This window comes from Streptomyces sp. NPDC021224, assembly GCF_044332905.1.
Lineage (GTDB): Bacteria > Actinomycetota > Actinomycetes > Streptomycetales > Streptomycetaceae > Actinacidiphila.
Genome location: NZ_JBIRPW010000012.1, coordinates 1 through 55998 on the forward strand (window position 1 = coordinate 1; position 55998 = coordinate 55998).

The following is a 55998-nucleotide window of genomic DNA, read 5'->3' on the forward strand; positions in this document are numbered from 1 at the left end:
ATCAACCGACAACACCAACTCGGCCTTCGGCCGACCCGTCCGTGCCACAGGCCAAGTCTACAGATATGAACGAAATTCCTGACTCAGAAGACTAGAGCACGTTCGCCCACCCGAAGGCGAGGACGTAGGAGCGGCGTACCGCCTCCGTGCCGCGGATTCCGCGTAGGAGGGTCACGGTCAGCGTCGTGAGGAAGAAGGCCGCAAAGGCCGCGGCGACGGCCGCTCCGGCGAGTGGGCTCGCCAGGACGGCCACCGCCGTGCTCACGGCGGCGACGATCGCCAGGCCGACGTGGGCGGCGGGCAGGTCGGCGCGGAAGTGCGCGCGCACGGCTCGGCGTGACGCCCGTACGTCCGCGGTGTAGCGCTCGCGGGCCGCCTGCTGGTCGGCGGCGGGGCCCTCGGGCCATTCGCGCATGCCGTGCCTCCCCCTGAAGTCCGGTCGGGGGAAGTCTAGTGCGGCGCATCGGCTCGTACGCCCCTCCGGCCGGTCGCCCTCAAGCTGGGCGCCCCTCGGCCGGTCGCCCCTCGGCCGGTCGCCCCCCGGCCGGTCGCCCGGCGGGCGGCCACAGCAGGCGGCCACGGACAGCAGCATCGTCCCGACCTGCGCCCACGCGAAACCGCCCCGAGGGTTGACGTGTGCACGGCCTCGGGGGAAAGCTCGGGCACGGAGGGAGTGACAACGTTGTCAGGGGAATTTGTTGACAGCCGTCGCCGCCTCCGGAGAGCCGCAGGGTGACAAGGGAGGTCACACGTGTTCCGTCAGAGGCACCAGCATCAGTCGCCGCGCCAACGACCATGGCGCCGCGGCGCGGTCGTCGGGGCCGTGCTCGCTGCCGTGGGGGCGCTCGCCGTGCCCGCCGCGGGGGCCGCCACCGCGGGCGGTCGGCACGGGGGAGGGGCCGCGCTCGTCGCGGACCCGACCTCGTACGTCAACAGCTTCATCGGGACGCAGAAGGGCGTCGACTGGGAGAACACCTTCCCCGGTGTCACCGCGCCCTTCGGCATGATGCAGTTCAGCCCCGACACCACCAACGCGCCCACCGGGTACGGGTACACGGACGACGCGATCAAGGGCTTCAGCCTCGACCACTTCTCCGGCGGCTGCTCCTCCTTCGGGGACATCCCGCTGCTGCCGGTCACCGGCGACATCGGGGCCGACCCGGCGGGGCGCACCGAGCACTTCTCGCACGACGACGAGCAGGCGGCGCCCGGCTCGTACGACGTCCACCTCACCGATTCGGACGTGCAGGTGGACATCGGGGCGACGACCCGCACCGGCATCGCGTCCTTCGGCTACCCGGCGGGCAGCACCGCGCAGGTGCTGGTCAAGTCGGGGACGAACCTGGGCGGCGACTACGCGGCCGAGGTCAACGTGCTCAGCGACCGCGAGATCTCGGGTACGACCACCCCGCACGGGCTGTGCAACAACAGCAAGTACACGATGTACTTCGACATCACCTTCGACCGCCCCTTCACCGCCCACGGCACATGGCAGCGCGGCGGCGGCACCGGCAGCGGCGCGACCGCCGTCACCCCGGGCGCGGACAGCGCGACCGGTTCCGGCTCCGGCGCCTACCTCACCTTCGACACCGCCAAGGGCCGTAACGTCACGGCCAAGATCGGCATGTCGTACGTGAGCACGTCCGGCGCCGCGGCCAACGCCAAGGCGGAGATACCGGGGTGGAGCGTGCCGAAGGTGCAGGCGCAGACCCGGGACGCGTGGCGGGACGCGCTGCGCAAGGTGTCGGTCGGCGGCGCGGCCAAGGACCAGCTCACGGTCTTCTACACCTCGCTCTACCGCTCGCTCCAGTCGCCGAGCGTCTTCAACGACGTGGACGGCCGCTACATCGGCTTCGACGACGTCGTGCGCAAGGTGCCGCGCGGGCACACCCAGTACGCGCACTTCTCGGACTGGGACATCTACCGTTCGCTCGCCCCGCTGCAGACGATGCTCTACCCGCGTGAGGCGGGCGACATGGCCAACTCGCTGCTGCGCGACGCCCAGCAGCAGGGCGGCTGGTGGCCCAAGTGGCCCTCGCAGAACATGACCGGCAACGTCATGAACGGTGACAACGGGGTCCCGCTCTTCGCGCAGTACGTCGCCTTCGGCGCGACCGGCGTGGATGTGAAGGACGCGCTGCCGATCATGAAGAAGGGTGCGACGGTCTCGCAGAAGGTCGGCTGGGGCTGGGTCGAGCGGCCCGGTGTCGAGGACTACGTGCGCCTCGGCTACGCGCCCAACAACGCGACCTCGCAAGGCGATCACGGCCTTCAGGGCGCGTCGGAGACACTGGAGTGGGCCACCGACGACTTCGCCATCTCACAGCTCGCCGCGAAGGTCGGGGACCGGGCGACCGCCGCCGAGTACGCCCGGCGCGGCAACAACTGGCAGAACATATTCGACCCGGCGACCGGCTATCTCCGCCCGCGCGATGACAACGGCTCCTTCCCGGCCGGTCCGGGCTTCCAGGCGCCGCCCGCCGGTGCCTTCGGCCAGGACGGCTACGACGAGGGCAACGCGGCGCAGTACAACTTCTCGGTGCAGCAGGACATCGCGGGCCTGGTGACCGCGATGGGCGGCCCGGACAAGGTCGTGCCGCGGCTGGACGACTACTTCAGCCGGCTCAACGCGGGCGGGAACGCGCCCTACGACTGGGCGGGCAACGAGATCGACACCACCACCCCGTGGATGTACGACTACGTGGGCCAGCCGTGGAAGACCCAGGAGGTCGCCCGGCGGTTCGAGACGGAGCTGTTCACCACCGCCCCCGACGGGCTGCCCGGCAACGACGACAACGGCGCGCTGTCGTCGGAGTACGTGTGGGCGGCGCTCGGCATGATGCCGGCCACCCCCGGCACGCCCACCCTCGCGCTCAACTCCCCGCTCGTGCAGCGGGCGGTGATCAGACTCGGCAACGGGCACCGGATCACCATCGACGCCCCGGAGGCCGCCACGGACGCCCCGTACGTGACCGGGATGCGGCTGAACGGCGGGCGTTTTGAATCCACCGCGCTGCCCGCCTCCTTCGCCACCCGTGGCGGGGACCTGCACGTCGACCTGTCGACCCGGCCCGACACCCACTGGGCGACCGGCGCGAAGGCGGCCCCGCCGTCCTGGCGTACGGGTGAGGTCCCGGCGGTCGGCTACTTCACCCCGACCGGTACCCAGGTGATGGCGGGCGGCAGCAGCGTGCCCGCGACCGTCGGCGTCTCGTCGCTCGCGGGCAAGGCCAAGACGGTGCGCTGGACGGCGAGTTCGGACGTGCCGGGCGTGACGGTGACCCCGTCGTCCGGCACCCTGGACCTGCGGCACGCGGGCAGCGCGACGGTGCCGGTCACCCTCGCGGTCGCGGACGGCACCCCGTCCGGTTACCACCCGGTGCACGTGGACTTCCGCGCGCAGGACGGGACGCGGCTGCCCGGCGGGGCCGTCGTGGTGACCGTCCCGGCGGCGGACGGCACGGCGACAGCGTGCGACACGCTCGGCGCGACCGACACCGAGTGCGGCCTGCGCTTCCGCGACAACGGTGACGGCCACACCGTCCCGGTGACGCTCGACGGCCGCAGCGGGCGCTCCACGACGGACGGTTCGCCGTTCGAGTACTTCGACGTCGACAACACGATCGTCCCCGGGGCGGCGGCCGGCACGTCCTACCGCGCCACGGTGACGATCGACTACTTCGACCACGGCACGGGCACCTGGAGCCTGCACTACGACTCCGCCTCGGCCGCCTACAAGCAGTCGGAGTTCGTGCAGAAGACGGGGACGGACACCTGGAAGACGGCCACCTTCACGCTCGACGACGCGGTCTTCCGCAACGGCGAGAACGCGGGCAGCGACTTCCGGGTCGCCAACAGCGGTGACACCGGCACGCTCGGCCGGGTCGCCGTCACCGTCAGCGGCGGCAACGTCCTGGCGCTGCACCTGTGCCCGGACGCCGGCTGACCGGCGGTACGGGAAGAGCGGAAAGACCGGTGGCCCGGCGGGATCTCCCGCCGGGCCACCGGTCGTCGGCACACTCAGTGCTCGCGGTATTCGGCCCAGTCGAAGTCGGCGTAGCCGCCGTCCGCGCCGATGTCCTGCACCCACAGGCCCAGGAAGGCGCCGGTGAAGGCGGGGCTGGCCGCGCGCCCGTCGGTGTCCTGCTTCTCGCCCGCGTACTCGTCGGACAGGATCGTCGCGTCGAGCGGTTCGCCCAGCGGCGTCCACTCCCCGCCCGGCAGGCGGTACGCGAACCGCACCTCGGGCAGTTCCAGCGTGACGCGCAGCTCCACCGGCCCCCCGCTCAGCGGCAGTTGGGGGCCGACGACACGCGCGCCGTCGTCGCAGCTCAGCACCGCCAGCACGGTGACGCCCGCGTCGTCGCAACCGACGTACGCGTAGTGCCAGTTGCGGCTGTCGTAGTAGGCGGTGAGGCCCGCGAGCTGCCGCACGCCGGCGGGGGAGGAGGCCTCGACCGAGGCGGTCAGGGAGCAGTGCGTGCTGCCCGCCCGGCGGGCGACCAGGCTCGGGGAGCGCAGGCCGCGCGGCGACTGCCCACCGTGCAGCCGCAGGTGGGACGGCCGGGTGGCGAGGTCCGCCCATTCCGGCGTGGCCGGGCGGCGCAGGGTCGCCCAGCGCGGGCCGAGGCGGTCGCCGTCGAAGTCGTCGCGCGCGGGCTCCGGGGCCCACGGATGCGGGGCCGGCGCGGGCGCGGGCACCTGCTCGGCGGGGACACCGCCGGGCACGCGCGGCCAGCCGTCCGGGCTCCACTCCACGTGCTGGATCGCGCTCTCCCGGCCGAGCACGCAGCGCCCGAGCGGGGTCGCGGGGCGGCCGGTGAGGTGCGCGAGGTACCACTCGCCGCCGGGGGTCTGGACGAGGCTGCCGTGCCCGGCCTTCTGGAGCACCAGGTCGGGGCGGCCGCGCGAGGTGAGCACCGGCCCGGCCGGGTCGGGCTCGTAGGGGCCGAGCAGGTCGCGGGAGCGGGCGACGGTCACCTGGTGGTCGTACGAGGTGCCGCCCTCGGCGGTCATCAGGTAGTACCAGCCGCCGACACGGTAGAGGTGCGGGCCCTCGGTGACACCGGCCTCGGTGCCGTCGAAGAGCATGTGCACCTCGCCGGTGAGCCGCCCGGCGGCGCAGTCCCACTCCTGGGCCTGGATCCCGGCGAAGGGGGTGCGGTTCGGGCGCCAGTCGCCGGTCAGGGCCAGCATCCAGCAGCGGCCGCTGCCGCCGTCCTCGACGGCGTCGTCGTGGAAGAGGGAGGGGTCGAAGCCGCGCGCGTGCACCGGCGCCGGGTCGGACCACGGGCCCTCGGCGGAGGGCGCGGTGACGACGTAGTTCTGCGCGTCCCACCAGCCCCCGTGGTGGTTGTCGACGCGGGTGAAGACCAGGTGGAACAGGCCGTGCGCGTACGACAGGCAGGGCGCCCACACACCGCCGGAGTCGGGCACACCGGACAGGTCGAGCAGCCGCCGCTCGTCGAGGACGCCGGGCAGCGGTCGCTAGTGGACGAGGTCGCGGGAGTGGTGGATGCGCACGCCCGGGTACCACTCGAAGGTGGACGTGGCGAGGTAGTAGTCGTCGCCGACCCGCAGGATCGAGGGGTCGGGGTGGAAACCGGTCAGGACGGGGTTGGCGATGACGGCGGCGCCGTCGCCCGGTCCGGCCGCCGGACGGACCGGCGAGGTGGTGGCTCCGGTGGACATGGATGCCTTTCGGAAGTGCGAAGGGTGCGGGGCCCGTTGACCGGGGCCCACCGGGCTCACGGCGCCCGACTGCCGGGTCGGCGGCCGGGCTTGGCCAGTGCCGTCACCGCGCACAGGGCGATGAGGGTTCTGCGGGTCAGAGCACTCTTCATCATCGAACACGCTCCTCGGGCTGAAACATTGCAGCCTTACTTGCCGAAAGTTACGATAGTTTCCGCTTCGCAGGAAGGTAGAGTTTCCGGCAGTCGGCGTCAACGCGGGACCGGGTCACAGTGCGGTCACATCAGCCGGGCACCGGCTCGTACCGCCGCGTGAGCGGGGATCCAGCAGGAAAGGCGCGGGCGGTCCCATAGGCTGCCCGCGACGACTAGCAGTGAGGTGACCGAGGTGGCACAGGACGGCACGCGGGCGTCAGGACCAACCGCGTCAGGGCAGGCCGCCCGCGCCCCGCGCGTGACGATCGCGGACATCGCCGAGGAGGCCGGGGTCTCCGTGGCCACGGTGTCCAAGGTCCTCAACGGCCACGCCCACGTCGCCGACGCGACCCGGCAGAAGGTCGAGGAACTGCTGGCCGGGCACAACTACCTGCGCCGGCGCAGCCGTCCGTCCCGCACGGTCGGCCTCATCGACCTCGTCATCAACGAACTGGACAGCCCCTGGTCGGTCGAGGTCGTGCGTGGCATCGAGGAGACCACCGCCCAGCACGACAGCGGCCTGGTCGTCACCGCCGTGCACGGGCGCTCCGCCGACACCAGGCGCTGGCTGGACAACCTCATCAAACGCGGCAGCGACGGCGTCATCCTCGCGGTCACCGCGCTCGCGCCCGCCCAGTGGCGCAAGGTCGAGGAGCTGGGGATCCCGCTGGTCGTCGTCGACCCGATCGGGCACCCCGACCCCACGATCCCCTCGGTCGGCGCCACCAACTGGCACGGCGGGCTCGCCGCCACCCAGCACCTGCTCGCGCTCGGTCACCGCCGGATCGGCATCATCACCGGGCCCGAGGACATCCTCAGCGCCCGCGCCCGGCTGGACGGCTACCGCGCCGCCCTGGAAGGCGCCGGGCTCGGCGTCGAACCGGCGCTGGAGGTGCGCGGCGACTTCCACCACGAGACCGGCTTCTCCGGCGCCCGGCAGCTGCTGGCGCTGGCCGAGCCGCCCACCGCGATCTTCGCCAGCAGCGACCTCCAGGCGCTGGGCGCGTACGACGCGGTGCGCCGCGCCGGGCTCCAGGTCCCGCAGGACATCAGCATCGTCGGCTTCGACGACCTGCCGGTCGCCGGCTGGGCCTCGCCGCCGCTGACGACGGTCCGCCAGCCGCTCAGCGACATGGCGGCGATGGCCGCCCGCATCGTGCTCCAGGGGGTGGACAACGTGCTGCCCGGCGACATGCGCCGCGCCGAGCTGGCCACCGCGCTCGTCGAGCGGGAGAGCACCGCCCCGCCGCGCACCGGCTGACCCCTACGGCCCCCTCCCCCCGCCCCGCCCGGCGTGCTGCGCCGGGCGGGGTCTCGTGCTGCCCGCGCGCGGGACGGCGTCGCGCCGGGCGTGCGGAGTGATCCCGTCCGATCCATTGACGCGGCGGCCGCGGACTCCTACGGTTCCGCATCGGAAGAGCCGGAAACACTGAGATAGTTTCTGCTCTTCCGGCGGATAGTTTCGGGCATCACCCCCCACCAAGGAGGGTCCGCAGTGAGACGTCGTACCGCCCTCGCATCGGCCGCCGCCGCGATGGCCGCCACCCTCGCCCTGCTCGCCGCGGGCCTGACCGCGGGCAGTTCCACCGCCGCCGCGGCCGGGCTGACGGCACGCAACCTGCCCGCCGACGGCAAGATCCTGCCCGTCATGGGCCAGGACTCCGACACCCTGTCGGACTACCGCACGCAGGTGCTCGACGACACCGCGCCGAACGCCCCCGCGCCCGGCGGCGTCACGCTCTACACCAACCTCGTCGAGGGCGGCGGCCCCGCGCCGCTGTCCGGGATGTTCTCGCCCGCCGACTGGGGCAGCGGCACCGTGGACTTCGCCAAGACGATGTCCCAGTACCCCGGCGCCGCCCTCGCCGTCGGCCTCTACCTCTCCGACGCCACCGCGGGCTGCGGCAACCAGCCGCTGCGCGCCGTCATCGGCCGTACCGACGCGGACATCACCCCGCAGCTCACCCAGCAGTACCGCAGCGACATCGACCGCATGATCACCCAGTTCAAGACCTGGAACCGGGCGGTCTTCCTGCGCATCGGCTACGAGTTCGACGGCCCGTGGAACTGCTACAACACCGACTTCTACAAGCAGGCCTTCCAGTACATCAAGGGCCGCATCGACGCCCTCGGCGCCACCAAGGTCGCCACCGTCTGGCAGTCCGCCGCCTGGCCGCTCAACTCCTCGCCGGACCACCCGGAGTACGGCTACACCGTCATCGACCCCAACCACCTGAACCCGTGGTACCCCGGTGACGCCTACGTGGACTACGTCGGGCTGTCCGACTTCTACAACGCGGGTTCGCTGGCCACCCAGTGGGGATGCAGCAGCTACGACGTCAACCCGGTCACGCTGCAGAACCGCGTCCTGGACTTCGCCCGCTCGCACGCCAAGCCGGTCATGATCGCCGAGGCCTCCCCGCAGGGCTACACCACCTCGGGTCCGACCAAGAGCTGCATCATGAAGAAGAGCCCGCAGCCGACGAGCGCGGCCTCGGTGCTGAGCGAGTGGTACGCCGGGTACTGGAACTGGATCGAGCAGAACAGCGACGTCATCCGGGTCGCCGCCTACATCAACACCGACTGGGACAGCCAGACGCAGTGGCAGTGCGCGGACGGCGCCTCCGCGGGCGGTACCGGCTGCGCCAACGGCTACTGGGGCGACGCCCGCATCCAGGCCAACGCCACCGTCCGGGACGCGTTCCTGAACGAGCTGCGCAAGTGCGTCTTCGTCGGCGGCGCCACCGGCACCTGCTCCGGGACCACCACCGGCGGAACCACCGGCGGCAGCACGGGAGGCGGCACCACCCCGCCGACCACGCCCCCGACGACCCCGCCCACCACGCCTCCCACCACCCCGCCGGCCTCCGGCGACTACACGCAGGGCGTGGCGACCGGCAGCGGCGGCCAGGACACCGTCTGGTTCCGGCCGAACGGCACCACCGAGACCTTCGTCGCCGTCCACTACACCCTGGACGGCGGGAGCCAGCTCAATTACATGGCCACGTACAACAGCTCCGCGGGCCGCTGGGAAGTGCCCGTGACGGTGCCCGCCGGGCACACCCTGAGCTACTTCTTCGACTACCAGCCCGTCACGCAGACCTATCAGGTGACCACTCCCCGCTATTCGTTCAGCGGCTGACCCGCGGATTTCCTCCGCCCCCTAGACCACCCCCCTGACCTGCTGCGATGTCGGAGTCGACGGCCATGACACCGCATGTCCGGAAATTCCGGCAGTCAGGGGGGTGCCTTTTTCGCAAATCGTCGTATTGTGGTGATCGACAACAAATAGGCCGCAGGCGGGCGCGGAGTGCGCGCCTTCCGTCCGGAACACCGGAGCAAGTCCGGCGAGCCGGAGATCCGCGGCCCGTGCCGCAACCCCCGCCCGTCAGCACGTCCGCGCGCATGCGTGCCCGTCCCCTGCACGGCGGCGCAGTCCGGCTCCGACGCGAGGCGCGTCATCCCCGGTCCCACCGGCCCCACGGCAGGCGGGCCTCCCCCGACGCCCAGGTGACGACATGCGCATCCTCAGCCCCGAATCAGCTCTCCCGGTCTTCCACCCGCCGCGGCAGCCGCAGCGGGCCGACCGGGGCCTGCCGCGCACCCCGTGGTTCGCGGGCCCGCAGGACAGCGGGCCGCACCGCGTCGCCGGGTGCCTGCCGCTGCCGCACCGCCCGGAGGCCGGACGGCAGGCGCGGCACAGCGCGGAGGTCCTGCTGGAACGCTGGCAGGTGCCCGCCGAGACCGCGGACGACGTGGTGCTGGTCGTCTCCGAGCTGGTCACCAACGCCCTCAACCACGCACTGCCCGCGGTGTGCCTGCACCTGTCGCGGCTGCCGTGCGGCATCCTGCGCGTCGAGGTCGCCGACGGCGGCCCCTGCGGGGTGCCGCTGGAACGCGACCCGGACGCGGGCGGGCGCGGGCTCGCCCTGGTCGAGGCGCTCGCGCAGGCGCACGGCCGGCTCGCCGGCCCGGCCGGAACGCTCGCCTGGGCCGAGTTCGCCGGCTCCGCGCTGCCGGGACCCCGCTCCACGGAGTGACCGCACGAGGAGGCCGCCATGTCCGCAGGGCAGAACCCGGGGGCGGGACAGGGGGCGCCGCACACCGAGGCGCGGCAGCACCACCTCGGGCAGGTGCTGCGCCACGTCCACCTCTCGGGAGGTGTGACGCGCTCCGAGCTGACCCGTGTCACGGGCGTCAACCGCAGCACCACCGGGGTGCTCGTCGCCGCCCTCACGGAGGCCGGGCTGGTGCGCGAGGAGACCCCGCAGACCCACCCCTCCGCCGGGCGGCCCTCGCCGCTCGTGCTGCCCGTGCCCGAGCGTGCCCAGGCCATCGCGCTGGAGGTCGGCGTGGAGCGCATCCGGGTCGAGCGGGTGGGCCTGGGCGGCAAGGTGCTGGAGCGCCGCACGCTGATGCCCGAGGCGGACGAGCCGGTCACCTTCGACGGTACGGTCGCCCGGCTCACCGGCCTCGTCGAGTCGCTCGGCACCCCCGCGGCCGCGGGCGGCACCGTCGCGGGCATCGGCATCGCCGTGCCCGGCCTGGTGCGCCGCGCGGACGGCCTGGTGCGCTTCGCGCCCAACCTCGCCTGGACCGACGAGCCGCTCGCCGCGGTGCTCACCGAGCGGCTGGCGCCGCCGTGGGACCGGCTGCCGGTCGCCGTCGGCAACGACGCCGACCTCGGCGCGCTCGGCGAGCACGCCCGCGGCGCCGCGCGCGGCTACCGCGACTTCGTCTACCTCTCGGCGAACGTCGGCGTCGGCGGCGGGCTGTTCTGCGGCGGGCGGCCGGTGCCCGGTCAGGGCGGCTACGCGGGCGAGATCGGCCACATGATCGTCAACCCGGACGGCAACCGCTGCCGCTGCGGCGCGCGCGGCTGCTGGGAGACCGAGATCGGCACCGACGTCATCATCGCCGCCGCCGGGCTGCCCGTGCCGCCCGACCACGCGCTGACCGGCGTCGTCGAGGCCGCGGAGGCGGGCGACGAACCCGCCGCGCGCGCCCTGGACGAGGCGGCGCGCTGGCTGGCGATCGGACTCGGCAACCTCGCGGTCGTGCTCAGCCCGCAACTGGTCATCTTCGGCGGCGGGTTGCAGGACATCCACGAGGCCACCGCCGAACGCATCGCGCACTACGGCGCCCTCACCGGCCTCGCGCACGCCCGTGCCCCCTACGCGCTGCGCCGCTCGGCGCTCGGCTACCGCGCCCCGCTCGTCGGCGCCGCCGAACTCGCCTTCGCCCCGCTGCTCGACGACCCGCTCGGACACACCCGGAGCTGACGTACCGTCAGGCTCACGGCCACCACCGACATCGCAGGTGAACGCCCCGATCAGCACCGGATCCGCACTCCGACCAACGGTGCGTCACCAAGTGTCGGCCGTCCGTTCTGTCCGTACACGCTGTCAGACTTTCGGAAGTGCGCGAATCTGGAACGAATTTGCCCCCAGAACCTTGTGGCGCGATCTCGCCACGGCATAATCACGCTCCAAGACTGTTGCGGGGTGGGATCGCGTCGTGCTCGTTGCTTTCGTCATCGTTCTGCTGCTGGCCATCGTCGGCGGCATCTGGTCCGGCCTCAGACATGTGCGGGACGCACAGCTCGTCCGCATGGCACGCACCACCGTGCAGACGGCCGAGGTGCGCGCCAAGAACGCCGAGGAGCAGCTCCGGATCGCCATCGAGGAGCTGCGTTTCCTGGCCGCCGACCGCATCCCGGCCGCCGTCCTCGCGCTCACCCACGAACACGCCCCCGTGCCCGGCCTGCTGCACCCGCAGGAGGCCAACGCCCAGCTGGCGAAGGCGATGCGGGACGTGCTGTCGGCGACCGAGAACGCCGCCGCCGGGGAACGCGACCGGGTCGACGCCGCCGCCCGCTCGGCGATGCGCGGCGCCACCGCCAAGGTGCAGTCGCTGCTCTACCAGACGCAGAGCGTGCTGCACGACCTCCAGCACGAGCTGGACGACCCGCGGCTGCTGGAGCTGGACTTCCGCAACGAGCTGGCGCTGCGCCGCATCCAGGCCACCGCGGTGCTGTGCGAGGCCTGGCCGGGCCTGGCCCGCAGCGACTCGCCGCTCGCCGAGGTCGTGATGGGCGCGCAGTCCCGGGTGGCCGGCTACGCCCGCATCAAGATGGCCAACCACCTGCGCGAGCAGCGCCTCGCGGTCGTCGCGCGGGCCGCCGAGCCGCTCGCCATCGCGGTGGCCGAGCTGCTCGCGAACGCCACCTCGTACTCCCACCCGGACACCGCCGTGCCCGTCACCATCCAGCAGAGCGGCGGGCGCGGGGCGCTCGTGGTGGTCGACGACGGCGGCATCGGGATGGACGACGAGACGCTCGCGCACGCCCGGCGGCTGCTCGACGGACCCGAGACGCTGCTGCTGACCGAGCTGGGCAACCCGCCGCAGGCCGGCTTCGCGGTGATCGGGCGGCTGGTGCGGCAGTACGGCTTCTCCGTGCACATCGAGTCCTCGCCGTACGGCGGCATCCGCGCGATGCTGCGGGTGCCCGCCGAGCTGCTGACCGTACTGGACGACGAGCACACGCTGTCGGTGCTGGTGCCCGCGCCCGCCGAGACGGCGGCGCCGCCGCGGCAGCCGGAGACACCGCAGGAGGACACCCAGGTGACCGAGGCGACGCCGCTGCCCTCGCGCCGCCGCCGCAGCCCCAAGGCCGCCGCCGCCCGCCCGGTCGCGCCGGTCCCGCCGTCCGAACCGGCGGCCGCGGCCCGCACACCCGAGCAGGCAGGCGCGCTGTGGGGCGCACTGCAGGACGGCACCCGCAGCGGCAGGACCGCCGCGGCCGGGACCGCCGTCACCGGTGACGAGCAAGGAGACCACACGTCATGACCACCCGCCGACCCCTGGCACAGGACCTGGCCTGGGTACTGGACCCGCTGCTCGAACTGCCGGGTGTCCAGCACGCGCTGATCGCCACCGGTGACGGCCTGCTGGAAGGGTCCTCACCCAGCCTGGACCGGGCCGCCGCGGAGCGGGTGGCCGCGATGACAGCCACCCTGCACGCCTCGGCGCGCGCCTTCACCACCGCCTTCACCGACCAGGAGTCGCCGCAACTGGCCCAGACCGTGGTGGAGTCCGACCTCGGCTTCGCCGTCGTGGTGCCCGCCGGGCAGAACACCTCGCTGGCCGTCTTCGCCGCGCCCGACACCCAACTGGGCAACATCGCCTACCAGATGCAGGTGCAGGTGGCCGCCCTCGCCCGGGCGATGGCCGCACCCGCCCGCGAGCCGGACGCAGCCGGCCGGCCATGACACCCGGCCGGCCCGGCACCTCAGGAGCGGCGGCCGCGCCCGACGGCGGGCCGCCCGGCGGACGGGGGCGCCGCCTGATACCCGCGTACCTGGCTACCGGAGGCCGGGAACGCCCGCGCGGCACGGCCGGCTTCGACCGGCTGACGCTGCTGGTCGCCACCGACCAGCAGCCGCCGGAACCGGACTTCGGCCCGGAGCACCGCAGACTGTGGACGCTGCTGCGGCCGGGCGCGCTGACGGTGGTGGAGTGCGCGGCCCATCTGGGGCTGCCCGTCAGCGCCACGATCTTCCTGGCCGCCGACCTGGTCGGCGGCGGCCATCTGCTCGCCCGGTCCCCGGTCCCCAAGGCCGAGGAGATCGACCGAACGCTCATCGAGAGGCTGCTCGTTGGACTCCGTGCCCTCCCCTGACACGGCGACCCCGCCGGTCGCCGAACCGCGGCCGGCCCAGGGGCCGGGCCAGGTCCGCTATCTGCCCGCGACCGGGCAGACCCTGATGAAGCTGATCGTCACCGGCCCCTTCGGCGTCGGCAAGACCACCTTGATCCGCACCCTGTCGGAGATCCCCACCCTGCACACCGAGGAGGTCATGACCCGCTCCAGCGTGGGCCACGACGACCTCCACGGCCTGCCGGAGAAGACCACGACCACGGTGGCCGTCGACTTCGGACGGCTGACCGTACCCGGCGACATGGTGCTCTACCTCTTCGGCACCCCGGGGCAGGAACGCTTCTTCCCGCTGTGGCAGGACATCGCCCGCGGCGCGCTCGGCGCCCTGGTGATGGCCGACACCCGGCGGCTGGCCGACTCCTTCCCGGTGATGGACATGGTCGAGGAGCAGGGCCTGCCCTACGCCGTGGCCGTCAACCGCTTCCCCGGCGCCCCCGCGCACACCGACGAGACGCTGCGCCGCCACCTCGACCTGGCCCCCGGCACCCCGCTCGTGCAGTGCGACGCCCGCAACCGCCGCGACAGCATCGGCACCCTCGTCGCGCTCGCCGAGCACGTGCTGAGCGGCCTGCCCGACGACGACGCCGACGACGCCGGGGACGTCGGGGACACCGGCGCCCGCGGGCACGCCCGCGCGAACGAGAACGAGGACGTGTCATGACCGCCCGCCCCCTGCCCGCGCTCTACGGCGAGGACTTCGCCGCCGACCCCGAGCGCCACTACGCCGCCCTGCGGGCGACCGGCCCGCTGGCCCGCGTCGAGATCGCCCCGGGCGTCGAGGCGATGCTGGCCACCGACTACGAGACCGCGCTCGACGTGCTGCGCGACACCCACACCTTCGGCAAGGACCCGCGGCCCTGGCCCGACACCGTCCCCGCCGACTCCCCGGTGCGCTCGGTGCTCGCCTACCGGCCCGCGGTGACCTTCGCCGACGGCGACACCCACGCCCGCTACCGCAAGGTCATCGGCGACAGCCTCGCCCTGATCGGCCCGCACCTGCTCCAGCGGCAGGTCTCCGACGCCGCCGCCGAACTCATCGGCCGCTTCGCCGGGGCGGGCCGGGCCGACCTCGTCGCCGACTACGCCCAGCAGATCCCGCTGCGGGTCTTCAGCCAGTGGTTCGGGCTGCCGCTGGCGGAGGGCGAGCGGCTCGCCCGCACCCACAGCACCATGTTCGACCTGGGCGAGGACGCGCACGCCGCGCACGAGGACCTCACCGGCGCCATCCGCGACCTGGTCGCCGACCGCCGCGCCCACCCGCGCCGCGACCTGACCTCGTACCTCCTCCAGCACCCCGCCGGGCTGGACGACGCCGAGACCGTACGGCAGATAGCCGTCGCCTTCGGCAGCGGGCACGAGCTGACGGCCAACCTGATCGCCAACACCCTCCAGCACATGATCGCCGACCCGCGCTACGACCGCTCCGTCTACGCGGGCGCCATGACCGCGCACGAGGCGATCAACGAGGTGCTGTGGCGCAACCCGCCGCAGGCCACCTCCACCGGCTACTACGTGCGCTACGACACGACCTTCCACGGCATCGGCCTGCGCGCCGGGCAGCTCGTCCTGGTCTCCTACGCCGCCGCCAACACCTCCTCGCGGCCCGGCGGCGCCACGACCGACGCGTGGGGCGCGAGCGAGAGCGCCCACCTCGCCTGGGGCGCCGGCCCGCACAGCTGCCCGGCCCGGCAGCCCGCGCTGCTCATCGCGATCACCGCGATCGAGGAGCTGACCAGCAGGCTGTGCGACATGGAGCAGACCGTGCCGCCCGAGCAACTGCGCTGGCGCCCCGGTCCGTTCTTCCGCGCGCTCGCCGCCCTGCCGGTGGCCTTCACCCCGTGGGCGCCCAAGGCCCCGGCCCCGCCGGACGAGTCCGGCGCCCGGACGTCGGCGGGACGGCCCGGGGCCGCGGTGGGACGATGAGGGCAGGAGCCAGAGCGCTGGAGGGAGACCCGGCATGCCCTACGCGGATCCGCTGGATGCCCAGGAGATCGACGCCCGGCTGGGGCGGCTGCCCGGCTGGGAGCTGAGCGAGGACGGCCGGACGCTGCGCCGCACGTACCGGCTCGACCACCTGCCCGCCGCGATCTTCGCGCTGCACATCGCCGGGATCCAGGCCGAGCTGGACCACCACTCGGACCTCACGCTCGGCTACGACACGCTGCGCGTCGAGATCACCACGCACGCGGCGGGCGGCCGGCTCACGGCCAAGGACTTCGACCTCGCCGACCGCATCGCCGCCGTCGCGGACGGGCACGGAGCCGCCTGACCGGCCCCGCGCCCGCCGCACAGCCGCCGCGTCAGTCGACGCCCGGGTAGCGCACGCCCGTACGCTCGCGCACGGTGTCCATCGTGCGCATCACCGCGAGGGAGCCCTCCAGCGGCACGAGCGGCGACTCGGTCAGGCCCGCGCGCAGGCAGCGGCCCACCTCGATGGCCTCGTAGCGCATGGTGCCGCGCTCCAGGCCGTCGTCGGTGACGTCGGCGAAGGTCACCGTGTGCGGGGTCTCGCGCTGCCGGTGCACGACGTAGCGCTCGGGGTTGAAGAAGCCCTCGGGGATCTCGATCCGCCCGCCGGTGCCGCTGATCGTCGCGGGCGCGCCGGTGTCGGCGGCGAAGGTGCAGGTCAGCGTGGCGACGGCGCCGCTGTTCCAGCCGAGCAGCATGCCCGTGGTGTCGTCCACGCGCTCGGGCGTCAGATGCGCCCACGCGTCGATGCTGTCCGGCTCGCCGAGCAGCAGGTGGGCGAAGGAGACCGGGTAGACGCCGAGGTCGAGCAGCGCGCCGCCGCCCTGCTGCGGGTCGCGCATCCGGTGGGTGGGCGGGAAGTCGCCGTGGAAGCCGAAGTCCGCGTGGATCGCCCGGACCTCACCGATCACGCCGTCCGCGAGGGCCGCGGCGAGGTGGCGTACCAGCGGGTTGCAGTACGTCCACATGGCCTCCATCAGGAACAGCCCGCGCTCCCCGGCGATCTCCACCAGTTCGCTCGCCTCGCGGGTGTTGAGGGTCAGCGCCTTCTCGCACAGCACCGCCCGGCCCGCCTCCAGGCACAGCCCGGCGGCCTCGCGGTGCGCCGAGTGCGGGGTCGCGACGTAGACGACGTCCACGCCGTCGTCGGCGGCCAGCTCCGCCCAGCTGCCGTACGCGCGCGGTATGCCGTACCGCTCGGCGAACTTCTCCGCGCTGTCGAGACTGCGCGAGCCCACCGCGACGACCTCGGCGCCCGGCACGGTGGCCAGTGCCTCGGTGAACGTCGCGGCGATGCCGCCGGTCGCCAGCACGCCCCAGCGGATAGTGCGGTCCACGTCACTCCTCCATGCCCCAGAAAACCTGGTCTCGCGGTCCCCGATCACTGAAAGAATAGGCAACGTTTCAACCACTTGATCCGTCCCCCTTCCTCCCTCCCATGGAGAGTGCCCCCGTGCACGACGCCGGGCCGAGACCCGCCGCGCAAGTCCCCACCCCCGTCCCTGTCCTCGCTCTCACCCCGCACACCCGGCGCCAGGCACACGTCGGCCTGCTCGTCACCCTGGTCCTCGGCGGCCTCACCGCGCTGCCGCCGCTGTCCATGGACATGTACCTGCCCGCGCTGCCCCAGGTCACCGACGCCCTGCACAGCACTGCCTCCACCGTGCAGTTCACCCTCACCGCGTGCCTGGCGGGCATGGCCGTCGGCCAGCTGCTCGTCGGCCCGCTCAGCGACCGCTTCGGCCGCCGCCGCCCGCTGCTGATCGGCATGGTCGTCTACGTCGTCGCCACCGCCGTGTGCGCCCTGGCGCCCAGCGCGCCGCTGCTCGTCGGCTTCCGGCTGGTGCAGGGCCTCGCGGGCGCCGCGGGCATCGTCATCTCCCGGGCGATCGTCCGCGACCTCTACGACGGCGTGGAGATGGCCCGCTTCTTCTCCACCCTGATGCTGATCTCCGGCGTCGCCCCCATCGTCGCCCCCGTCATCGGCGGCCAGATCCTGCGGCTGACCGACTGGCGCGGCGTCTTCGTCGTCTGCACCGTCATCGGCGTCGCCCTCACCGCCGTCGTCTGGCGCTCTCTCGGCGAGACGCTGCCGCCCGAGCAGCGCCACTCCGGCGAGCTGCGCGGCACCTTCGGGGCCTTCCGCGGCCTGCTCGCCCACCGCGCCTTCAGCGGCTACGTCCTCGCGGGCAGCTTCGCCTTCGCGGCGCTCTTCACGTACGTCTCCGCGTCGTCCTTCGTCGTGCAGGACATCTACGGCGCCTCGCCGCAGACCTTCAGCCTGCTCTTCGGCGTGAACTCGGTCGGCCTGGTCGCCGTCGGCCAGCTCAACGGCAAGGTGCTCGTCGGCCGGGTCGACCTCGACCGGGTGCTCGCGGTCGGGCTGCTGCTCATCACCGCGGCGGGCACGATGCTGCTGCTCTTCACCTGCGGTGTCTTCGGCCGGGCCTCGCTCTTCGAGATCGCCGCCGCGCTGTTCGTGATGATGGCCTCGATGGGCCTGGTGATGCCCACCACGAACACCCAGGCGCTGCTGCTGACCAAGCGGAACGCCGGCGCGGCCTCGGCGCTCATCGGCACCTCGTCCTTCCTGGTCGGCGCGATCGTCTCGCCGCTCGCCTCCGTCGCCGGGGACGGCACCGCGGTGCCCATGGCGATCACCATCGTGACCTGCACACTCGTCGCGTGCGCGGCTTTTGCCGGGCTCTGCGTCCCCGGCCGACGTACCGTGGAGGGACGATAGGCGTCGAGCCCGTACGGAGGAAGCGATGTCTGATCCGGACGAACGCACCTGGGCGTTCAAGACAGCCGACAGCTCGCTGAGGACGGGGTCCGAGACCCCCGTCGATCCCGAGGACCTGGTCATGGCCTCGGGCCGGGAATGCACCCCGGAGCGCATCGAGAAGGCCCGCAGAGAGCTGGAGGAACATGGCGCCGCCGCTGTCGAGAGGTACCTGCCCTGAGGCGGGCCTCGACGCTGCCGAGATCGCCCGGATCGTCCCGGGCCTGAAGTCCGTCCTGGAACCGCCGGTCCCCTCGCCCCGTACCGGGCCGCCCGACACGGCGGCGTACGCGGCGGGGCCGGCCGACGGCCACCCCTGGTGCGCCGGGGCCGTGGTGCTCGCCGGACGCGGGGACGTCGTCGCGCTGCACGAGGCCGTCGGCTGGGCCGTGCGCTACCGCGGGTACGACGAGCACACCGGCCGCGGGACCGAGCTGCCCGCGGCCGAGCGCGTCCCCATGACGCCCGGCACCGTCTTCGACCTCGCCTCCCTCACCAAGCTCTTCACCGCGACCGCCGCCGTCCAGCAGATCGAGGCCGGCGTCCTCGACCCCGAGCGCCCGCTCACCGCGTACGTCCCCGGCCTGGTCGCCGACCCCCGCACGACGCTGCGGCACCTGCTCACCCACACCTCCGGCCTGCGCCCCGAGCTGCCCCTGTACGAGCTGCCGGACGCGCCCGCCCGCGCCGCCCGGCTCGCCGCGGAGCAGCCGCTGACGCCGCCGGGTGAGCAGCGCACCTACTCCGACCTGAACCTGCTGCTCACCCAGGCGCTGCTGGAGCACGTCACCGGACGCCCGCTGGACCGCCTCGTCGCCGACGGCATCACCACCCCGCTCGGCATGACGTCCACCCGCTTCGCCCCGCCCGCCGACTGGCGCCCGCGCATCGCCGCGACCGAGGACCAGCGCCGCCCGTGGGGCAAGCTCGACCGCGGCACGGTGCACGGCACCGTCCACGACGAGAACGCCTACGCCATGGACGGCGTCGCGGGCCACGCCGGGCTCTTCTCCACCGCCTGGGACCTCGCCCTCTTCGCCCACGCCCTGCTCACCGGCGCCCTCCCGCTGCACCCCGACCTGGGCTTCGAGACGGCCCGCCCGTGGTTCATGGGCCCCCTCGCGGAGCGCGGCGCGATCGGCCACACCGGCTTCACGGGCACCAGCATCGTGCTGGACCCGAGCTCCGGCGGCTTCCTCGTCCTGTTGGCCAACACCGTCCACCCGGTGCGGCACACCCAGGGCAGCGGGCCGCGCGCCGCAGCGGCGGAGTGCCTGGCGCGGGCGCTGGATCAGGGCGTGCCGGTGGAGGCGGCCCGCCCGTAGTACGTGATCTTGTCGTCGAGGACGCCGATGGCCCGGTGCAGCGCCGCCACCCGCTGCTCCAGGTCGGCGCGCCGCCCGCGCAGGAAGGCGACACGGTCCTCGGGCGTGTGCTCGGCCCGCAGGATCGCGACGAACGCCCGCACGTCCGCGATGCCGAGCCCGGCCTCGCGGAAGCACGTGACCAGGCCGATCCAGAAGACGTCGTCCTCGGTGTACTGCCGCCGCCCGCCCGCGGTCCGCCCGATCGGCCCGATGAGGCCCTCACGCTCGTAGTAGCGCAGGGTGTCCAGGGAGACCCCGGTCCGGTCGACGGCGTCCGCCGGGGTGAGGGTCGTCGTACCGGTCATGTGGTCCTCCTGTCGTCCCGCCCGCGGTCACCGCGCGGCGGCGAAGCGCTCCATGTGCGCGTCGGCGAGCCGTACCGGGACCGCGGCGAGCGCCTCTCGGACCTGCTCCACCCGGCTCACGCCCACGATCGGGTCGATGCCCTGCCGCATCAGCCACGCCAGCACGACCTGGTTCGCGGTCGCGCCCAGCTCCCCGGCGACGTCAGCCAGCACCGCGAGCACCCGCGCCGTACCGGGGTGATCATACGTATCCGGCAGCGCCCTGTCGGCCCGCACGTACGCCCCCCACAGCAGCGAGCTGTACGACCAGACGGCCAGCTCCTCCGCGCGGGCGAGGTCCAGGTCGTCGGGGACGAGCATGCGGTGCCCGCCCTCGGCGACGGGCGTGAGCGGACGCGGCAGCACCAGCGAATGCCGCAGCTGCAGCGCCGTCCACGGCTCGACGCCCTGCGCGCGGGCCAGCGCCCGCGCCCGCTCGACCCGCCATGACGCGTGGTTCGCCGCCCCGACCCTGCCGACCGTGCCCCGCGCGACCAGCTCGCCGAATGCCCCCACCGTCTCGGCGAGCGGCACGGTGCGGTCCTCGGCGTGCGCCCACAGCAGATCGACCCGGCCGGTCCCGAGCCGCTCCAGGCTCTCCGCGAAGCCGGTACGGATCGCGTCGGCGGACAGCCCCTCCGCGCTGTCCGGCCACACGTGCGGGACGAGCGGATTCTGCCGGACCTTCGTGGCGATCCGCACCCGCTCCCGTACGCCCGGCCGGGCCCGCAGCCACGCCCCGATGACGCGCTCGCTCGCCCCGCCCACGCCGCTGGGATCGGACCAGAAGCTGTAGCAGTTGGCGGTGTCGAGCCAGACCCCGCCGCCGTCGACGAAGGCGTCGAGGAGGCGGAAGGCGTCGTCGGGGGCGACGCGGGTGCCGAAGTCCATGGTGCCGAGAACGATGTTCGCTGTCATGGCAGCCATGCTCGGACCTGGAGCGCGCACCAGGTCAAGCGCGGATTCCCGGGAGCCGGGTGCGGCGGGGGTTCAGCGGCGGTTCAGCGGAAGATGCCCGTGTGGCCCAGGCTGTAGCGGCCCGGCTGGGGGTAGACCGCGAGCCCGTGCGGGCCGGAGCCGACCGGGATCTTGGCGAGGGTGCGGCCCGTCGTCGTGTCGAGGGCGTAGACCTCGGCGTTGTAGCGGCCCGTCAGCCACAGCACCTTGCCGTCCGCCGAGACGCCCCCCATGTCGGGGGACCCGCCGCCGTCGATGTGCCACTTCGCCGTGAGCTTGCCGGTGGCGAAGTCCAGGAGCGAGACGGAGCCCTCGCCACGGTTGGAGATGTACAGGAAGCGCGAGTCCCGCGAGACGTACAGGCCGTGCGCGCCCGCCCCGGTCGGCAGCAGCTTCGGGGTGGAGAAGGTGTCGCCGTTCATCGTCCACACGCCGTTCGCGACCATGTCCGCGATGTACCACGTACGGCCGTCCGGTGAGATCTTCACGTCCTGCGGCATCGACCCCGGGTACGGGATCTTCTGCTGCGCCACCACCTTCATCGCCGCCGTGTCCACCTTCAGCAGCTCGCCGGAGAACTCGCACGAGACGATGAAGTAGCGGCCGTCCGGGGAGAAGTCGGCGTGGTTCACGCCGTAGCAGCTCACCGGCACGGTCTTGGCCACCGCCATCGTGTGCGCGTCCCGGAAGACGAGCTGCCGGTCGAGCGAGGCCATCACGATCGCGTACTTCCCGTCCGGCGTGAAGTACAGGTTGTACGGGTCGTGCACGGCCACGGGCGTGCCGACCTTGCCCGTCGCCGGGTCGATCGGCGTCAGGCTGTTGCCCACGTCGTTGTTGACCCACAGCGTCTTCAGATCCCACGACGGCACGACGTGCTGCGGCTGCTGCCCGACCGGGATCGTCCGGACGACCTTGTACGTCTTCGGGTCGATGACCGACACCGTGTTCGATTCGCTGTTCGGGACGTAGACCAGGCTCGGCATGTTCCGCACGACCGGGGAGAGGTTGTTCGGCCGGTCCGCCGCGTACACGTCGTTCCGGCTGATGAGCGGCGGCATCCCGGGCAGCGCCGGGTGGGCCTTGGCCGCCCGCTGCTGCGCCTTCGTGGCGGCAGCCGCTGCCGCCGCCTGCGACGCGACCGCCGCTTCCGCCGGGGTGGGTGCGAGGGAGCGGTCACCGCGGTCGCCGCATCCCGCGGCGAGCAGGGCGGTGAGGACGAGCAGGGCGGTGGCGCTGAGTTCTTTGCGGCGCTTCACGTCAGGAGCTCCGAGGTCGTGACCGCACGCAGACCGCGGCGGCGCAGGTCGTCGAGGATGCCGGGCAGTGCGGCGACCGTGCCCGCGTGCCCGAAGTGCAGCGACACCACCGAGCCCGGCCCGGCCTGCTCGGCGACGGCCGCGCGGACCGCCGCGGGGCCGGGGTCGGTGTAGTCGAGGGTGTCCACGTCGTAAGCCAGCAGATGCGGATAGCCCGCCCGCTGGGCCAGCGCGACGACCCGCGGGGTCGTCAGCCGGGCCTGCGACGGCCGGAACCAGCGGCCCTGGCTGCCCGTCAGCCGCCGCAGCCGCGCCGCGCACTGCGTGATCTCGGCGGAGGCCGCGGCCTCGTCCATCGCGCCGATGTCGCCGTGCGTCTGCGTGTGGTTGCCCAGCTCGTGCCCGCCGCTCAGCACGCGGGCGGCGAGCTGCGGATACGCGTCGAGCCACGTCCCGACGGCCAGCACGGTGACCCGCGCGCCGCCCTTCTCCGCCGCGGCGAGCACGGCCTCCGCCTCCGCGGGGGTGCCCTGGCCGTGGAAGGTCAGGGCGAGCTGCGGGCGCGTGCGGGGGCCGTGCTCGATCTGGTCGGGGAGCTGCGGGGTGGGCTTGGGGGAGTCGGGCGCGGACGGCGCGGCGGGGCGCGCCGCGGCGGCAGGTGCGTTCTCGCCGGCGGGCGAGCAGCCGGTGAGGAGCGCGCCGGTGGCGCTGAGCTGGAGGACGGTGCGGCGGGTGATCGGCATCGGGGCCGAGTTTAAGTGTTATGACCCGTTTTATCCGCGAGGCGGGGCGGAGAGTGGGCCGTCTGGGGGGCGCTCCGGGGTGCCCTTGCGGGGGGCGTCGCGATCTTCTGCCGGTGGTGGCTGGTCGCGCGGCAAACCGAACCCCTCGCCCCGGAGCGGACTCGCCGTGCCGGACGCTCCGGCGCCGCCCCGCGCGGCCTCGCCGTCGTGGCGTGGGTCGACCGAGTCGGCTGCGGGCGCGTACCCTCCCCCGGGGGGAGAGGGGGAGTCACGTGGTGGTCACGGAGGGTGAGGCGGGGGAGCCGCGGCGGGCCGGTGTGGCGTTGGGGCGGTTGCGGGCGGCGCAGAAGAGTACGAAGGGGGTGTCGCTGTATTCGCGGTACGTGAACCGGCCCGCCGGGCGGGTGCTGGCGGCAGGGGCGTACCGGGTCGGGCTGACGCCCAATCACGTCACCCTGCTCAGCGCGGCGTTCAGCTACGGCGGCATCGCCGCGCTCGCGGTGGGGGAGCCGTCGTGGGGGCTCGCGGTGGGGGTGTACGCGGCGCTCGTGGTCGGGTTCGCGCTGGACTCCGCCGACGGGCAGCTCGCGCGGCTGCTGGGGAAGGGCGGGCCCGCGGGGGAGTGGCTGGACCATGTGGTGGACGCGGCGAAGATCACCGGCGTGCACGCGGCCGTACTCATCACCTTCTACCGGCACTTCGCCCTGCCGGGCGACGGGTGGCTGCTGCTGCCGCTGGGGTTTCAGCTGGCGGCGGTGATGGTCTTCTTCGGGGGTCTGCTCAAGGACAAGCTCACCCCGAAGGATCCGGCAGCCCTGGCCGCGGCGCCCGCGCGGTGGCGGGCGGTCGCGCTGCTGCCGGTGGACTACGGGGTCTTTTGCGGGGTCTTTCTGCTGCTGGGGAGCCAGAGCGCCTTCCGCTGGGGGTACGCGGTGCTGTTCGGGGTGAACGCGCTGTTCCTCGTGGGCTTCCTGGGGAAGTGGTTCAGAGAGCTTCGGGCGGTGCGGTGACCGCGAGGACGTCGAGCGCGCGGCGTAACTGCGTGCTCGACGTGTGGACGGTGTACGGGAAGTACACGACCTCGACGCCGACGGCGGCGAAGTCCCGTTCGAGCCTGCGGCCCTTGTCGGTGCCGCGCCAGTCGTCGCCCTTGAAGATGACGTCGAAGCGGACCTGGTGCCAGGTCTCGACCTTGTCCGGCACGGTCTCGACGAAGGCCGCGTCCACGAAGCGCACGCTGCGGACGATCTCCAGGCGTTCGACGAGGGGCACCACGGGGTCGCGGCCCTTGGCGAGCCGCGCCATCTCGTCGGAGACGACACCGGCGACGAGGTAGTCGCACTGGCTGCGGGCGTGCCGGAGGATGTTGAGGTGTCCGACGTGGAAGAGGTCGTAGACCCCTGGTGCGTAGCCGACGCGATGTGTCATGACATGCCCCCCAGCGTCACGGAAAACCCGTACAACACACCCCGTGCGTACGGGAGTTCAGACGATAGTCCGGGCGCCGTGGACTCCGGCGGGGAATTGCGAAAGTACGACGCCGTGCAAGACGCGGCGGGATGCCCCGGTGAACGGCTAGTGTGGCGGAATCAGCGGGATCGGGGGGTTCCCGGCGGTCGTGCGGGACCGGGGGAAGGGGCATGTCGTGGGGGATTCCGCCGGGGTGGGCGGCGTACGCCGGGTGCTGCTGGTGTCCACCAACTACGCGCCGGAGCACGCCGGGATCGGCCCGTACGCGACGCAGGTCGCCGAGCACTGGGCGGCGGGCGGCGCCGAGGTGCACGTGCTCGCCGGGATGCCGCACTACCCGGCGTGGAAGGTCGAACCGGAGTACGCCGGGGTGTGGCGCCGGGAGGAGACGCGCGGCGGGGTGCGGGTGCACCGGCGGCGGCACACGGTGCCCGCGCGGCAGAGCGCGTTACGCCGGGCGGTGTTCGAGGCCTCGCTGCTCGGGCACGGCCTGGTCGCGCCGCCCGCGATGGCGCGGCCCGACGCGGTGGTGGCCCAACTGCCCAGTCTGGCCGGCGGGGTGCTCGGCGCGCGGCTGGCCCGGCGGCACGGTGTGCCCTATGTGCCGGTGGTGCAGGACCTGATGGGCGCGGCGGCGGCGCAGAGCGGCATCCGCGGCGGGGGCAGGGTCGCCTCGCTGGCGGGCGCGGCGGAGGGGTACGCGCTGCGGCGGGCGACGCTCGTGGGCGTCATCCACGAGAGCTTCGTGCCGAAGGTCGCCGCGCTCGGGGTGCCGCCGGAGCGGATCCGGGTGGTGCCCAACTGGTCGCACGTGTCCGGCCCTTCGCGTCCGCGTGCGGAGTCGCGGGCCCGGCTGGGCTGGCGTCCCGGGCAGACCGTGCTGCTGCACAGCGGCAACATGGGCCTCAAGCAGGGCCTGGAGGTGCTCGTCGAGGCCGCGCGGCTGGATCCGGGCCTGCTGGTCGTCCTCATGGGCGACGGCAACCAGCGGGAGCGGTTACGGGAGTCGGCGGGGACACTGCCCAACCTGCGCTTCGAACCGCCCGCCGCGGAGGCGGACTTCCCCGACGTGCTGGCCGCCGCGGACGTGCTCGCGGTCACCCAGCGCGCCTCGGTGCTCGACATGAGCGTGCCGTCCAAGCTGACCTCGTACTTCGCCGCGGGCCGCCCGGTCGTCGCCTCGGTCGCCTCGGCGGGCGGCACCGCCGAGGAGGTCGAGCGTTCCGGCGCCGGGGTCGTCGTACCGCCCGAGGACCCGCGCGGACTGCTGGACGCCGTGCGCGCGCTGGCCGATGATCCTGACAGGGCCGACGCGCTGGGCGCGCGCGGCCCGGTGTACGTCCGCGAACGCCTCAGCCGCGCCGCGGGACTGGCACGGATGGACGCGCTGCTCGCGGAGGCGCTGGGCGGCACCCCGGACGGTACGGGCAAGGGCGGCGTGGACGACGAAGGGACGCGGGGCCAGTGACCGACGCGACGCGCACCGAGGCACAGCCCGACGAGGGCGACCTGCTGCGTGACCAGTTCCGCCAGTTGCTCCGCTACCGGGCCCTGCTCGTCGCAGGTGTGCTCGTCGGCCTGCTCGGCGGCGCCTTCCTCGCCTTCAGCGGCGCGGACTCGTACACCGCCACCAGCGAGGTCATGGTCCGGGCGGCGACCGAGGACCCCTTCGCGAGCGGCGCGACCGCCGACAAGAACATCAACATCGGCACCGAGCGGCAGACCGCCCTCAGCAGCACCGTCGCCGACACCGCGGCGAAGACCGCGGGCGCGTCGGTGGCCTCCATGTCGCACTGCCTCCAGGTGACCAACCCGCCCAACACCCTCGTCCTGCGCTTCACCTGCACCACCACCTCCGCGCAGCGCGCCGCGGACTGGGTCAACGCCTTCACCAAGGCCTACCTCGACGACCGGCAGGCGCAGACGAAGGCCACCATCGAGCGCATGGTGGCCAGCTATCAGGCCCAGCTCGACCCGATGGTCGCCCAGCGCAACGACATCCTCGACCAGATCCAGCAGGCCAAGAACAGCCAGATCGTCGGCACGCTCGTCTCGTCGCAGACCAGCCTGCTCAGCCGGATCACCGAACTCACCTCCGACATCGCGGGGTTGCGCGCCCTCGACACCACGCCCGGCCTCGTCATCAAGCCGGGGGTCGTACCCGGCGCGCCCGCCGGGCCGGGGCTGCCGATGATGCTCGGCCTCGGCGGCGCGGTCGGTATCGCCCTGGGCCTGCTCGGCGCCTGGGTGCGGCTGGTCTTCGACCCGACCGTGCGCAGCGACGCCGAGGTCACCCGCGCGCTCGGCGCCCCCGTGCTCGGCACGCTGCCCCGGCTGCGCCGCCGGTCCGCGGCCGCCGCGGCGGACGGCACGCCCGGTCTGCTGACCGGCGGACGCGCCGACGTGCGGCTCGCCGAGGAGTACCGCGCGGTCGCCTTCCGGCTCACCCACGACAAACGCTTCGCCGAGCGGCGCAGGCTGCTCGTCGTCGCCCCGCGCGGCAGCGGCGACACCCCGGCGGCGGTGGCCGCCAACCTCTCCGCGTCCTTCGCCGAGATGGGCATGGAGGTGCTGCTGGTCGAGGCCGACCTGCGCGCCCCCTCCCTCGCGGCGCGGCTGCGCACGGTCGACGGTGTCCGGCCCGGCTGGGCCCGTACTCCCGCGCCGGGCGAGGGCGGCTGGCCCGCCGGGCTCCAAGTGCCCATCGACGCGGGGGAGTCGGGCTCCTTCGACCTCGTGCCGGGGCGCCGGGTGCGCAACGTCGCCCGGGCGCTGACCTCCTCGCCCGCCGGGCGGCTCTTCGCCGAGGCGGACGAGCCCGGTTCGGCCGTCGTGGTCCTCGCGCCGCCGGTGCTCACGTACGCCGACGCGGTCGCGCTCGCCGGGCGCGTGGAGGGCGTCGTCGTGGTGTGCGACCCGCGGGCGGTGCACCGCGCCGACCTGGAACGCGTCCGCGAACTCATCGACGCAGCCGGCGCGCACGTCCTCGGCGTCGTCCTGCACGCAGCCGAACCCGGCGCCCGCGGCCGCTTCGGCCTGCGCCGCACGCCCCGTACCGCCGTGCCCGCGGCCCGCCGCGACCCCGACCGCCCGCGCCCGGACACGACCCCCACCGCGGAGCGCCACCCGGTCCCTTGAGCGGCCCCGACCCGCGGCTCACCCCCGCGCCCCCCGGGGCCGCCCCCGAACTCCCGCCGGACGCGGACGCGTTCGGCCCGTACGGTACGCCCGGCGACGTCCACGACGCCCCGCTCCGCGACGCCTACGGCGACCCGTACGGCCTCGACGCCCCGCCCCCCGAAGGGGAGTTACCCGGCCGGCGGTACGAACCGCCGCCCGGCGACCTGTACGGCGAACCGTACGGCCGCCCCCCGCCCCCGGAGGACGACCCGGTGCCCGCCGCGCCCGGCTCCCCAGGGCTCGGGGCGAAGGCCGCCATCGCCGCCTCCGTCGCCGACCAGGGCATCGCGGCCCTCACCAACATCGTCGTGCTGGTGGTCGCCGCCCGGCTGTCGAGCGCCGCGGGCTTCGCGGTCTTCTCGATGGTCTACATGGTCTTCACCGTGCTGCTCGGTGTCGGCGTGAGCTACGTCGGGCAGGCGCTGGTGCTGGAGCGCGGCACCGACCGGGTGCGGGCCGCGTGCCGTTCCGCGGCGGCCTTCACCGCGCTCGCCTCGACCGTCATCGGCCTCGGCATGGCCGCGGGATTCGGGCTCGCCGCGCACGGCGGCACGGCCCGGGGACTCGCCGTCCTGGGGCTCGTGCTGCCCGTCGTGCTGACGCAGGACGGTCTGCGCTACTGCTTCTCCGCGCTGCGGCTGCCGCACTACGCGCTCGCCGGGGACACCGTGCGGCTGCTCGTCGCGGTGCCCGCGCTGGCGGTGCAGCCGCACGGGGCCGGGCCGGAGCGGCTCGTCGCCGTCTGGGGGGTGTCGGCGCTGCCCGCGCTGCTCGTGGCGTGGGCGCTGCTGCGGCGGCGGGTGCGGGGCGCGCCGCTGGACGTGCGGCGGTACGTACGGCGCGGGCACCTCGGTCGGCGCTTCGTGATCGAGTTCGGCGTCGGCAACGCCACCAGCCAGCTCGCCGTCGTCGGACTCGGGCTGTTCGCGGCGCCGCTCGCGGTGGGCGCGCTGCGCGGGGCGACGACGCTCTTCGGGCCGATGAACGTGCTGTTCAACTCCGCGACGGCCTTCGGCCCGCCGCTGCTGAACCGGGTGCGGGGCGCGGCGGCCAAGGTGCGGGCGACCGCCGTGCTGGCGTGCGCGCTGGCCGCCGTCGCCGGGCTGTGGACGCTCGTGCTGATGGTGCTGCCCGGCCGGGCCGGGCGCCAGCTGCTCGGCGAGACCTGGGACGCGTCGTCGGCGCTGCTGGCCGCGTCCGGCAGCCAGTACGCGGCCATCGCGCTCGGCACCAGCGCGCTGCTCACGCTGCGGGTGCTCCAGCCGAGGGCGACGCTGCCGATCCAGGTGGTCTTCTCGCTCGCGTCGGTCGGCTGCATGCTCGCGGGCTACGGCCTCGACGGCGTGTACGGGGCCGCGTGGGGGCTGTGCGCGGGCTCGGTGCTCAAGGCGGTCGCGCTGTGGCGGCGGATCGCGGTGCTGCGCCGCCGCCCGGCCCCGGCGGGGGAGGACGACGGGGAGGACGGCGCGGGGGACGCGTACGCCCACGGCGCCGTCAGCGCAGGATCCTCCGGCGGTCCTGGCTGAAGGTCGTCACCAGGGCCAGGCACAGCGCGCCGATCGCGATCCGGCCCGCCGCCTGGAGCAGCGGGCCGCGCAGCAGGATGAAGGAGTAGCCGCACACCAGCGGGATCACGACGGCCGCGATCGTGCCGGGCCTGCCGTCCTCCTGGGTGCGCTGGGCGTAGCGGCGGTCGGCGCGCGCGGCCGCGTAGCCGACCGCGAGGAAGCCCGCGGTCATTCCCAACGGGCCGAAGTCCAGCCAGAGTTCGGCCCACAGCGGGGAGGACAGGTTGGTGTTGGTCATGCCCATCCACTGCCCGACGCGGACCCCGGAGTCGACCGGCTTGCCGTGCCACACCGAGCGGGGCACGAAGAAGAAGACGTCGGCGGCGAGCTGGCGGCCGTCGGTGTGCCCGGCGCCGGAGTGCACGTACGTCAGGGTGTTGGCGAACATCCCGACCTGGTCGTAGTCCTTGACCGTGAGCGGCTCCAGCACCGAGGTGGTCTCCACGGGGTGGTAGCCGCCGGAGTCGTAGCGGAAGCGGTCGAGGAAGGGGAAGAGCAGCAGCGCGGCGACGACGCCGGTGACCAGGGCCGTGCGGTACATCACCGGGCTGCGCGGGAAGGCGGTGAACAGCAGCGCGAAGACGACCGTCAGGAACCAGTACCGCGGGTTGGAGACCGGGTTGTTGACGATCGCGTTGAGCACCACCAGCCCACCGAGCGCGGTGATCGCGGGCAGGCTGCGGCGGGCCGCGCGCGAGGTGATCATCCAGCGGGTGAGGAAGAGCAGCGCGAGCAGCGCCGGCACCGTGCCGAAGCCGCGGACGAAGGCCGATCCGACGTGGCTCTGCCCGCCGTCGCCGCCGAGCCCGCAGGACCGCACGGACTCGCTGATCGCCTGCCTGCTGTCGAAGAAGACGGCGGGGCCGCCGAGTTTGAGGATCGAGTACGCGCCGCCGACGTAGGCGACCGCGACGAGCACCCACAGCCGCCGCCGCGACACCTGCGCCACCGCCCGCCCGCCGCGCGCCCGCGCCGCCGGGCGGTGCCGGGCCAGCAGCGCCCCGACGTCGAAGGCCGCGCACCCGGCGATGACGAGCGCGAGCGCGGCCGTGGTGTCCCCGCGCGGCCCGACCACCGGGGTCGGGACCTGCCCGATGACCTCCTGGGTGAGGGGCGCGACGCCCATCGCGACGTACACGAAGAGCCAGAACGCCCCCTGCACCAGTCGTCGGCGCCGGGCCAGCACCATCGCGGCGAGCCGTCCGCCCGCGTACACGGTCAGCGTCAGCTGGAGCCAGTACGCCCCGTCCCGCGGCCCGCCCCCGCCGGGCTGCGCGACGACGTATCCCGGCAGGAAGCCGACGAGGGCGACGACCAGCGGCACCGCGAGCGCCCGCGACAGCGCGGCCCGCGGCACGGAGGCAGCTCGCGGTGTCCCCACCGCCGCGTCCACGGCCATCCGCCCACCCCCTGGGGGGAGTTTACGGGCCGGAACCCCCCGGTCGCGGGGTGTTGCGGGGAGCGGCGCACAGGGCCGGGGCCAATCCGCCCAAAACGGGGCGGTGTTCGCCCTCTCGCGGGTAGGCTGCGGAGCAGGCCGGGAGGGGTGCCGGGAGCGCCCGGCGAAGGGGGACGGGACGATGCGGGTCTTACATGTCGTGACGCTGCACACGCCGACGAACGACTTCGGCGGGCCCACCCGCGTCGCGCTCAACCTCAGCAAGGGGCTGCGCGCCAAGGGGGTGGACGCGCGGATCGCCACGCTCGGCGACAAGTTCACCGGGCCGCTGCCCAGCGAGGTCGAGGGCGTGCCCTCCTTCGTGCGGCAGGCGCGGCACGTGCTGCCCGCGTTCGAGGTCAGCGGGATCACCTCGGGGGCGCTGCTGGCGCGGGCGCGGCGGATGGTGAAGGGCGCCGACGTCGTCCATGTGCACCTCATGCGCGACCTGATCACGCTGCCCTTCGCGCTGGTCGCGCTGGAGACGGGCACCCCGCTGGTGGTGCAGACGCACGGCATGATCGACCCCACCGAGAAGCTGTTCGCGAAGGCCGTGGACGTGCTGGGCATGAAGCGGGTGCTGCGCCGGGCGGGCGCGATCCTGCACCTGACGGACATGGAACGCGAGGGCGTGCAGGCCGTGGTGCCGACGACCCCGCTGCGGACCTTCCGCCGCCTCGTCAACGGTGTCGCCGTGCAGGAGATGCGCCCGCCGCGCGGCGACCGGCCGCCCACCGTCCTCTACTGCGCGCGCGTCCAGCAGCGCAAGCGGCCCGAGGACTTCGTCCGCGCGATGCCGTACGTCCTCGCCCGGCACCCCGGTGCCCGGTTCGTGCTCGCCGGGCCCGACACCGGTCGACTGACCGCGCCCATGCGGGCGCTGGCCGACGACCTGGGGGTCGGCCACGCACTGGAGTGTCCGGGCCCGCTCGGGCACGACGCGGTGCTGGCGGCGCTGCGCGCGGCGGACGTGTACGTGCTGCCGTCCGTCGTCGAGCCGTTCGCCGTGTCGGTGCTGGAGGCGATGTCGGTGGGGCTGCCGGTCGTGGTCGCCCGCACCGGCGGGCTGTCGCCGGACGTGGCGGCCGCGGGCGCGGGCCGGGTCACCGACAGCCTGCCGGACGCCGACAACGGCGAGTTGGTCGGCCGGGCGGTGCTGGAACTGCTGGAGCCCGAGGCCAACGAGCGGGCGTCGCAGGCCGCGTGGCAGCTGGTCCACGACCGCTTCTCGATCGACGCGGTCGTGGACACCCTGCTCGGCGTCTACGGCGACGTCATGTCCGACCGGCCCGGTCGCCCGACTGCTGCTCGGCGGCGCGCAGTTCACGCGTCTTGAGACCGATCTGCCAGCGGTAGAAGCTCATCGCGAGCGCGTAGTCCAGCCCTGCCCGCCCGTCCAGGAAGCCGCGCCGGTAGACGTAGGCGTAGCCGAAGGACACCAGCGGCTTGAACGGCACCTTGTGGAAGAGCTGCCCCTGCCGGGTCTTGACCCGGCGGATGCGTTCCTTGACCTCCGGGTGCAGTTCGAGCCACGCCTCCCAGTCCGAGTAGCGGTTGTGCCGGTCGAACCAGGTGCGGACCGGGTCCAGGTCCTCGTGCTCGATGGGGGAGCGCAGCCGGGCGGCGGATTCCGCGACCGGCTGGTAGTGGCCCTCCTGCTCGCCCATGCCGGGGGCGCCGAGGTCGCCGACCTCCGGGAAGCGGCAGCGGGTGCGGTCCATGAGGGCGCGCTTGACGATGGTGTACCCGTGCCGCAGCCGCCGCCCGGCGAACCAGTAGCCCAGCGGGATGTCGAACGCGGCCACCGACGGCGGGCCCGCGGCGAACACCGACCGCAGCTCGCCGAGGAGTTCGGGGCTCGGCGTCTCGTCGCCGTCCAGGAAGAGCACCCACGGGATGTCGGGACGCACATGGTCCAGGCACCACTGCTTCTTCTTCGGGTAGCGCCCGTCCCACGCGTAGAGCACGGTCTCGGCGCCGAGCCCGGCGGCGATCGCGCACGTGTCGTCGGTGCTGTGCGAGTCGACGACCACGACGGCCCGCACATGGTCGACGATCGAGGAGACCGTCCGGGCGATGTTCTCCGCCTCGTTCTTCGTCGGTATGACCACGACCAGCGGCAGAGTGTCCAGTTCGTCCAAGGGTGACGTCAGCTCCTTGTCCCGGGGGAGGCCAGCCAGGCGTAGCACCCGCTGGAGGTGATGCCGCGCGCGTCGGCGGGGACGATGAGCGCGGCGGGGCGGTCCGCGCCTGTGCCGCGGCCCGAGGCGAGGACGCTGCCGTCCGCGCCGGTGGCCCGCCACGAGCAGGACGCCGACGGGTGCGGCGCCCGGTAGACGCCCGGCACGACCACCGTGCCCGGCACGGTCTTCGCGCCGACCGTGTACGTGCCGTCGGCGAAGCCGCGGCGGGCCGCGTCGACGACGCCCTGCTGGTCCGGGCACAGCCCGCCGACGGCCGCGGCGGCGCCGTCGTAGGAGATGTCGCCGGTGACGATCGCGGTCGCGGCGGCGTCCTTGTCGATCGCCGCGGTGCGCGTCAGGCGCTCGCAGATCTCCTGCCCGCCCTCCAGCACCGCGACCGGGTCCGTGCCGCGCGGCACCCGCCCGGACAGGTACTTCTTCTGCTGCGCGGTGAAGGTGCCGCCGCCCGGCGGGGTGAGCTGGGTGTCGGGCACCTTCGGCGCGTCGGCGGCCGACCCCGGCTGCCCGGCCCCGGAGCCCGGGGACGCGTCCGCGGAGCCGCTCGCGGTCGGCGCCGCCGGGGCCGCGGACGACGGCGCGGAGGCCGTGGCCGGGTCCTTCGCGCGGTCGTGGCCGCCGTCCGACCCGCAGGCCGTGAGCAGCAGCGCTGCCGCCGCCGTCAAAGAGACGGCGGCGGCAGCGCCGGCGCGGTGGCCGCGGCTCATCCGGCGGTTCCGAGCGTGTAGTGCTGCGCGATCTGCGCGGGGGTGAGCACCGCCGGGTAGACGGCGGCCTCGTCGATCGAGCCCGCGAAGTAGGAGCTGGTCGGCGCGGACGGCCAGCCGCCCAGGCTGTCGTAGCCGATGTGCCAGTAACCGGGGTAGTCCTGGCTGGTGGTGACCGAGCCGTCCGCGGCCCGCAGCACCCCGTCGACGTACAGCTTCATCCCGTCCGCGCCCTGCGTGGCCACCATGTGGTGCCAGGCGCCGTCGTTGTACGCCGCCGGTGTGGTGACGGTGCGGGTCGTGCCCGTGTAGACGCCGAAGATCAGCCGTCCGTTGTCTGTCATGTAGACATGCTTGTCGTAATTGCCGCTCGGGTGGGTGGAATTGGAGCCGAAGCCCATGATCTTCCCGCCGCTGGTGGTCGTCGTGCGGAACCACGTCTCGATGCTGTACTGCGCCGGGGTGGGGTGCAGCCGGTCGCTGTAGGTCCACTGCGTCGAGCCGTTGAAGGTGTACGCCTTGGAACCCGGCACCGCGCCCGGCGTCACCGCGTGCACGGGCCCGCCGACGCTGATGCCGCTGTCGTCGCCGTCGGAGGAGTCGGCGTTGTACGAGCCGGAGGCGGCGTCGTAGCGCCAGTACAGGGTTGCCCCGTCCGCGAGCACCTGGGTCGGGTACGCCTCGGCCGAAGTCGGCACCGTGGCCGACGCGTTGGGTGACAGTGCGCTGGTGTTGACGCCGTCGCTCGCGGAGACCCGGTAGGTGTACTTCACGCCCGGGGTGACGTCGGTGTCGGTGTACGTCAGCTGCGGGCGTACCCACGGCAGCGAGGAGCCCGTCACGGTGTAGACGGGCGTGGCGCCGCCGTTGCGGTAGACCCGGTAGGTGAGCACGCCGTCGTCGTTGTCGGTGCTGGACTGCCAGCTGACCTTGACCGCGCCCGGCGCGATGCTCGTCACGGACGTCTGCGGCAGCGTCGGGGCGCCGGTGTCCGGACCGCTCGCGAACCGTGTGAGGCCCTGCTGCGCGACACCGTTGACCGTCGTGAACTCACCGCCGACCCACAGGTAGTCGGTGCCCGCGGACGACGCCAGCGCCATGACGCGCGGGCCGATCTTCTCGCCGATGCCGTCGTTGGTGTCGGGGAACCACGACAGCAGGTGCGGGTCGTCCACGGACTCGGCGAGCAGGTGCTTGCGCACCGAGTCGGGGTATTCGCCCATGCTGGAGCAGTCGTGCGCGTGGCTGCCGCTGTAGAGCACGGTCTGATAGACCGTCAGCGACTGCGTGGCGCCCAGGCAGTTGTCCCGCCAGACCTGCGAGAAGTCGGTGAGGCTGAAGCGGATCCGGCCGTCGAACACCCCGCCGCCGGTACCCTCGTTGGCGGTGTAGAAGCTGTTGCTCGCCGCGTCCATCACGATGTCCTTGGTCACCGAGGTCGCGTCGATGAAGCCCGTCGGATAGGCCTTCACCAGCGCCCCGGTCACGGTGTCCACGACGGCGAGGGAGTGCGAGTTCACCCCGTCCACCGTGTTGAAGTCGCCGCCCAGGACGGCGTCCTGGCCGTCCGGGGTGAGGGCGAGCGCGCGGGCCGGGTTGTCGGCGTCGGGCGCCCACGGCAGCAGCGCGCCCGACGTGCTGACGGCCGCGTACCGTCCCCGGTGCTGGCCGCCGACCGAGGTGACGTCGCCGCCGAAGAAGACCGTGTCGGCGGTGGCCTGGATCGTCCGTACGGTGCCCGCGACCGCCGGGTGGAAGGTGCTGCTGACCTGGCAGGTGGCCAGGTCGATCGCGGCGAGGCTGCTCACGCCCACCCCGTTGACCTGCCCGAAGAAGCCGCCCGCGTACAGCGTGCCGCCGTCCGGCGACACCGCGAGCGCCCGCACGGTGGCGTTGTTGGAGCCCACCGTGAAGTTGAGCTGGCAGCCCGCCGGTTGCCCGGTCGCCGCGTCGAAGGCGGCGAAGTTCGCCACCGCCGTCTCGCTCGTGCCGGCCGCCGCACCGGACGGGCGGATCGCGGAGAAGGTGCCCGCGGTGTAGACGATGCCGTTCGCCTGGGCCATCGCCCATACGACGCCGTTGGTCTGGTAGGTGGCGAGGCTGTCCGCTGTGAGCGCGACGGGCGCCTGGAGCGCCGTGGCGGGCGGTGCCGCCGGTAACGCCCCCAGTGCTGCCGCCGCCAGTGCCAGCACTCCGGTCAACGCCGACCGTTTACGCATGTGTGCCCCCGGTCCCCTTCAGGTGCGGCGGCCGTGGCCGGCCGTCGCGGTCCTGGGCAGAGTAGGGCGTTCCACTTGCCACGGTGCTGCTTTTTGCCGAAACCGTCGGACGTACCCGGACGACGCCCGACATCGGGTCATGTGTCGCCCGCGAACGACCCCTCGGCCTACGCCGGTTGCAGCGCGCCGCCGAGCCGCTCACCGGTCGATCCGTACCGTCACGCCCGCCAGCTGGTCGGCCACCTGGCGGATGTCCGCCTCGACCATGATCCGGGCGAGGCCGCCGACCCGCACCCGCGGCTGCCAGTCCAGCAGGTCGCGGGCCTTGCTCGCGTCGCCGATCAGCGCGTCCACCTCGCTGGGCCGCTCGTACTTCGGGTCGTAGCGCACATACCGCGACCAGTCGAGCTCGGCGTGCGCGAAGGCCGTCTCCACGAACTGCCGTACGGTCGCGGCCTCGCCGGTCGCCACCACGTAGTCGTCGGGCTCGTCACGCTGCAGCATCCGCCACATCGCCTCCACGTACTCCGGGGCGTAGCCCCAGTCGCGCACCGCGTCCAGGTTGCCGAGGTAGAGCCGGTCCTGGAGGCCCGCCTTGATCCGCGCGACCGCGCGGGTGATCTTGCGGGTCACGAAGGTCTCCCCACGGCGCGGCGACTCGTGGTTGAAGAGGATCCCGTTGACGGCGTACATCCCGTACGCCTCACGGTAGTTGACCGTCGCCCAGTAGCCGAAGACCTTCGCGCAGCCGTACGGGCTGCGCGGGTGGAAGGGGGTGCGCTCGTTCTGCGGCGGGGGAGCGGCGCCGAACATCTCCGACGACGAGGCCTGGTAGATGCGCGCCCCGCTGCCGCTGGCCCGTACCGCCTCCAGCAGCCGCAGCGCGGACAGGCCCGTCACGTCGCCGGTGTAGAGCGGGGCGTCGAAGGACACCCGCACGTGCGACTGCGCGCCCAGGTTGTAGATCTCGTCCGGCCGCACCTCGCGCAGCAGGTTCACGAGCGCCACGCCGTCGGTGAGGTCCGCGTGGTGCAGGACGAAGGTGCGGCGCGGGCCCTGCGGATCCTGGTAGATGTGGTCGATGCGCTCGGTGTTGAACGTCGACGAACGGCGCACGATGCCGTGCACGGTGTAGCCCTTGGCGAGCAGCAGCTCGGCCAGGTAGGAGCCGTCCTGCCCGGTCACGCCGGTGATGAGCGCGGTCTTGCCCACGCGGTCCCCCAGTGGTGGTCGTGGTCGTCCGGCACGCACAACTCCCCATGCAGCATGCGGAATCGGCACCCGGAAGGGTGAAGTGTGCTGACACAATGCGGTTCATGACGCGACATGCGGATATGGCGGCGGAAACCCCGGCGGACACGGCCGGAGCGGCGTACCCACGGGCACGGCCCGGTACGGCGGGAACGCGGTCACTGCTCCCCGACCGGGCCAGGATCTTCGTCGCGGGCCACCGCGGGCTCGTCGGCTCGGCCGTCGCCCGCCGGCTGGCCGCCGAGGGCCACGAGGTGCTGGCCCGTACCCGCGCCGAACTGGACCTGCGGGACGCCGCCGCCACCGCCGGGTGGCTGCGCGCGGCCCGCCCCGACGCGGTCGTGCTGGCCGCCGCCCGGGTCGGGGGGATCATGGCCAACGCGACCTACCCCGTGCAGTTCCTGGAGGACAACCTGCGCATCCAGCTCAGCGTCGTCGCGGGCGCGCACGCCGCCGGGGTGCCCCGGCTGCTCTTCCTCGGCTCCTCCTGCATCTACCCGCGGCTGGCCCCGCAGCCCATCCGCGAGGACGCCCTGCTGACCGGCCCGCTGGAGCCCACCAACGAGGCCTACGCGCTCGCGAAGATCGCCGGCATCGTCCAGGTGCAGTCCTACCGGCGGCAGTACGGCGCCGCGTACGTCTCCGCGATGCCGACCAACCTCTACGGGCCCGGCGACAACTTCGACCTGGAGACCTCGCACGTCCTGCCCGCGCTGATCCGCCGCTTCCACGAGGCCGCCCGGGACGGCGCCCCCGAGGTCACCCTGTGGGGCAGCGGCACCCCGCGCCGCGAGTTCCTGCACGTCGACGACCTCGCCGCGGCCTGCACCCTGCTGCTGCGCACGTACGACGCCGACGAACCGGTCAACGTCGGCTGCGGCACCGACCTGCCCATCCGCGAACTCGCCGAGACCGTACGGGACGTCGTCGGCTACCGCGGCCGGATCGGCTGGGACACCACCCGGCCCGACGGCACCCCGCGCAAACTCCTCGACGTCTCCCGGCTGTTCGCGCTCGGCTGGCGCCCGCGGATCGCGCTGCGCGAGGGCATCGCGGCCGTGTACGCCCAGTGGTGCGCGCAGTCGCAGGCCGCGCAGGGCCCCGGGTCTGTGCCGGACCCGGGGGCCGGAGGCGTGGCGGCGGCCCACTAGTACGCCCCGCGCCCGTCGACCACGGCCCGCAGCGTGCGGGTCATGACCTCCAGATCGCCCGCCAGCGACCAGTTGTCGACGTACCGCAGATCCAGCGCGAGCGTCTCGTCCCACGACAGGTCCGAGCGCCCGCTGACCTGCCACAGCCCGGTGATGCCCGGCTTGACCGCGAGCCGGCGCAGCGCCACCTCGTCGTACCGGTCCACCTCGTCGGGCAGCGGCGGACGCGGGCCGACCAGCGACATCTCACCGCGCAGCACATTGAGCAGCTGCGGCAGCTCGTCCAGCGAGCAGCGCCGCAGGAAGCGGCCCACGGCGGTGACCCGCGGGTCGTGCCGCATCTTGAACATCAGGCCGTCGTGCTCGTTGGCGCCACTGCGCTCCAGCTCCGCCCTGCGGTCCTCGGCGTCGACCACCATCGTGCGGAACTTCCACATCGTGAACGGTGTGCGGTGCTGCCCGCAGCGCACCTGCCGGTAGAAGGCCGGGCCCCGCGACGTCACCTTGACCAGTGCCGCCAGCACGCAGAACAGCGGCGCCAGCACCAGCAGGCCGAGCGCGGCCCCGGCGCGGTCCAGCGCCGACTTCAGCCGCAACTGCATCCCGTGCCGCACGGGCGGTGTGATGTGCAGCAGCACCAGGCCCGCCGGATCCTCCAGCCGCACCCGCCGCACCTGCACGTCCACCAGCCCCGGCGCGAGCGCCACCGGCAGACCCGCGTCGTGCAGCCACCAGGACAGCCGGCGTAATCGTTCCGCCGACAGCCGCGGGCCCGGCGCCACCAGGACCAGCTGCGCGCGCGTCTCACGCGCCGCCCGCAGGATCGCCTGCGCGTCCTGCCCCGGCCCGGCCGGCTCCAGCACACCGAGCCGCCCCGCGACCGGCGCGCCGCTCGCCAGCCGCCTGCTGCCCACCGGCACGACACCCACGACGGCGTACGCGTGCCCGGCGCGGGCCGCCAGATGCGCCACCGCGTGGTCCACGGCGCCCGGCTCGCCCACCACCAGCACCGGGCGCACCGCGTGCGCGGTGCGCCGCGCGGCACGCAGCCGGTGGTACGTCACCCGGCAGCACAGCGCCGTCAGTACCGGTGCCCAGACGAGCCCGGCGAACGCCGCCGACGGCCCGGCCACGGCGCCGGACGCCGTCCGCAGCACCGTCAGCACCCCGAGCAGCAGCAGCCAGTCCACGACCACCTGCGTCCCGCCCCGGGTCTCGCCGAACGCGCCCGGCGCGTACCGCCGCCGTAACGCCCGCACCACCGGCCAGGCGAGCGCCGCCGCCAGGCCCCACGCGACCGCGTGCGGCGCGTCCGAGGCGTGCAGCGCCAGCGCCGTGGGCACGCCCGCGCCGACCGCGTCGACGGTGAGGTTCACCGCGTACCACGCGGCCTTGCCGCCGCTCTCGCGCTGCGCGCCCTGCCAGGCCGCGGCAGCGGCCGTACGCCCGGCTAACGCCGCGGCGCGCGCGGAACCCGCACCGCTGCCCGGACGCCGCGCGTACGACGGCGGCACCGGCGCGCCGAGGGCGCCCGGGAGCGCCGGCTGCGCTCCCCATGCGGGCGGTTCGTCCTTCCGCCCCGAACTTCGCTCACGTGCAACGGGCATGACTGGTATGGCCGACTGTGACTCGACACGCCGCATGTACCCCCCAGGCACCTCGCGACTCGACGTCTTCCACTTCCCCTTGTGGTGTCCCGCCGTGCTCCCAGGAACGCTAGGCCACGGGGAGGCCCTTCCGCTGTGGTTCACGCATATTCGAGCCGATGTTTTGTGCGAGTTAACACGCCTATGGCGCTCCGTTGGCCACGCAGTGTAAGGGGCGCGTGACAAGGGTGAACGCCCCTTACAGTTGGGGCTTGTGCCTACCGTGCCCCTCCCCGACGACCTGCGCGCCGCCCTCGCCGACCGGTTGCGGTCCACTGCCCCCACCAGCGCGTCCGCCCAGGTCGAGCGGCTGATGGACAACTACCGCGGCGCCACGCCCACCGCCGCGCCCGTCCTGCGGGACGCCGCCGACGTCGCCGCCTATGCCGCGTACCGGATGCCCGCGACCTATGCCGCGGTCCGTACCGCCCTCGGCGCGTTCCGCTTGCAGTCCGCCGCATGGGCCCCGCACACCCACCTCGACCTCGGCGGCGGCACCGGCGCGGCCACCTGGGCGGTCGCCGACACCTGGCCGGACGCCGGCCACACCAGCACCGTCCTCGACTGGTCGCAGCCCGCCCTCGACCTCGGCGCCGACCTCGCCCGCGCCGCCGGCACCCCCGCCGTCCGTACCGCCACCTGGACGCGACGCCCCCTCGGCGGCGCGTCCGCCCTCCCGGGCGCGGACCTCGTGACCGTCTCCTACGTCCTCGGCGAACTCACCCCCGCGGACCGCGCCTCCCTCGTCGATGCCGCCCTCACCTCCGCGCAGGGCGCGGTCGTCGTCGTCGAACCCGGCACCCCCGAGGGCTACGCCCGCGTCCTCGCCGCCCGCGACCGGCTGATCGCCGCCGGGCTGCACGTGCTCGCGCCCTGCCCGCACGACGGGCCCTGCCCCGTCACCGGCACGGACTGGTGCCACTTCGCGGCGCGCGTGCAGCGCACCGCGCTGCACCGCCAGGTCAAGGGCGCGACGCTGCCCTACGAGGACGAGAAGTTCAGCTACGTCGCCGCCGCGCGCTTTCCGGCGCAGCCGGCGCAGGGGCGGGTGGTGCGGCACCCGCAGATCCGCAAGGGGCTGGTCATGCTCGATCTCTGCGAGGCGGAACCGGGACTGGCGCGTACGACGGTGAGCAAGCGCCACGGTGACCTCTACCGCGCGGCGCGCGACACGGAGTGGGGTGACGCGTGGCCCCCTACCGCGTAGGGCTGCGCGCCTGAAAAACGGGGTGCCCGGCGGGGATGTGGGGTCAGAGCCAGCCGATGCGGCGGAAGGCGCGGAAGACGATCGTGGAGAGGGTGATCGTCACCCCGAGCATCAGGGGGTAGCCGTAGGTCCAGCCCAGTTCGGGCATGTGGTGGAAGTTCATGCCGTAGAAACCGGCGATCATCGTCGGGATGGCGAGGATCGCGGCGCCCGCGGAGATGCGGCGCATGTCGACGTTCTGCTGGACGGCGAGCTGGCTGAGGTTGGCGGCGAGCAGGCCGTCGACGAGTTCGCTGTTGGAGACGAGGCGTTCGCGGACGTGCGAGAGATGGTCGGAGACGTCGCGGAAGTAGCGGCGCATCTCCGTGTCGAGCAGGCCGTCGGCGCCCTCGGTGAGGCGTTCCAGGGGGCGGGCCAGCGGGAAGACGGCGTGCTTGAACTCGATCATCTCGCGCTTGAGCTGGTAGATCCGCTCGGCGTCGTCGACGTGGGTGGACGAGAAGACGTCCGTCTCCAGCGCCTCGACGTCCAGCTCGACCGCGTCCGCGACGTCGAGGTAGTCGTCGGTGACCTGGTCGGTGATCGCGTGCAGGACGGCCGAGGGGCCGTGCGCGAGCATGTCGGGGCGGGCCTCCAGGGCGCGGCGGACGCGGGAGAGGCCGGGGGCGCTGCCGTGCCGGACGACGACCACGAAGTCCGGGCCCAGGAAGATCATCACCTCGCCGGTGTCGACGACCTCGCTGGTGGCGGTCAGCTTCTCGTGCTCGACGAAGACGATCGTCTTGAGGACGAGGAAGAGCGTGTCCCCGTAGCGCTCCAGCTTGGGCCGCTGGTGGGCCTGCACCGCGTCCTCGACGGCCAGCGGGTGCAGCCCGAAGACCTCGGCGATCTCCGCGATGTGCTCGGCCTCCGGCTCGTGCAGGCCTATCCAGGCGAAGCCGCCGCGCTTGCGGGCCTCGTCCAGCGCCTGCTGCGGCGGCAGCGAGGCGGCGCGGCAGCCGTCCTCGTACACCGCGCAGTCCACCACCACGTCCGCGGTGCAGCGGCGCTGCTCGGGGACGTCGTCGGCGCCCTCCAGGGTGTGCCAGCGTCCGCCGTGCCGCCACTGCCGGCCGGTCCTGTGCCGGGCCGGTGCCGCCGCCTCGGACCTGTGCTGCTTCATCGTGCCTTCTCCAGTACCGCCATCGCCGCGTTGTGCCCGGGAACCGCGCTGACCCCGCCGCCGCGGACCGCGCCCGCGCCGCAAAGGTAGAGGTTCGCATACCCGGTGCCGACGCCCCATCGCCCTGTGGCGTCCGTCACGTCGCCGTCGGCGTACGGCCACGCCAGGTCGCGGTGGAAGATGTGCCCGCCGGGCAGGCCCACCTCGCCCTCCAGGTCCAGCGGCGACTTCGCCTCGATGCAGGGACGGCCCTCCGGGTCGTGCGCGAGGCAGTCCGCGAGCGGCTCGGCCAGCACGGCGTCGAGCTGCGCGAGGGTGGCCCGCAGCAGCTCGTCCTTCGTGCCCGCCGGGTCCTCGGCGAAGAGCCGCGCGGGGGCGTGCAGGCCGAAGAGGGTCAGGGTGTGCATGCCCCGCTCGGCGAGTTCCGGGGCGAGGATCGACGGGTCGGTCAGGCTATGGCAGTAGATCTCGGACGGCGGCGCGTCCGGCACCCGCCCGTCCGCCGCCTGCTCGTACGCGGTCTGGAGCCCGCGGTAGCCCTCGGCGACGTGGAAGGTCCCGGCGAACGCGTCCCGCGGGTCCACCGCGGTGTCCCGCAGCCGCGGCAGACGGCGCAGCAGCATGTTGACCTTGAGCTGGGACCCCTCCGGGGCGGGGCCTGGCGGCTCCGCGCCGAGCAGCGCGGCCAGGGTGTGCGGGGCGGCGTTGACCAGCACGTCACGGGCCTGGACGGTGCCGCCGTCGGCGAACGTCACCTCGGCCCGGACACCGTCGGTCTCGATACGGGTGACCTCGGTGCGGGTACGGACGTGCGCGCCCGCCGCGCGGGCCGCCGCCGCGAGGGCGTCGGTGAAGGCGCCCATGCCGCCGACCGGCACGTCCCAGTCGCCCGTGCCGCCGCCGATGACGTGGTAGAGGAAGCAGCGGTTCTGCTTCAGCGAGGGGTCATGGGCGTGGCTGAACGTCCCGATCAGCGCGTCGGTCAGCACCACGCCCCGCACCGTGTCGTCCGCGAACGCCGCCTCGACCGTCTCGCCGAGCGGCCGCTCGAACAACGCGCCCCACGCCGCGCGGTCCCCCACCCGGCGCTCCAGCTCCGCCCGCGTCGGCAGCGGCTCGGTGAGCGTCGGGAAGACGGCCTCCGCGACCTGCCGCGTCATCCCGTAGAACGCCTCCCACGCGGCGTACTCCCGCTCCGACCCGGTGAGCCGCGCGAAACCCGCACGCGTCCGCGCCGCGTCCTCCGCGTCCACCAGCAGGCCGCCCCCGGCGTACGGCGTGTACGACGAGATGCGCCGCCGCCGTACCCGGAAGTCCAGGCCCAGATCCCGGACGATCTTCCCCGGCAGCAGGCTGACCAGGTACGAGTAGCGCGACAACCGCGCGTCCACCCCGGGGAACACCCGGCTCGACACCGCCGCACCCCCCACATGCTCCAGCCGCTCCACGACCAGCACGGTGCGGCCTGCGCGGGCGAGGTACGTTGCGGCGGTGAGGCCGTTGTGCCCACCGCCGATCACGACGACGTCGTACTCCATCCCGGCACTCTAGGCTCGCCGCCGGGCTTGTGGCTTCTCCGCCACGGGGCCCCTTGCGGTGGGCGTCGCGACTTTCCCACCGTCGTGGCTGGTCGCGCAGTTCTCCCCCAGGGCTTCGCCTGGGGGTACCCCCACGCAGCCCCTGAAAACGAGAACCCTCCCCCGCCTCACCCCGCGGTGGTCAGGACTTGTCGGACCACCGCGGATCCGTGTCCCACTCAAGATTCCGCTCCGCGGCCTGCTCCATCGCCGCCTCCGCCGCCTCCCGCGAGGGATACGGGCCGAAGCGGTTCTTCGACGGGCACTGCGGGCCCTCCTCCGCCTTCTTGTGGTCCAGGCAGTAGAACCACTCGCCCGGCTTGCCGGCCGGCTTCTTCGTCCGGAAGACCGCCATCAGCTCCTCCTCTTCCTTCTGCTCCCGCTCCTGCTCTGCTTCGGGCACGTGAGAGCACCTACCCACCCCGGCAGGGCGCAGCCCCATGATGCGCGCCGATACACTCGGCGGCATGTCTGCGCCGTCCTCGCCGCTCGTTCCCGGCACGCTCTCGCCCACCCGGCAGGTGCCCGCGTCGATTCCCCGTCCGGAGTACGTGGGGAAGCCGGGGCCGACCCCGTACACGGGGCCCGAGGTGCAGGACGGGGAGACGGTCGAGCGGATGCGGGTGGCCTCGCGGATCGCCGCGCAGGCGATGGCGGCCGCGGCGGAGGCGGTGGCCCCGGGCGTGACCACGGACGAGCTGGACGCGATCGCGCACGCGTACATGATCGGTCACGGCGCGTACCCGTCCGATCTCGGCTACCGCGGTTTCCCGAAGTCCGTGTGCACCTCGGTGAACGAGGTGATCTGCCACGGCATCCCGGATTCGACGGTGCTGCGCGACGGCGACATCGTGAACATCGACGTGACCGCGTTCATCGGCGGGGTGCACGGCGACTGCAACGCCACCTACCTGGTGGGCGAGGTCGACGAGGAGTCCCGGCTCCTCGTCGAGCGCACGCACGAGTCGCTGGCGCGGGCGATCAAGGCGGTGCGGCCGGGGCGGCAGATCAACGTGATCGGGCGCGTCATCGAGTCGTACGCCAAGCGCTTCGGCTACGGGGTGGTGCGGGACTTCACCGGGCACGGCATCAACACGTCCTTCCACTCCGGGCTGATCATCCCGCACTACGACGACCCGCGGGCGACGACCGTGATCAAGCCGGGCATGACGTTCACGATCGAGCCGATGCTGACGCTGGGCACGCACGAGTACGAGATCTGGGACGACGGCTGGACGGTCGTGACCAAGGACCGCAGGCGCACGGCGCAGTTCGAGCACACCCTCGTCGTCACGGCGGAGGGCGCGGAGATTCTGACCCTGCCGTGAGAGCGGGCCCGCGGCCGGTAATGTGGCGCCGATTCCGCGCGTCATCGCGCAGGAGTTCAGCCAGAGCTCAAGCGCACGAGTCGAGGAGCCACGCGCCATGAACCGCCGCAGGGTGGGCCTCCGGGCCGCCGTCACCGCGCTCGCGCTGCTGCCGCTGGCCGGGTGCATGACGGTGCACGGGGAGCGCGAGAACATACCGTCGGTGCAGCAGAAGAAGGCCGCCGCGGTGCTGGCGAACTTCCTGACGGTCAACAACCGCGCCAACAAGGCGTATGTGCCCGCGGACATCCTCACCATCGAGTCCGGCGCGCTCGGTACGACGGACGAGGCGGGGCTGCGCGCGCGGCACACCAACCACCCGGAGGGCAACCCGGGTTACCAGCCGCTGGCCTTCTCCGACGCCCACTACCTCATACCCCGGCAGGTGGGCTGGCCCAAGTTCTTCGTCGCCGACGTGGCCACCAACCGCGGGTCGAACTCCCGCTGGCTGCTGGTCTTCCGGCACGCGGGCCCGGACCAGCCGTGGAAGGCGGCCTATGTGGCGGCCGTGGCCACCGGGCAGATGCCGCGGTTCGCGAAGGACAAGGACGGCTACGGGCTCGACCTGGGTCTGGGCGGTACCGATCTGATGGTCCAGCCGGGGCAGTTGAGTCAGACGTACGCCGACTACCTCGGCAAGGGCGGGGACGGCACCTTCGCCGACGGCCGCTCGACCTCGCAGGTGCGCGCGGACCGCGCGGCGCAGGGCAAGACGGCCAACTCCGTGACGCAGTACGCCGACCAGGCCACGAGCGGCGGCGACTTCGCGCCGGTCGCGCTGCGCACCGCGGACGGCGGCGCGGTGGTCTTCTTCGCCACCCGCCACCAGTCGCGCTCGACCTTCCGGGCGGGCTACGGGCTCTCGCTCGACGAGGACACCAAGGCGCTGATGACGGGCACCCCGAAGACGTCTATCACCCGCTCGACGGTCGCCGACGAGCTGGTGACGGTGCCGAAGGCGGGCGGCGGCGGCAAGGTGACCTTCCTCAGCCGCGTGGTGGGCCTGGTCTCGGCGAAGGGCGAGTGAGCCCGGCGCCGGGGGCGGGCGCTCAGCGCAGCCAGGTCGCCGGTTCGCGCTCCGGCTCGTAGGAGAACTGCGCGCACGCGTCCGCGAGGACGTCGAGGACCGGCAGCGGGTCGGGGAGCGGCAGGTCGGGGCCGTGGCCGGGGAGCCATTCGACGGTCTCGCCGGACGGCAGCCGGGAGGGCGGCAGCAGGACGTAGCTGCCGCGCGAGTGCCAGCGGATGCCGGGGTGCTCGTCGCGCGTCTCGGGGTGGCAGTCCAGCTCGCAGGGCCACCACTCGTCCTCGTCGGCGGGATTGCCGCGGGTCGCGGTGAAGAACAGCAGCCGGTCGCCGGCCAGGGCGACCGGGCCGAGCGTGGCGCCGTCGGCGATCAGCCGCTCCATGGCGAGCCGCCCGGCCTCGGCGGGGACGTCGAGGACGTCGTGGCCGACACCGGTGGCGGTGACGAAGTTGGCCAGCGGGTCACGTCCGAGCCAGCGCTCCAGGGTGTCCGGATCGGTGCTGGCCTGTGTCTGCCACGCGGGGGAGACGGGGTGGACGGCGGGGATGGGACAGCCGATGCGCTCGCACGAGCACCCGTAGTTCGCGGGGTGGGCGGCGGGTGCGACGGGGAATCCGGCGGCGGTGGCGGCCCTGACCAAGGGGTCCCGGCGAAGGTCGGGCACGGCGGCCCCAGCGGCGCCCGAGGCGCCCTCCGCGCGGCGGCGCACCCACCCGGCCAACCTGCCTTTGCCTGCCATCGAGCTCCTTCCCTGGCCCCCGTCCCGCAGTGTCCACGGTACGCGGCTGGTGGAGGACATCCTCCCTCTTGCCGGGAATGAACACCCACCCGGGGTCGCCGTGTTCCCGCCACTTCCACCGGCGATTTTTTCCGACACGGAGTCGGCAACCCATTGACTTAGGCATGCCTAAGTTGTGATGATCTGACTGCCGGGCGGCGCACGGGCTCCCGGCAGGACACCGGAGGTCTCCCATGTCAGCGCCCCTGTCCGCGCTCACCCCGCCCGCACCGGCGCAGCCCTTCTCCGCCGTCATCCGCGACGCCAGCCGCGCCCAGCACACCGAGGCGGAGAACTCCCGTTTCATGGCCGACCTGCTCGGCGGGCACCTCGGCATCACCGCCTACGCCCGCCTCACCGAGCAGCTCCTGCACATCTACCGGGCCCTGGAGGAAGGCGCCGCCACCCTCGCCGGCGACCCGGTCGCCGGGCCCTTCCTGCGGCCCGAGCTGCGCCGCGTCCCCGCCCTGGAACGTGATCTCGACCACCTCCTCGGCGACGGCCCGCGCGAGCGCACCGCCCCGCTGCCCGCCACCGCCCGCTACGCCGCCCGGATCGCCCGGACCGCGGCCGAATGGCCCGCCGGATACGTCGCGCACCACTACACCCGTTACCTCGGCGACCTCTCCGGCGGCCAGGTCATCCGCGGCATCGCCGAGAAGACCTGGAATCTGCCCCACAAGGGCGACGGCGTCCGCTTCTATGTCTTCGAGGACATCGCCAACCCGGCCGCCTTCAAGCGCGAGTACCGCGAGCTGCTGGACGCCCTGCCGATCGGCGCGGACGAGCAGGACCGCGTCGTCGAGGAATGCCGCGAGGCCTTCCGGCTCAACAGCGAACTGTTCGCCGCGCTCGGTGAGGAATTCCCGCGCGCCGCGTGAGCCGGTCCCCCCGAGCTGCTCCCCGCCAGGGAGCGGCGGGGCTCCGGGCGGCCGGTGGTGGTCCGCCCGGAGCCCCGCGAACGGCCGCGTACGCTCTCGCGTACGTCCGTAGCTGCCCACGTCGAGCGGGCGCCCGCCCCGGTGCGGAGGGGGCGGGCGCCCGCTTTTCGCGGTGACGGCCGTCAGGCGCGGCGGCGGGCCGCCGTCACCGTGAAGGCCGCGCCCGCGAGCACCAGTGCGCCCGCGGCCCCGACGAGCGCGCCGGTGGGCGCACCCGCGCCCGTCTCGGCGAGCTGCGCGCCCGTGCCGCCGACGCTGCCCGCGCCGTCCGTGCCCGTGCCGCCGGAGGTGCCGCCGTCCGCGCCGCCGTCCGTGCCCGTGCCGCCGGAGGAGGTGCCGGTGGACGGGGCGGCGGTGGGCAGGGCCGCGTCGTCGCTCAGCGAGACCGCGAGGGTCACCGGGTCGAGCGCGGCGCCCTTCTCGTAGAAGCCGCTGAAGACCTTGGCGCCGTCCGCGGTGAGCGTGGCCTTCGCGGCGCTGACGGTCACCACGCCGGACTTCGCGGCGGGCGCGACCCCGGTGAGGTCGGCGACGGCCAGGTCGTCGTAGTCGGTGACCTTCCCGCTGGTCAGGTCCTTGCTCGCGACATCGGCGGTGAGGGTGCCGGTCGCGCCCTCCGTGTGCACCTTCAGGTCCGAGAGCTTCAGATCCAGCGCGTACGTGCCCTGCTGGAGGTGGCCGAGGAAGCGGACGCCGCCGGAGAAGGCCGCGTTCAGCTCCGTGGCGCCCGCGTCCCAGGCGCCGGTGCCCTTCGGGAAGCGGTAGCCGGACGCGGTGGCGGTCGCCCCGCCGCTCAGCTCGACCTTCCCGGCGGCGATCGGGCCCGTCACGTACGTACGGAAGGACTCCTTGACGCCCCAGTCGAGGTTGCCGTCGGCCACGGTGGCCGGTCCGCCGGGCGTGGTGGGCGCGGTGGTGGGGGGCGTGGTCGGCGGGCTGGTGGGCGGTGCCGTGGGCGCCTCCGCCTGCACGGCGAGGTCGGCCGGGTCCAGGGCGGTGCCCGCCGCGTACATCCCGTTGAAGGCCTGCGCGCCCGCCGCCGTCAGGGCCGCCGGTATGCCGTCGAACGTCATGGCGCCGTCCGCGCCGCTGCCCGGCCGCACCCCGGAGAGGTCGAGCGTGGCGAACTCCACGTCGTCCGCGGTGCTGCCGCCCGCCGTCACGTCGGCGGTGAGCGTGCCGGAGGTGCCCTGCGTGGTCACCTGGAGGTCGCCGAGGGTGATGTCGAAGCCGTGCGCGGTCGAGGCGAATTCGACGCTGCCCTCGAAGGCCACCGTCACCGCGTGCGTCGCGGTGTCGTACGAGCCGGTGCCGGAGGTGAAGTGGAAGGTGCCGCCGCTGTTGGTGGTGGCGCCGTCCGCGGTCGTGATGGTGCCCTGGGCGGCACCGGTGACGTACGAGCGGAAGGACTGCTTCACGCCCCAGTCGAAGGTGCCGCCGCTGATCGGCAGCGTTCCGCTCCCGGCGGCGGACGCGAGCGCGGGCGTGCCGAGCGCGACGGCGCCGGCCGCCAGCACAACGGCCGTCGCGAGCGCGGTTCTGCGGGTACGGGTTCGGGCGGTCATGGTGGATCTCTCCTCAAAGAGCGGGACAGGGATCGGGATGCCGCGCGCTCTCGCGCGGCGGGACGGGGGCGGCGGCGAAAGCGCGCCGCCCGCGGACGATCTGAGGGCCGGGAGCGTCAGCCGCCTTCACCGGCGGGGGAGTTGGCGCCCGGCGGGGCGGTGCCTGCCGAATCGGCGCCAGGGGTGGGGGAGTTGGCACCCGGCGTGGTGGCGCCGGCCGAATCGCCTTCACCGCTCGGGGAGTCGGCGCCCGGCGGTGAGTCCCCCGCCCCTTCGGGGCCGGCCGCCGTACGGCGTCGGCGGGCGCGTATCAGCAGCCCCGCCGTCAGGGCCGCGGCGGCGGCCACGACGGCGGCGGCAGCCGCGATCAGGCCCCCCGGCGTCCCGCCCCCGCCGCTGCCGGACGACGCGACCGGCTGCGGCGAACGGGCCGCCGGGGGAGTGGTGGTGGCCGCGGGCGCGGTGGTGGCGGCGTCCGAGCCGATGTCGGGCAGCGCGGGCAGCGCGACGCCGGGGGTGAGGGCGACGGACAGGCTCACGGGGTCCATCGCCGTGCCCGCCGTGTAGAGCCCGCCGAAGGCCGCCGCCCCCTGTGCGGTGAGCGTGGCCGCGGCCTCGTCCACGGTGGCGAGGCCGTCCTTCACGGCGGGCGCGGCGGGAAAGGTCACGAAGGGCTGCCCGTCGGCGTGGAGCGTGCCCTTGCCGTCCGCGACGGTGACCCGCACCTGGGTGAGCGTCAGGTCCAGCCCGTACGAGCCGTCCTGGCCGCGCATGCCCAGGAAGCGGACGCTGCCGGAGAAGGACGCGTCCAGCGTGTGCCGCGCCGCGTCGTACGTCCCCCTGCCCGAGCCGAAGCGGAAGAGGGCGCCGCCCTCCCGTGCCCCGCCCGCCAGTTGCCAGCTGCCGTGCGCGATGTCGCCGGTGACGTACTCCCGGAAGGTGCGGCGCACGCCCCAGTCGACGGCGCCGTCCGCGATGCTGCCGGGGGCCTGCGACGCGGGCTTCCGCGTCGGCGTCTTGGACGGTGCGGCGGACGCCGCCGCCTTCGGGTGCAGATCGACGGAGAGGGTGACGGGGGCGAGCGCGGTGCCCGCCGTGTAGTACCCGGCGAAGGCGCGGGCTCCCTGCGGGGTGAGCGTCGCGGGCACCCCGGTGAGCGCCAGCCGTGTCCCCGTCACCCCGCGGGTGTCCACCCCGCCGAGCGCGAGGCGCGCGAGCGGCACCTGCCGGGACACCGTGACCTTGCCGGTGTCCTTGTCCTTGCTGCTCATGTCGGCGTAGAGGGTGCCGCTGCGCCCCGAGATCCGCACCGAGGGGCGGGAGATGGCGAGGTCCAGCTGGTAGACCCCGTTGCTCTGCTTGTGCCCGACGAAGTGCACGCCGCCCGCGAAGCCCGTGCTCAGCGTGCCGGACGCGGGATCGTACGACCCCTGCGCGGACGGGAAGCGGAACTGCTCGCTCCCGACGGTGTCCGCGCTTCCGGTCAGGCTCCAACTCCCGTGCGCGATCGGCCCGGTGACGTAGCTCTGGAAGGACGACTTGATCCCCCAGTCCAGCCGTCCGCCGCTCACCGTCACCGTGTCGGCGGCCCGCGCGGCGGGTGCTCCGCCGAGCGCGGCGGCAGCGGCCACGACGACCGCGGCGAGGACGCACGCGATACGGACGCGGGCATGGCGAAGCAGCGGCATCAGGCCCCCTCCGGGCTGTGATTTTAGGTAAGGCTAACCTAAGCTACCCGGGCAGGCGGCGGGAACCACCCGCCCCCGACGAGGAGCGAAAGGGGCCGCCCCCGTGCACAGCCCGGACACGTACAGGCGTCACGCGCGACGGCGCGCCGCGGCGGAAGGCGCTCCCGGCGGAACGAGCACCCCGCGCGCCCGGCGCCGAACGGGCATGGCGCTCGCGGCGGTTGCCACCGCCGCCCTGCTCGCCCTCACCGCGTGCGGCGGCGCGAAGGACACCGCCGCCGCCCCCTCCGCCGCGCCCGCCGACACGATCGAGCCCCTGCCGGGCGCCGCGCCCACCCCCGCCCTCCCCGCCACCGTGACCTCGGCGGACGGCCGCGGTGTCACCGTCACCTCCGCCGACCGGATCGTGCCGCTCACCGGCGGCCTGTCCGAGATCGTCTTCACGCTCGGCCTCGGCTCCCACGTCGTCGCACGCGACATCACCGCGACCTTCCCGCAGGCGGCCCCCCTCCCGCTGGTCACCCGCGCGCACGACGTGTCCGCCGAGGGCGTCCTCTCCCTGCACCCCACCCTCGTCCTCGCCGAGGAATCCACCGGCCCCGCCGAGGCCGTCGCCCAGATCCGCCGGGCGGGCATCCCGCTGGTGATCCTCCCGGCCGCGACCTCCCTCGCGGACGTGGGCCCGCGGATCACCGCAGTCGCCGCCGCACTCGGTGTCCCGGCCGCGGGCAAGACCCTGCGCGACCGCACCGAGCAGCGCATCACCGCCGTACGCGACTCTCTCCCTGCGGGCACCACCAAGCCGCGGGTCGCCTTCCTCTACCTGCGCGGCACCGCCTCCGTCTACCTGATCGGCGGCCGCGGCTCCGGCGCCGACTCCCTCATCGACGCGGCCGGCGGGGTCGACGCGGGCGTGGCCTCCGGCCTGACCAAGGACTTCACCCCGATCACCAGCGAGGCCCTCGTCAAGGCCGCCCCCGACGTGATCCTCGTGATGACCAAGGGCCTCGCGTCCGTCGGCGGCGTCGCCGGCCTGGAGAAGGTCCCCGGCGTCGCCCAGACCCCCGCGGGCCTCGACCACCGTGTGGTCGCCATCGACGACGGCACCCTCCTCAACTTCGGCCCCCGCACGGACGCCGTCCTACGCGAACTGTCCGCCGGCATCCACGGAAAGACGTCATGACCGCCTCCCCCACCGACGACCGGCCGCCCACACGCCCACCGGCCGCGGGCGCATCCGCTGCTCGGGTCGGGGCCGACCCGAGCACACCGCAGGCACGTGCGGACGCCTCCCCGGCGATACCCGCGAAAAGCGCCGCGCGCGCAACCACCCACCAGGGCAAAGCCGCACGCCCCGCCTCCCGGCGCACCGCCCCGCTGACGCTCGCCCTCCTCCTCGCCCTCCTCCTCGTCTGCCTGCTCTCCGCGGGCATCGGCGCCTACCACATTCCTCCCGCCGACGTCCTCGCCTCCGCCGCCCACCGCGCGGGGGCCGGCGGCCACCGGCTCGACCGTGTCGCGGAATCCGTCCTCTGGGACGTCCGCCTGCCGCGCATCGTGCTCGCCCTGCTCGTCGGCGGCTCCCTCGGCTGCGCGGGAGCGCTCATGCAGGGCGTGTTCGGCAACCCGCTCGCCGAACCCGGCGTCATCGGCATCTCGTCGGGCGCCGCGGTCGGCGCGGTCGGCTCCATCGCGCTCGGCCTGACCTTCGCCGGGACGTGGACGGTCACGGTGTGCGCGTTCGCCGCCGGGCTGCTCACCGTCCTCCTGGTGTACGGACTGTCGCGCTCCGGCGGCCGAACGGAAGTGGTGACGCTCGTCCTGACCGGCATCGCCGTCAACGCCTTCTCCGGCGCGCTCATCGGCCTGTTCGTGTTCTACGCCGACAACTCCCAGCTCACACAGATCACTTTCTGGCAGCTCGGCTCCCTCGCCCAGGCCACCTGGCCCAAGGTGCTGGCCGTACTGCCCTGCGCGGCAGCCGGTTTCGCCGTCGCGCCCTTCTTCGCCCGCCGCCTCGACCTGCTGGCGCTCGGCGAACGCCAGGCGGGCCACCTCGGCGTGGACGTCGAACGCCTGCGGCTCACGCTCGTACTCGTGGTGGCGCTGCTCACGGCGGCCGCCGTCGCCGTCGCCGGGATCGTGGCCTTCGTCGGGCTCGTCGTGCCGCACCTGCTGCGGATGGTGGCGGGCCCCGGCCACCGCTTCCTCGTGCCGGGCAGCGCACTGGGCGGCGCGCTCGTGCTGGTCGCCGCGGACCTCGGGGCACGCACCCTCGCGGTGCCCGCCGAACTCCCCCTGGGAGTGCTCACCGCCCTCGTCGGCAGCCCCTTCTTCTTCTGGCTGCTGCGCAGGACCCGCGCCCGGCAGGGAGGTTGGGCATGAGCGGCCTCGACTCGGTGCTGCGCCGCGGCCGTACGCACCTGGCCCGCCGTCGCGCGGGCACCCCGGTGCCCCCGCCGCCCCGCCCCGGGGACGTGCTCGCCGCCGCCCGCGCGCTGCGGGTACGGCTCGGGACCAGGACCGTGCTCGACGGGGTGGACCTCGACGTCACCGCCGGTGAGGTGCTCGCCCTGGTGGGCCCGAACGGCGCGGGCAAGTCCACCCTGCTGGCCGCGCTCGCGGGCGACCTGCCCACGGCGGGCGGCGAGGTGACGATCGACGGGACACCGGTCACCGCGTGGGCCCCGCGCCACCTCGCCCGGCGCCGCGCGGTGCTGCCCCAGTCCGCGCCGCTCGCCTTCCCGTTCACCGCAGGAGACGTCGTACGCATGGGCCGCGCGCCCTGGGCGGGCACACCGCTCGCCGCCGACGACGACACGGCGGTGGCCGAGGCCATGGCGGCGACCGAAGCGGGGGGCTTCGCGGACCGGCCCTACCCCGCGCTCTCCGGCGGCGAACGCGCGCGGGTCGCGCTGGCCCGGGTGCTCGCGCAGCGCGCGCCGCTGCTGCTCCTGGACGAGCCGACCGCCGCGCTCGACCTCCACCACCAGGAGCTGGTGCTGCGCGTGTGCCGTGAGCAGGCCGCCGCCGGGCGGGCGGTCGTCGTCGTCCTCCACGACCTCGGCCTCGCGGCCGCGCACGCCGACCGGGTCGCCGTCCTCGCCGCCGCCCGCATCACGGCCTGCGGCCCGCCCCCCGACGTCCTGACCTCGCCCCTCCTGACCGAGGTCTACGCCCACCCCGTCGAAGTCCTCCCCCACCCCCGCACGTCCACCCCCCTGATCCTCCCCCTCCGCGACTGACCCCCCGCCGAGCAGGCTTCGCGCTGCCGCGCGGCCCCTCCGTCCGCTGAGGCCCGGTGCGAACGACAGGGCTCTTCGCGCAGCGATCTGGCGCACAATCCTGCCAGGGGTACGGGCCCACCGGCCCGGCCCCGTATCAGGGAACTCACACCCCGAGGAGCCCGCATTGCGCACAGCCACGCCCCGTCGCTACCTGATGTGCCCACCCGCGCACTTCCGGGTCGCGTACTCCATCAACCCGTGGATGGACCCCCGCAAGCCCGTCGATCCCGCGCTCGCCACCTTCCAGTGGGAGGACCTGCGCGACCGCTACCGCGGTCTCGGCCACACCGTGGAGACCCTCGAACCGGTGGCGGGTCTGCCGGACATGGTCTTCGCGGCGAACGGCGCGACCGTCGTGGACGGGCGTGTGCTGGGCGCGCGGTTCGCCAACCCCGAGCGCGCGGGCGAGGCGCCCGCGCACCTCGCGTGGTTCCGCGAGCGGGCGGCGGGCTTCGCCGACATACGCGAGCCCGAGCACGTCAACGAGGGCGAGGGTGACTTCGCCGTGACCTCCGGGTGGCTGCTCGCCGGGCAGGGCTTCCGCAGCAGCCCGCTGGCGCACGACGAGGCGCAGGAGTTCTTCGGGCGGCCGGTGATCAGCCTGGAGCTGACCGACCCGCGCTACTACCACCTCGACACCGCGCTCGCCGTCCTCGACGACGGCGCCGACGAGATCATGTACTACCCCGGCGCCTTCTCGCCGGGTTCGCGGGCCGTCCTCGCCCGGCTCTTCCCGGACGCCCTGCTCGCGACCGCGCAGGACGCGGCCGTGCTCGGCCTCAACGCGGTGAGCGACGGCCGCAACGTCCTCCTGCCGCGCGAGGCGGCCGGGCTCGCCGCGGCACTGCGCCACCGCGGGTACGAGCCGGTGGGCGTCGACATGAGCGAGCTGCACAAGGCGGGCGGCAGCGTGAAGTGCTGCACGATGGAGCTGCGCCCGGCCCCCGCGCGGGCCTGACCCGGCGCCGGGAAGCCGCCGTTCGGGCGGCGCCGTGGCCCCCGGAACCCCCCGCGCCGGGGGCCACCTGGCAGGATCGCCGTCATGACTAACGCTGACGACAGCAACACCGCCGCCCCTGCCAAGCCCAAGGCTCCCGCGAAGGACCCCTGGGCGCTGCCCGACGTCTCGGGCCTGGTCGTCGGGGTGCTCGGCGGCACCGGTGACCAGGGCCGCGGCCTCGCGTACCGGCTCGGCAGGGCGGGCCAGCGGGTGATCATCGGCTCGCGCAGCGCGGACCGCGCGCGGGTCGCCGCCGACGAACTCGGCCACGGCGTCGAGGGCGCGGAGAACGCGGAGTGCGCGCGGCGCAGCGACATCGTGATCGTGGCGGTGCCGTGGGAGGGCCACGCCAAGACCCTGGAGGAGCTGCGCGCCGACCTCGCGGGCAGGCTCGTGATCGACTGCGTCAATCCGCTCGGCTTCGACAAGCAGGGCGCCTACGCGCTCGTCCCGGAGGAGGGCAGCGCGGCCCAGCAGGCCGCGGCCCTCCTGCCGGACTCCCGCGTCACCGCGGCCTTCCACCACCTGTCCGCGGTGCTGCTG

49 protein-coding genes and 1 pseudogene (1 of these 50 only partly in view) are annotated in these 55998 nt (G+C 73.9%); 29 read left to right on the plus strand and 21 right to left on the minus strand.

Annotated elements, in window-relative coordinates; genetic code table 11:
* Window positions 1–91: 91 nt before the first annotated feature.
* Window positions 92–415 carry a hypothetical protein gene (locus tag ACH4PY_RS26225; protein WP_398187681.1) on the minus strand — a complete coding sequence of 108 codons (324 nt, stop codon included), beginning with the start codon at window positions 413–415 and terminating at the stop codon, window positions 92–94.
* A gap of 408 nt (window positions 416–823) precedes the next feature.
* Between ACH4PY_RS26225 and ACH4PY_RS26230 the strand changes: the two genes are divergently transcribed.
* Window positions 824–3946 (plus strand): GH92 family glycosyl hydrolase, encoded by a 3123-nt coding sequence (locus ACH4PY_RS26230; protein ID WP_398187684.1) that lies wholly within the window; start codon window positions 824–826, stop codon window positions 3944–3946.
* A 74-nt stretch (window positions 3947–4020) separates the two neighbouring features.
* Here the strand turns inward: ACH4PY_RS26230 and ACH4PY_RS26235 are convergent, their stop codons facing one another.
* Together ACH4PY_RS26235 and ACH4PY_RS26240 are read right to left on the minus strand one after the other, a co-directional pair.
* Complete coding sequence (locus tag ACH4PY_RS26235) at window positions 4021–4758, minus strand: hypothetical protein (protein WP_398188165.1); 738 nt, start codon at window positions 4756–4758, stop codon at window positions 4021–4023.
* Window positions 4744–5691 (minus strand): annotated as a pseudogene (locus tag ACH4PY_RS26240) (glycoside hydrolase family 43 protein); the annotation flags it as partial. The pseudogene ACH4PY_RS26240 and the gene ACH4PY_RS26235, both read right to left, overlap by 15 nt.
* A 387-nt stretch (window positions 5692–6078) precedes the next feature.
* Here ACH4PY_RS26240 and ACH4PY_RS26245 point away from each other — a divergent pair.
* The 10 genes from ACH4PY_RS26245 (at window position 6079) to ACH4PY_RS26290 (ending at window position 15874) form a co-directional block, all read left to right on the plus strand.
* A complete protein-coding gene (locus ACH4PY_RS26245; protein WP_398188168.1) occupies window positions 6079–7146 on the plus strand; it encodes a LacI family DNA-binding transcriptional regulator in 1068 nt (355 codons plus the stop codon).
* Between the two features lie 234 nt (window positions 7147–7380).
* Window positions 7381–9027: an endo-1,3-beta-xylanase gene (locus tag ACH4PY_RS26250; protein WP_398187687.1), complete on the plus strand. Its 1647-nt coding sequence runs from the start codon at window positions 7381–7383 to the stop codon at window positions 9025–9027.
* A gap of 376 nt (window positions 9028–9403) precedes the next feature.
* On the plus strand, window positions 9404–9925 hold the full coding sequence (locus tag ACH4PY_RS26255; protein ID WP_398187690.1) for an ATP-binding protein: 522 nt from the start codon (window positions 9404–9406) through the stop codon (window positions 9923–9925).
* Between the two features lie 18 nt (window positions 9926–9943).
* Window positions 9944–11167: an ROK family protein gene (locus tag ACH4PY_RS26260; protein ID WP_398187693.1), complete on the plus strand. Its 1224-nt coding sequence runs from the start codon at window positions 9944–9946 to the stop codon at window positions 11165–11167.
* Between the two features lie 235 nt (window positions 11168–11402).
* Window positions 11403–12734, plus strand: a complete 1332-nt coding sequence (locus tag ACH4PY_RS26265; protein WP_398187696.1) for an ATP-binding protein — start codon at window positions 11403–11405, stop codon at window positions 12732–12734.
* The gene (locus ACH4PY_RS26270; RefSeq protein ID WP_398187699.1) at window positions 12731–13156 is read left to right on the plus strand and encodes a roadblock/LC7 domain-containing protein; all 426 of its coding nucleotides are present in this window, start codon (window positions 12731–12733) and stop codon (window positions 13154–13156) included. Before ACH4PY_RS26265 ends, ACH4PY_RS26270 begins: the two co-directional genes overlap by 4 nt.
* A complete protein-coding gene (locus tag ACH4PY_RS26275; RefSeq protein WP_398187701.1) occupies window positions 13153–13566 on the plus strand; it encodes a DUF742 domain-containing protein in 414 nt (137 codons plus the stop codon). Before ACH4PY_RS26270 ends, ACH4PY_RS26275 begins: the two co-directional genes overlap by 4 nt.
* Window positions 13544–14266, plus strand: a complete 723-nt coding sequence (locus tag ACH4PY_RS26280) for a GTP-binding protein (protein WP_398187704.1) — start codon at window positions 13544–13546, stop codon at window positions 14264–14266. Before ACH4PY_RS26275 ends, ACH4PY_RS26280 begins: the two co-directional genes overlap by 23 nt.
* On the plus strand, window positions 14263–15528 hold the full coding sequence (locus tag ACH4PY_RS26285; RefSeq protein WP_398187707.1) for a cytochrome P450: 1266 nt from the start codon (window positions 14263–14265) through the stop codon (window positions 15526–15528). The genes ACH4PY_RS26280 and ACH4PY_RS26285 overlap by 4 nt, the downstream gene beginning before the upstream one ends.
* A gap of 34 nt (window positions 15529–15562) precedes the next feature.
* Entirely contained in the window at window positions 15563–15874 is a 312-nt protein-coding gene (locus tag ACH4PY_RS26290) for a 4a-hydroxytetrahydrobiopterin dehydratase (RefSeq protein WP_398187710.1), read from the plus strand.
* 31 nt (window positions 15875–15905) lie between these two features.
* Here the strand turns inward: ACH4PY_RS26290 and ACH4PY_RS26295 are convergent, their stop codons facing one another.
* Window positions 15906–16910, minus strand: a complete 1005-nt coding sequence (locus tag ACH4PY_RS26295) for a Gfo/Idh/MocA family protein (protein ID WP_398187713.1) — start codon at window positions 16908–16910, stop codon at window positions 15906–15908.
* A gap of 101 nt (window positions 16911–17011) precedes the next feature.
* Here ACH4PY_RS26295 and ACH4PY_RS26300 point away from each other — a divergent pair, with 101 nt between their 5' ends.
* Genes ACH4PY_RS26300 through ACH4PY_RS26310 form a run of 3 tightly spaced genes read left to right on the plus strand, consistent with a single transcriptional unit; the run spans window position 17012 to window position 19680 of the window.
* Window positions 17012–18316, plus strand: a complete 1305-nt coding sequence (locus ACH4PY_RS26300) for a multidrug effflux MFS transporter (RefSeq protein ID WP_398187716.1) — start codon at window positions 17012–17014, stop codon at window positions 18314–18316.
* 25 nt (window positions 18317–18341) lie between these two features.
* Window positions 18342–18536 carry a hypothetical protein gene (locus tag ACH4PY_RS26305; RefSeq protein WP_031523883.1) on the plus strand — a complete coding sequence of 65 codons (195 nt, stop codon included), beginning with the start codon at window positions 18342–18344 and terminating at the stop codon, window positions 18534–18536.
* Window positions 18502–19680 (plus strand): serine hydrolase domain-containing protein, encoded by a 1179-nt coding sequence (locus tag ACH4PY_RS26310; RefSeq protein WP_398187720.1) that lies wholly within the window; start codon window positions 18502–18504, stop codon window positions 19678–19680. Before ACH4PY_RS26305 ends, ACH4PY_RS26310 begins: the two co-directional genes overlap by 35 nt.
* On the opposite strand, the gene ACH4PY_RS26315 is transcribed toward ACH4PY_RS26310, so the two are convergent.
* The 4 genes from ACH4PY_RS26315 to ACH4PY_RS26330 all read right to left on the minus strand — a co-directional run bounded on the left by ACH4PY_RS26315 (window position 19647) and on the right by ACH4PY_RS26330 (window position 23025).
* The gene (locus ACH4PY_RS26315; protein WP_398187723.1) at window positions 19647–20027 is read right to left on the minus strand and encodes a MerR family transcriptional regulator; all 381 of its coding nucleotides are present in this window, start codon (window positions 20025–20027) and stop codon (window positions 19647–19649) included. The genes ACH4PY_RS26310 and ACH4PY_RS26315 overlap by 34 nt on opposite strands.
* A gap of 27 nt (window positions 20028–20054) precedes the next feature.
* Window positions 20055–20984 carry an aldo/keto reductase gene (locus ACH4PY_RS26320; protein ID WP_398187726.1) on the minus strand — a complete coding sequence of 310 codons (930 nt, stop codon included), beginning with the start codon at window positions 20982–20984 and terminating at the stop codon, window positions 20055–20057.
* 83 nt (window positions 20985–21067) lie between these two features.
* Window positions 21068–22282, minus strand: a complete 1215-nt coding sequence (locus ACH4PY_RS26325; RefSeq protein ID WP_398187729.1) for a hypothetical protein — start codon at window positions 22280–22282, stop codon at window positions 21068–21070.
* Window positions 22279–23025 (minus strand): polysaccharide deacetylase family protein, encoded by a 747-nt coding sequence (locus ACH4PY_RS26330; protein WP_398187732.1) that lies wholly within the window; start codon window positions 23023–23025, stop codon window positions 22279–22281. Before ACH4PY_RS26330 ends, ACH4PY_RS26325 begins: the two co-directional genes overlap by 4 nt.
* A 272-nt stretch (window positions 23026–23297) precedes the next feature.
* Here ACH4PY_RS26330 and ACH4PY_RS26335 point away from each other — a divergent pair, with 272 nt between their 5' ends.
* Window positions 23298–24035: a CDP-alcohol phosphatidyltransferase family protein gene (locus ACH4PY_RS26335; RefSeq protein ID WP_398187734.1), complete on the plus strand. Its 738-nt coding sequence runs from the start codon at window positions 23298–23300 to the stop codon at window positions 24033–24035.
* Here ACH4PY_RS26335 and ACH4PY_RS26340 read toward each other — a convergent pair.
* Window positions 24010–24453, minus strand: a complete 444-nt coding sequence (locus ACH4PY_RS26340; RefSeq protein ID WP_398187737.1) for an adenylyltransferase/cytidyltransferase family protein — start codon at window positions 24451–24453, stop codon at window positions 24010–24012. The two genes, ACH4PY_RS26335 and ACH4PY_RS26340, sit on opposite strands and share 26 nt — an antisense overlap.
* Window positions 24454–24712: 259 nt before the next feature.
* Between ACH4PY_RS26340 and ACH4PY_RS26345 the strand changes: the two genes are divergently transcribed.
* The 3 genes from ACH4PY_RS26345 (at window position 24713) to ACH4PY_RS26355 (ending at window position 29201) form a co-directional block, all read left to right on the plus strand.
* Window positions 24713–25963: a glycosyltransferase gene (locus ACH4PY_RS26345; RefSeq protein ID WP_398188172.1), complete on the plus strand. Its 1251-nt coding sequence runs from the start codon at window positions 24713–24715 to the stop codon at window positions 25961–25963.
* A complete protein-coding gene (locus ACH4PY_RS26350) occupies window positions 25960–27633 on the plus strand; it encodes a lipopolysaccharide biosynthesis protein (protein WP_398187740.1) in 1674 nt (557 codons plus the stop codon). Before ACH4PY_RS26345 ends, ACH4PY_RS26350 begins: the two co-directional genes overlap by 4 nt.
* 254 nt (window positions 27634–27887) lie before the next feature.
* On the plus strand, window positions 27888–29201 hold the full coding sequence (locus tag ACH4PY_RS26355) for a hypothetical protein (RefSeq protein ID WP_398188175.1): 1314 nt from the start codon (window positions 27888–27890) through the stop codon (window positions 29199–29201).
* On the opposite strand, the gene ACH4PY_RS26360 is transcribed toward ACH4PY_RS26355, so the two are convergent.
* Window positions 29170–30642, minus strand: a complete 1473-nt coding sequence (locus tag ACH4PY_RS26360; protein ID WP_398187743.1) for a hypothetical protein — start codon at window positions 30640–30642, stop codon at window positions 29170–29172. The two genes, ACH4PY_RS26355 and ACH4PY_RS26360, sit on opposite strands and share 32 nt — an antisense overlap.
* Window positions 30643–30823: 181 nt before the next feature.
* Between ACH4PY_RS26360 and ACH4PY_RS26365 the strand changes: the two genes are divergently transcribed.
* On the plus strand, window positions 30824–32017 hold the full coding sequence (locus tag ACH4PY_RS26365; protein ID WP_398187746.1) for a glycosyltransferase: 1194 nt from the start codon (window positions 30824–30826) through the stop codon (window positions 32015–32017).
* On the opposite strand, the gene ACH4PY_RS26370 is transcribed toward ACH4PY_RS26365, so the two are convergent.
* The 4 genes from ACH4PY_RS26370 to gmd form a co-directional block, all read right to left on the minus strand.
* Entirely contained in the window at window positions 31956–32813 is an 858-nt protein-coding gene (locus ACH4PY_RS26370; protein WP_398188178.1) for a glycosyltransferase family 2 protein, read from the minus strand. The two genes, ACH4PY_RS26365 and ACH4PY_RS26370, sit on opposite strands and share 62 nt — an antisense overlap.
* Before the next feature lie 17 nt (window positions 32814–32830).
* Window positions 32831–33589, minus strand: coding sequence for a hypothetical protein (locus ACH4PY_RS26375; RefSeq protein WP_398187749.1), 759 nt, complete (start codon window positions 33587–33589; stop codon window positions 32831–32833).
* Window positions 33586–35808 (minus strand): LamG-like jellyroll fold domain-containing protein, encoded by a 2223-nt coding sequence (locus ACH4PY_RS26380; protein WP_398187752.1) that lies wholly within the window; start codon window positions 35806–35808, stop codon window positions 33586–33588. Before ACH4PY_RS26380 ends, ACH4PY_RS26375 begins: the two co-directional genes overlap by 4 nt.
* A gap of 198 nt (window positions 35809–36006) precedes the next feature.
* A complete protein-coding gene (gene gmd / locus ACH4PY_RS26385; protein WP_398187756.1) occupies window positions 36007–37020 on the minus strand; it encodes a GDP-mannose 4,6-dehydratase in 1014 nt (337 codons plus the stop codon).
* A 122-nt stretch (window positions 37021–37142) separates the two neighbouring features.
* Between gmd and ACH4PY_RS26390 the strand changes: the two genes are divergently transcribed.
* The gene (locus ACH4PY_RS26390) at window positions 37143–38210 is read left to right on the plus strand and encodes a GDP-L-fucose synthase family protein (RefSeq protein ID WP_398188182.1); all 1068 of its coding nucleotides are present in this window, start codon (window positions 37143–37145) and stop codon (window positions 38208–38210) included.
* Here the strand turns inward: ACH4PY_RS26390 and ACH4PY_RS26395 are convergent.
* A complete protein-coding gene (locus tag ACH4PY_RS26395) occupies window positions 38207–39817 on the minus strand; it encodes a sugar transferase (RefSeq protein ID WP_398187759.1) in 1611 nt (536 codons plus the stop codon). The two genes, ACH4PY_RS26390 and ACH4PY_RS26395, sit on opposite strands and share 4 nt — an antisense overlap.
* Before the next feature lie 253 nt (window positions 39818–40070).
* On the opposite strand from ACH4PY_RS26395, the gene ACH4PY_RS26400 reads away from it, so the two are divergent.
* Entirely contained in the window at window positions 40071–41063 is a 993-nt protein-coding gene (locus ACH4PY_RS26400) for a small ribosomal subunit Rsm22 family protein (RefSeq protein WP_398187762.1), read from the plus strand.
* 43 nt (window positions 41064–41106) lie between these two features.
* Here the strand turns inward: ACH4PY_RS26400 and corA are convergent, their stop codons facing one another.
* The 3 genes from corA to ACH4PY_RS26415 form a co-directional block, all read right to left on the minus strand.
* Window positions 41107–42225: a magnesium/cobalt transporter CorA gene (corA, locus tag ACH4PY_RS26405; protein ID WP_398187765.1), complete on the minus strand. Its 1119-nt coding sequence runs from the start codon at window positions 42223–42225 to the stop codon at window positions 41107–41109.
* Window positions 42222–43763: a phytoene desaturase family protein gene (locus ACH4PY_RS26410; protein WP_398187768.1), complete on the minus strand. Its 1542-nt coding sequence runs from the start codon at window positions 43761–43763 to the stop codon at window positions 42222–42224. The genes corA and ACH4PY_RS26410 overlap by 4 nt, the downstream gene beginning before the upstream one ends.
* A gap of 181 nt (window positions 43764–43944) precedes the next feature.
* Window positions 43945–44157, minus strand: a complete 213-nt coding sequence (locus ACH4PY_RS26415) for a hypothetical protein (protein ID WP_398188185.1) — start codon at window positions 44155–44157, stop codon at window positions 43945–43947.
* Between the two features lie 112 nt (window positions 44158–44269).
* On the opposite strand from ACH4PY_RS26415, the gene map reads away from it, so the two are divergent.
* Together map and ACH4PY_RS26425 are read left to right on the plus strand one after the other, a co-directional pair.
* Entirely contained in the window at window positions 44270–45130 is an 861-nt protein-coding gene (gene map / locus ACH4PY_RS26420; protein WP_398187770.1) for a type I methionyl aminopeptidase, read from the plus strand.
* 97 nt (window positions 45131–45227) lie between these two features.
* Window positions 45228–46196 (plus strand): hypothetical protein, encoded by a 969-nt coding sequence (locus tag ACH4PY_RS26425; RefSeq protein ID WP_398187773.1) that lies wholly within the window; start codon window positions 45228–45230, stop codon window positions 46194–46196.
* 22 nt (window positions 46197–46218) lie between these two features.
* On the opposite strand, the gene ACH4PY_RS26430 is transcribed toward ACH4PY_RS26425, so the two are convergent.
* Window positions 46219–46935, minus strand: a complete 717-nt coding sequence (locus ACH4PY_RS26430; RefSeq protein ID WP_398187776.1) for a bifunctional DNA primase/polymerase — start codon at window positions 46933–46935, stop codon at window positions 46219–46221.
* A 233-nt stretch (window positions 46936–47168) separates the two neighbouring features.
* Between ACH4PY_RS26430 and ACH4PY_RS26435 the strand changes: the two genes are divergently transcribed.
* The gene (locus ACH4PY_RS26435; RefSeq protein WP_398187779.1) at window positions 47169–47855 is read left to right on the plus strand and encodes a heme oxygenase (biliverdin-producing); all 687 of its coding nucleotides are present in this window, start codon (window positions 47169–47171) and stop codon (window positions 47853–47855) included.
* A 182-nt stretch (window positions 47856–48037) separates the two neighbouring features.
* On the opposite strand, the gene ACH4PY_RS26440 is transcribed toward ACH4PY_RS26435, so the two are convergent.
* Window positions 48038–49480, minus strand: a complete 1443-nt coding sequence (locus ACH4PY_RS26440) for an HtaA domain-containing protein (RefSeq protein ID WP_398187782.1) — start codon at window positions 49478–49480, stop codon at window positions 48038–48040.
* 116 nt (window positions 49481–49596) lie between these two features.
* Window positions 49597–51168 (minus strand): HtaA domain-containing protein, encoded by a 1572-nt coding sequence (locus tag ACH4PY_RS26445; protein ID WP_398187785.1) that lies wholly within the window; start codon window positions 51166–51168, stop codon window positions 49597–49599.
* Between the two features lie 205 nt (window positions 51169–51373).
* Between ACH4PY_RS26445 and ACH4PY_RS26450 the strand changes: the two genes are divergently transcribed.
* The 5 genes from ACH4PY_RS26450 to npdG all read left to right on the plus strand — a co-directional run.
* Window positions 51374–52351 carry a hemin ABC transporter substrate-binding protein gene (locus ACH4PY_RS26450; RefSeq protein WP_398187787.1) on the plus strand — a complete coding sequence of 326 codons (978 nt, stop codon included), beginning with the start codon at window positions 51374–51376 and terminating at the stop codon, window positions 52349–52351.
* The gene (locus tag ACH4PY_RS26455; protein ID WP_398187790.1) at window positions 52348–53553 is read left to right on the plus strand and encodes a FecCD family ABC transporter permease; all 1206 of its coding nucleotides are present in this window, start codon (window positions 52348–52350) and stop codon (window positions 53551–53553) included. Before ACH4PY_RS26450 ends, ACH4PY_RS26455 begins: the two co-directional genes overlap by 4 nt.
* Window positions 53550–54413 carry a heme ABC transporter ATP-binding protein gene (locus ACH4PY_RS26460; RefSeq protein WP_398187793.1) on the plus strand — a complete coding sequence of 288 codons (864 nt, stop codon included), beginning with the start codon at window positions 53550–53552 and terminating at the stop codon, window positions 54411–54413. Before ACH4PY_RS26455 ends, ACH4PY_RS26460 begins: the two co-directional genes overlap by 4 nt.
* A gap of 166 nt (window positions 54414–54579) precedes the next feature.
* Window positions 54580–55413, plus strand: a complete 834-nt coding sequence (gene ddaH / locus ACH4PY_RS26465) for a dimethylargininase (RefSeq protein WP_398187795.1) — start codon at window positions 54580–54582, stop codon at window positions 55411–55413.
* A gap of 84 nt (window positions 55414–55497) precedes the next feature.
* On the plus strand, window positions 55498–55998 hold the 5' portion of the coding sequence (npdG, locus tag ACH4PY_RS26470; protein WP_398187798.1) for an NADPH-dependent F420 reductase. It continues 225 nt past the right edge of the window; 501 of the gene's 726 nt are visible here — the first part of the coding sequence; it begins with the start codon at window positions 55498–55500; its stop codon lies off the right edge, out of view.

What these genes read in the sequence shown, in the direction of transcription:
- ACH4PY_RS26305 (WP_031523883.1), top strand. Translation starts at nt 18,342, where the DNA reads ATGTCTGATCCGGACGAACGCACCTGGGCGTTCAAGACAGCCGACAGC.
- ACH4PY_RS26285 (WP_398187707.1), top strand. Translation starts at nt 14,263, where the DNA reads ATGACCGCCCGCCCCCTGCCCGCGCTCTACGGCGAGGACTTCGCCGCC.
- ACH4PY_RS26310 (WP_398187720.1), top strand. Translation starts at nt 18,502, where the DNA reads ATGGCGCCGCCGCTGTCGAGAGGTACCTGCCCTGAGGCGGGCCTCGAC.
- ACH4PY_RS26330 (WP_398187732.1), bottom strand. Translation starts at nt 23,025, where the DNA reads ATGCCGATCACCCGCCGCACCGTCCTCCAGCTCAGCGCCACCGGCGCG.
- ACH4PY_RS26460 (WP_398187793.1), top strand. Translation starts at nt 53,550, where the DNA reads ATGAGCGGCCTCGACTCGGTGCTGCGCCGCGGCCGTACGCACCTGGCC.
- ACH4PY_RS26315 (WP_398187723.1), bottom strand. Translation starts at nt 20,027, where the DNA reads ATGACCGGTACGACGACCCTCACCCCGGCGGACGCCGTCGACCGGACC.
- ACH4PY_RS26445 (WP_398187785.1), bottom strand. Translation starts at nt 51,168, where the DNA reads ATGCCGCTGCTTCGCCATGCCCGCGTCCGTATCGCGTGCGTCCTCGCC.
- ACH4PY_RS26440 (WP_398187782.1), bottom strand. Translation starts at nt 49,480, where the DNA reads ATGACCGCCCGAACCCGTACCCGCAGAACCGCGCTCGCGACGGCCGTT.
- ACH4PY_RS26340 (WP_398187737.1), bottom strand. Translation starts at nt 24,453, where the DNA reads ATGACACATCGCGTCGGCTACGCACCAGGGGTCTACGACCTCTTCCAC.
- ACH4PY_RS26365 (WP_398187746.1), top strand. Translation starts at nt 30,824, where the DNA reads ATGCGGGTCTTACATGTCGTGACGCTGCACACGCCGACGAACGACTTC.
- ACH4PY_RS26430 (WP_398187776.1), bottom strand. Translation starts at nt 46,935, where the DNA reads ATGGCAGGCAAAGGCAGGTTGGCCGGGTGGGTGCGCCGCCGCGCGGAG.
- map (WP_398187770.1), top strand. Translation starts at nt 44,270, where the DNA reads ATGTCTGCGCCGTCCTCGCCGCTCGTTCCCGGCACGCTCTCGCCCACC.
- ACH4PY_RS26390 (WP_398188182.1), top strand. Translation starts at nt 37,143, where the DNA reads ATGGCGGCGGAAACCCCGGCGGACACGGCCGGAGCGGCGTACCCACGG.
- ACH4PY_RS26290 (WP_398187710.1), top strand. Translation starts at nt 15,563, where the DNA reads ATGCCCTACGCGGATCCGCTGGATGCCCAGGAGATCGACGCCCGGCTG.
- ACH4PY_RS26455 (WP_398187790.1), top strand. Translation starts at nt 52,348, where the DNA reads ATGACCGCCTCCCCCACCGACGACCGGCCGCCCACACGCCCACCGGCC.
- ACH4PY_RS26435 (WP_398187779.1), top strand. Translation starts at nt 47,169, where the DNA reads ATGTCAGCGCCCCTGTCCGCGCTCACCCCGCCCGCACCGGCGCAGCCC.
- ACH4PY_RS26270 (WP_398187699.1), top strand. Translation starts at nt 12,731, where the DNA reads ATGACCACCCGCCGACCCCTGGCACAGGACCTGGCCTGGGTACTGGAC.
- ACH4PY_RS26275 (WP_398187701.1), top strand. Translation starts at nt 13,153, where the DNA reads ATGACACCCGGCCGGCCCGGCACCTCAGGAGCGGCGGCCGCGCCCGAC.
- ACH4PY_RS26395 (WP_398187759.1), bottom strand. Translation starts at nt 39,817, where the DNA reads ATGCCCGTTGCACGTGAGCGAAGTTCGGGGCGGAAGGACGAACCGCCC.
- ACH4PY_RS26410 (WP_398187768.1), bottom strand. Translation starts at nt 43,763, where the DNA reads ATGGAGTACGACGTCGTCGTGATCGGCGGTGGGCACAACGGCCTCACC.
- ACH4PY_RS26375 (WP_398187749.1), bottom strand. Translation starts at nt 33,589, where the DNA reads ATGAGCCGCGGCCACCGCGCCGGCGCTGCCGCCGCCGTCTCTTTGACG.
- ACH4PY_RS26360 (WP_398187743.1), bottom strand. Translation starts at nt 30,642, where the DNA reads ATGGCCGTGGACGCGGCGGTGGGGACACCGCGAGCTGCCTCCGTGCCG.
- ACH4PY_RS26415 (WP_398188185.1), bottom strand. Translation starts at nt 44,157, where the DNA reads ATGGCGGTCTTCCGGACGAAGAAGCCGGCCGGCAAGCCGGGCGAGTGG.
- ACH4PY_RS26300 (WP_398187716.1), top strand. Translation starts at nt 17,012, where the DNA reads ATGGAGAGTGCCCCCGTGCACGACGCCGGGCCGAGACCCGCCGCGCAA.
- ACH4PY_RS26255 (WP_398187690.1), top strand. Translation starts at nt 9,404, where the DNA reads ATGCGCATCCTCAGCCCCGAATCAGCTCTCCCGGTCTTCCACCCGCCG.
- ACH4PY_RS26225 (WP_398187681.1), bottom strand. Translation starts at nt 415, where the DNA reads ATGCGCGAATGGCCCGAGGGCCCCGCCGCCGACCAGCAGGCGGCCCGC.
- corA (WP_398187765.1), bottom strand. Translation starts at nt 42,225, where the DNA reads ATGAAGCAGCACAGGTCCGAGGCGGCGGCACCGGCCCGGCACAGGACC.
- ACH4PY_RS26320 (WP_398187726.1), bottom strand. Translation starts at nt 20,984, where the DNA reads ATGACAGCGAACATCGTTCTCGGCACCATGGACTTCGGCACCCGCGTC.
- ACH4PY_RS26450 (WP_398187787.1), top strand. Translation starts at nt 51,374, where the DNA reads ATGGCGCTCGCGGCGGTTGCCACCGCCGCCCTGCTCGCCCTCACCGCG.
- ACH4PY_RS26380 (WP_398187752.1), bottom strand. Translation starts at nt 35,808, where the DNA reads ATGCGTAAACGGTCGGCGTTGACCGGAGTGCTGGCACTGGCGGCGGCA.
- ACH4PY_RS26425 (WP_398187773.1), top strand. Translation starts at nt 45,228, where the DNA reads ATGAACCGCCGCAGGGTGGGCCTCCGGGCCGCCGTCACCGCGCTCGCG.
- ACH4PY_RS26260 (WP_398187693.1), top strand. Translation starts at nt 9,944, where the DNA reads ATGTCCGCAGGGCAGAACCCGGGGGCGGGACAGGGGGCGCCGCACACC.